Below are 55,970 nucleotides of genomic sequence, written 5' to 3'. Positions count from 1 at the left end.
GGGCGCGCCGAGCGCGTGACGAGCGAGCCGGGCATGCACCACTTCCTGCACGGCGTCAGCCCCGACGGCGAGCGGCTGGCGTTCGTGCGGATGCGCGACTTCAGCGAACCGGGACGCCTCGCGATCGTCAGTCGGAACGGCGGCGCCACGACGATCGTCGACACCGGCCCCGGTCACATCGACGGCCCGGAGTGGTCGCCCGACGGTGCGTGGATGTTCTTCAACACCGAGCGCTGGGCGAAGCGACCGGGGCATGCGCAGCTCGCGCGCATCCCCGACCCGCTCGCGTTCGGCGAACCCGGTGCAAGTCTTGACCTCACGGTTGGCCCGAATGAGGTCCAGCATCTCCTTAGGACGGAGACGGTCGACTGGTTCCCGCACCTCGCCCCCGACGGCCGGCACGCCGTCTACCTCGAGTTCCCGCCCGGCACGACCGGGCATCCCGCCGACCTCGAGGTCGCGCTGGTCGTCGTCGACACCGCCGACTGGGCGACGCCGCTCGAGCGCATCCCGCTGCCGGGAGGTCAGGGCACGATCAACGTGCCCAGCTGGGCGCCCGACGCGCGTCGCTTCGCCTACGTCAGCTACCCCTTCGCGGGCTGATCCTCGTCATCCTCGATCGCCAGCTTGTTGAATCCGGTCACGGGCTGGTTCTCGTCGAAGCCCTGCGGCTGGCGGCGGAAGCCGCGCGTGATGATGAGCAGCCAGATGAAGCCGATCGCCGCCCAGATCACGCCGGCGATGAGCGCGTCGGCGTGCAGCTGCGTCCAGAGGATGCCGGTGAGCACCATCGCGATCCCCGGCAGCACGATGTTGGTGAACACCTGGCGTGCCCCCTCGACCTGCTTCTTGCGGATCGCGAAGTGGAAGATCACCGACAGGTTGACCGCGGTGAAGGCGATCAGGGCGCCGAAGTTGATGAACGCCGAGACGAGCTCGAGGTCGAGGCTGATCGCGAGCAGGCAGACCACGCCGACGAGCACGACGTTGAAGATGGGGGTGTGCGTGCGCGCGCTGACCCGGCCGAAGACGGCCTTCGGCAGCACGTTGTTGCGGCCCATCACGAGCAGCATGCGGGCGACGCTCGCGTGCGAGGCGAGGCCGGATGCGACGGCCGCGACGAAGCCGGCGCCCACGAAGAACGCCTGGAAGACCGGGCCGCCGACGATGAGTCCGATCTGCGGCAGCGGGTCGTCGGTGAACTCGCCGAAGGGCTCGTTGTCGGGGAAGCGCAGCTGCGTGAAGTACGACGCCACCAGGAAGATGAGGCCGCCGAGCAGCACCGTCAGCAAGATCGCCTTCGGCATGATCTTGGTGCTCTTCGCCTCTTCGGTGTACATCGTCACCGCGTCGAATCCGATGAACGAGAAGCACACGACGGTGGCTCCGGTGAGCAGCGGTCCGAGCGAGACGCCGTCGTGCGAGAACGGCGTCGAGCTCACGATGGTGCCGGCGCCCTCGCCGTTCGTGAGCTGTCCGACCACGATCACGACGAACACGATCATCACGACGAGCGCGGCGACGAGCAGCACCATGTTGACGTTCGACGTGCTGCGCATCGAGTAGGCGATGATCCCGGTCGCGACGACGGCGTAGATCACGACCGTCAGCCAGGCGGGGAAGTCGGGCCAGAGCTGCTCGACGTAGAGGCGGATGATGAGCGCGTTCACCATGGGCAGCAGCAGGTAGTCGAGCAGCGACGACCAGCCGACCATGAAGCCGATGTTCGGGTGGATCGACTCCCGCACGTAGGTGAAGGCCGAGCCGGCGCTGGGGAAGACCCGCACCATCTTCCCGTAGCTGATCGCCGTCAGCAGCATGATCACGAGCGCGATCACGTACGACGAGGGCACGGCGCCGTTCGTCTGCTTCGACACGATGCCGAAAGTGTCGAAGACGACGGTCGGGGTCATGTAGCCGAGGCCGAGCCCGACGATCGCGAAGAGCCCGAGGCTCCGTTTCAGGGTGGGGCCGGACTGCGTGGCTGCGGGTGCGCTCACTATCAGAGCTCCTCTCGGGTGGCGGGCCGACGTCCGAGGGGTCCGGGCGGCGGTGCGAGAACTCGCCGCACGCTACCGAGGCGCGCGATCACGAGGCGACGGACATTCTGTCCTGGTTTCGACATCCATTCGACGTTGTGTCCGGATGACGCGTCGGGCACCGCCCTGAGCTACAGGCGTAGTGTTGCCTGACGTGGATATCAGCGACTACAAGATCATCGTCACGGGCGGCGCGAGCGGCATGGGCGCGGCGACCGTGCGCACCTACGTCGCGGCGGGCGCCGACGTCGTCAGCATGGATGTGAGCGAGGAGGCAGGCCGTCGGGTCGCCGCCGACGCGACCGAGAACGGCCCCGGAACCGCCACGTTCATGACGGTCGACATCTCCGACAAGGAGTCCGTCGACAGCGCCTTCGACCAGGCCGTCATCAAGCTCGGCGGCCTCGACGCCGTCGCGCACCCCGCCGCCATCCAGCGCTCCGGCGACGCCGCGAACGTCACCGTCGCCGACTGGGATGCGATGTTCGCGGTGGATGTGCGCGGCACCATGCTCGTCAACCAGGCCGCCTACCGCCATATGGCTCCGCAGCGACGCGGCTCGATCATCAACTTCGGCTCCATCTCGGGCCTGCGCCCCGAGCCGGTCGCCCCCGCCTACTCGGCCGCCAAGGGAGCCGTGCACTCGTGGACGCGCACCGCCGCGGCCGCCTGGGGCAATGACGGCGTGCGCGTCAACGCGATCCTGCCCGCGATCGCGACCCCGATGTACGACGCCGCGATCGCCCGCCTCGACGAGGCCGGCCGCACCGCGAACTTCTGGCAGAACGAGCAGTCGATCGCCCTCGGCCAGAAGTACGGCGACCCGGACCGCGACCTCGGCCCGGTCATGGTCTTCCTCGCCAGCGAATCGTCGCGCTTCATCACCGGCCAGCTGCTGCCCGTCGACGGCGGCCAGGCCTCGGTGCGCTAAGCGCCCGCCCGCTGATCGCGCGGCGCCGACCGCCGACCCCGGTCGGCGCGCGCTGAGACTCGCCAGGGGCGACCGGCACCTATCCGTGCGCAACGCCGCCGCCCCTGGCGCGCATCCCGTCGTGTCGGCGGTGGGAGTATGGCTCACGTGACGACCCCCGCCTCCCGCGCCTCCCGCTCCGGCAGCGACGCCGCCGACCGCGCCGAGCCGCGCGCCCTGCGCACGCGCATCGCCGTGCTCGACGTCGTGCGCGAGGCCTTCGGCGAGATGGCGCTCGGCGAGCTGACGGTCGCCGAGATCTGCCGCCGCGCCGGCATCCACCGCGTCACTTTCTACGGCCACTGGAAAGACGTGGATGCGGCGGCCGCCGACGCGCTCACCGAGGTGATCGACGGCATCAGCGCGATCGACGAGCAGGCCATCGCCGACGCGGCCGACACCCGCTCGCTCGCGGCCCTCTACGAGGATGCCCAGCACGAGCTGCTCGTCGAGTTCGCCGACCACCGCGACGCCTACCGGCAGATGGCCGAGTCGCCGCTGTTCGGGCGCAAGCTGCGCGAGAAGCTCGGGCACCGCGCCGAGCTCGCGATCGCCGCGCTCGTGCGCACCGGCGTCGAGGTGCCCGGCGTCGCGTCGGGCATCGCCGCCGCGCAGCTCTCCGGCGGCATCACCGCGGCGACGCTGCTCTGGCTGCGCTCGGATGCGCCGGACGCTCCCGCCGACCTCGCCGCGACCGCCGCCGAGCTCAACGCCCAGCTGCCCGTGTGGTGGCCGCGCGGCTGAGCCAGCGCCCTCGCCCGCACCCTCGCGGTCAGCGCGCGAACGGCCCCGACAGCACCGCCCACTGCAGCAGCATGATCGTCTTCGCGTCGAGGATGCCGGTGCCGATCTGCGCGAGTGCGTCGTCGATGTCGAGCTCGACCAGATCGATGCGCTCGCCCTCCTCGGCGACCCCGCCACCTGCTGAGACGCGGGTCGCGGCCGAGTAGGGCGCGGCGAAGAAGTGCACCCGCTCGGTCACCGATCCGGGGCTCATGTAGATCGACCAGAGCGCCTGCGGGGCGCCGACGGCGTGGCCGGTCTCCTCCTCGGCTTCGCGGCGGATCGCATCCTCGGGTCCGTCGTCGTCGAGCAGTCCGGCCGGCGCCTCGAGCAGCAGGCCGTCGGGATGCGCGTTGACATAGGCGGGGTAGCGGAACTGCCGCGTCAGCAGCACGGTGCGCCGTTCGGCGTCGTAGAGCAGGATCGTGGCGCCGTCGCCGCGGTCGTAGGTCTCGCGGGTCTGCGTGCTCCAGCTGCCGTCGGCGTCGCGCACCTCGAGGGTGGTGCGCCGCAGCACGTGCCAGGCGCTCGCGATCAGCTCGACGTCGCGCACGACGACGTCCGGATTGCCGGCGAGGTCGCGGCCGACCTGGTCGAGGCCGGTGCGGCCGCGGGCGTCGGGTTCGTCGATGCCGAGGGTCATGCGGCGAGCGTAGGCGGTGGATGCGACCGTCAGGCGCTCGGCAGTTGGAAGATGCGCTCGGTCGCGAGCTCGGCGCCGATCGCGTCGCGAGCGTGTGCGGCCTCGGCGAGCTCCGCGTAGTCGGCCGAGACCTGGTCGACGTCGACGAGATCCATGACCCGCTCGACCCGCACCCGGAAGGCGAGCCCATCGACGCTCTCGCCGATGAACTTGATCAGCAGCGGGCTGTTCGAGCGACGCACGAAGAGGTCGAAGGTCGGGAACACCAGCGACCGCAGCGTCTCCACATCCCGTTTCACGATGCCGGTGCGGATGCGCTTGATGTCCTTCTCGATCTGCTTGACGTCGGCGTCGTCGAGATTGAGCGTGCCGAGGCGCACACCGCCGCCGTAGATCGCGCCGAGCGCGTGCATCGCGTCGATCGCGTCGGCCGCGGTCGGGCTGGCGACGCGGGTGAAGCGGTTGGGCTCCATCTCGATCAGTCCCCGGCGGGCGAGCTCGTTGATGGCGTCGCGGATGGGCGTGCGCGAGACGCCGAGCCACGACTGCAGCTCCTTGTCGTTGAGCGATTCGCCGGGCTGCAGGGTGCCGTCCATGATCGCGTCGCGCAGGCGCTCGAGCACGACGTCGCGCAGCAGATGGCGCTGGGCGGACGTGGCGGTGGCGTCGCTGGGGATCGGCATCGATGCTCCTGACCGGTCAGTCTGAAATTCTGACCTTCCGGCATTCTGTCCGGCATCCGGGATGGGCGCAACGGTCGGCGTCGGCGCGGCCGGCGGCGGATGCCGGTGTGCCGGGCCGCGACCCCCGTCGCGGTCCGGCATCCCCGAGAGGCCGGACCCGCCCCGCGGGAGAACCGGAACGGGCCCGACCGGATCCGCTGACACGCGGGAGAAGCGGTCATCCGGACCCGACCCGGATCGCGGACGCGGGGAGACGCGTCGGATCCGGGGATCGGCGGATCGACGTCGTCGTCGTTCGAGATTCGGCGCGCAGCGTGCTGCGCGGTTCGGCGCCGGCGGCGTGCTGCCGGCGTGGTGGTTCGACGTCCGCGGGGCCTAGGGGGTCGCGCCCGCGGACGCCGGGTCAATCGGCCAGCTCGAGAGCGGCGGTCGGCGGCGCGGGGCGGATGCCCGTGCGGGGCCGGCGCCCGATGCCGAAGGCCGCGTAGGCGAGCGCCGCCATCGCGAGCCCGCCGAGCATGGCGACGCCGGTGAGGTGAGCCGGGTCGGAGAAGGCGGCGGTCTGACTGGCGGCCGCGGTGACGGCGGTCGCGCCGGCTGCGACGACCGCGGATGCGGCGTGCGCCTCGCTGAGATCGATGAGTGCGAAGACCACGCCGAGCGCGATCGTCAGCACGACGGCGATCGTCACGATCACGGCGGTGCGTCGGGTGCTGCGCTGGGCCATCGGGCTCCTCGTCTCCGCCCGGACGATCCGGGCTCACGGATAAAATATCAGAACACCGCCAAAACACAATACTGAAATTTCGAATCGCAGAGACGCGCGATGACTGACAGAAGTCTGCGAGTCTGACCGATCGGTCAGGCGCTGACCGATCGGTCAGTTAGCGTCGCCGGGTGACCACCGCCCTCGAACTGCAGACCATCGCGCTGCGCGAGTTCACCTCCGCCGGATACGCGGGCACCAGCATCCAGCGCATCGCCGATCTGGCGGGCGTCTCGAAGGCCGCCGTGCTCTACCACTTCGCGTCGAAGGAGGAGCTGCTGACCGCCGCGATCGAGCCGGCGCTCGACGAGATCGAGATCGTGCTGCAACGGCTGCACGGCGCCGGCGACCAGGGCGACGACGAGGGCGTGCGCGCGTTCGTCACCGAGTTCGTCGACTTCCTGCTGCGGCGTCCGCTCGAGGTGCACCTCTTCATCAACCAGTCGCGCTCGCTGCGCGACATCCCCGCGATCGCCCGTGCCGAGGGATTCATGACCGGCATCGCCCAGTACTGCCAGCAGCGGCTCGACGATCCCGAAGACCGCGTGCGCGTCGCGATCGCGCTCGCCGGCTCGGCCTACGCGATCGCCGCCTCGCGCGACTACGGGCCGTTCGACGGGGATGCGGCCGCGGCCTCTGCGACCGGCTCCGCATCCGACGGCGCGACCGATGCATCCGCCGTGCTCATCAACCCCACCGGCTTCGAGGGTGAAGCCGTGCGCACCTCGCTCATCCAGGTGATGACCGAGATCCTCGCCCCCACCCCGATCGCCCGACGGAGCTGAACCCATGGCCACCCTGCTCTACCGCCTCGGCCGCGCCTCGTACCGGCGCCCGCTGCTGGTGCTCGTCATCTGGCTGCTCGTCATGGGCGGCGCGCTCGGCGCCGGCCTCGGCCTCGGCGGCAAGACCGACGAGTCGTTCTCGATCCCCGGAACCGAGGCGCAGAACGCGATCGACCGACTGGATGCGGTGTTCCCCCAGGCGGGCGGCGCGAGCGGCCAGGCGGTCGTCTCCGACGCCGACGGGCTCGAGTCGGGCGCCGCGAAGACCGCCGTCGAGGATCTCGCGAAGCAGCTCGGCGAGGTGAAGGGCATCGCGCAGGCCGTGAGCCCCTTCAGCGAGTACGCCTCGGGTGCGATCAGCGACGACGGCACGACGGCGCTCATCCAGCTGCAGTTCGACGGGCCGCAGGCCGAGATCGAGAAGTCGACCCTGACGAAGCTGATCGACCTCGGGGATGCGGCGAAGAGCGACGGGCTCACGGTCGACTTCGGCGGCCAGGCCTTCCAGGACCAGACCGTGTCGATCAGCCCGACCGAGGGCCTCGGCGTGCTGTTCGCGGCGGTCGTGCTGTTCGTGACCTTCGGCTCGTTCCTCGCCGCGGGGCTGCCGCTGCTCACCGCCTTCGCCGGGCTCGGCGTCTCGATGGGCGGCATCCTCACGGTCGCGGCGTTCGCGCCCGTGTCGAGCGCGGGCCCGATGCTCGGGCTCATGATCGGCCTCGCGGTCGGCATCGACTACGCGCTGTTCATCGTGTCGCGGCATCGGCAGCAGCTGGCGCGCGGCATGGATCCGGAGGAGTCGGCGGCGACCGCCGTCGCCACGGCGGGCAGCGCTGTCGTCTTCGCGGGCCTCACCGTCGTGATCGCGCTCGCCGGCCTGCTCGTGGTCGGCATCCCCTTCCTCGCGGTCATGGGCATCGGCGCCGCGGCGGCGGTCGTCACGGCGATGCTCGCGGCGCTCACGCTGCTGCCGGCCATCCTCGGCTTCGCGAAGGGGCGGCTCGCCCCGAAGCCGGGCTCGCGCACGGCGCTGCGGCTCATCGGCGACCCGGCCGACCACGCGCACCACGGGGCCCACGAGAGTGCGGCTCCGGCGGATGCGGTGAGCGCGTCCGGTACGGAGGGGGCGCACGCCGCGTCAGACCCGGCGGCCGACGACGCATCCGCCGACACGAAGCCCGCCCGCGCCCCGCGCCGCCCGCTCGGCGAGCGCTGGGTGCGCTTGGTGACGAAGGTGCCCGCGCTCGCGATCGTGCTGGTCGTCGGCATCCTCGGCACCGCCGCGATCCCCGCCGCCGACCTGCAGCTCGCACTGCCGAACGCCGGGCACGATCCGAAGGACACGACGTCGCGTCAGGCCTACGACACCGTCACCGAGAAGTTCGGCGCCGGCAAGAACGGCCCGCTCGTGGTCGTGCTCGACATCACCCAGACGAACGACCCGATCAACGACCTGAAGAAGATCGGCGACCGCCTGGCGAAGGTGAAGGGCGTCGACAGCGTCGGCACCGGGGTGCCGAACCAGACCGTCGACACCGGCATCATCCAGCTCACCCCGACCACCGGGCCCGACGACAAGCGCACCTCCGAGCTCGTGCAGCGCCTGCGCGATCTCGCCCCCGAGATCGAGAAGAAGTACGGCATGCCGATGCAGGTCAGCGGGGCGACCGCGGTTCAGATCGACGTCTCGAACCGGCTCGACAGCGCGCTGCTGCCCTTCGGCATCCTCGTGGTCGGACTCTCGGTCGTGCTGCTGGCGATCGTGTTCCGCTCGATCGTCGTGCCGCTGAAGGCCGCTGCCGGGTTCCTGCTCTCGGTGCTCGCCGCGTTCGGCGTGGTCGTGGCCGTCTTCCAGTGGGGATGGGGCGCCGAGCTGCTGCACGCCGAGCCGGGGCCGATCCTCAGCTTCATGCCGGTGCTGCTCATGGCGATCCTGTTCGGGCTCGCGATGGACTACGAGGTGTTCCTCGTCTCGGGCATGCGCGAGGACTACGTGCACGGCTCGGTCGGCAAGCCGGATGCTGAGCGCAAGCAGATCGCGAAGCGCGCCGTCGTCACCGGGTTCCGCGGCGCCGCCCGCGTGGTGACGGCCGCGGCGCTCATCATGTTCTTCGTCTTCGCGGCCTTCGTGCCCGAGGGGATGGGCGTGATCAAGGTCATCGCGCTGGGGCTCGCGGTCGGCATCGCCGTCGACGCCTTCCTCATCCGCATGACGCTCGTGCCGGCGATCATGGCGATCGCGCACCGGCACGCCTGGTACCTGCCGAAGTGGCTCGACCGCATCCTGCCCGACGTCGACATCGAGGGTGCGAGCCTGGCCGTGCACCGCGCCGACGCCCGCTGGGCCGAGGGCCGGGAGTGGGCGATCGAGCTGGATGCGCTGGTCGCCGCCCCGGCGTCGCAGCCGGAGGCCGGGCGCGACGTCGTCACCGCGAGCACCGATCTGAGCGATCACGGCGAGCACGCCGGCGACCGCCCGGTGACGCCGCCGGTGTCGCTGACGGTGCCGCGCGGCGGGATCGCCGTCGTCGCGGGCGAGGATGCGCGGCGTCGCCTGCTCGCCGCGACCGTCGCCGGACGCGTGCCGGCCGTCGCGGGCCGCGCGCTCGTGGCCGGCAGGACCCTGCCGACCGAGGCCGCCGACGTCGCCCGCCGCGTCGCGCTCGGCGATCTCGCGGCCGCCCGGCTCGAGGCCAACGCGACCGTCGGCGAGCTGATCGGCGACCGCATCGCGCTCGCCCCGCGTCGCCGTGGCGCCGGCTCGGTGCGCCGCCGCACGGCCGACGCCATCGCCCGCCTCGGCGCCGCCGGCACGACCGTGCACGACGCCGACCGGCTCAGCGGGCTCGACCCCGAGCAGCGGGCCGACGTGCTCGCCGCCGCCGCGCTCGCCGAGGGCACGCCGGTCGTGCTGCTCGACGTGGGCGACCTCGACGACGCCGCGGCCACCCGGGTCGCGCTCGTCGCGGCGACCCTCGCCGACCCCGACACGACGCTCGTGCTCGGCGTGCGGCCCGGCATCCGCCTCGCCCTGCTCGGGCGCACCGCACGACCCGTCGTCGAACTCGATCTCAGCTCGGAAGGAGCCCTGCGATGAGCCGGCCCGATCTCACCTCCTCGCCCTTCGAGAGCGACCCCGCCCGCGGACGCCGGCGCGGCCGCGTCGCGCTGCTCGTCGTCGCGGCCCTCGTGCCCGTCGCGCTGACCGCGCTCTTCGTCTCGGCGCTCGGCATCGGCGGGGTCGGGGGCGACGGGTCCGACGACTCCGCCGGCGCGAAGACCAGCAGCGCGAAGAACGACTCTGCGCGCATCCCCGCCGCGATCGTGAACGACGACGAGATGGTCACCACGACCGCCGCCGACGGCACCGACACCCCGGTGCTCGCCGGGCGCCTGCTCGTCACGCAGCTGACCGACCCCGACTCGGATGCGACGGCCGGCATCCGCTGGACCGTCACCAACGACAGCGACGCGAAGAAGATGCTCGCCGACGGCGACGTGCAGGCCGTGCTGACCATCCCGAAGGGCTTCTCGAAGGCCGTCGTGTCGCTCTCGAGCGGCACCCCGACGGTCGCACCGCTGAAGCTGCGCACCGACGACGCGCACTCGTACCTCGCCGGCGGCATCGCCGGGCAGGTCGGCGACGGGCTCGCCTCGGCGCTCGGCACCCAGCTGACCGAGCAGTACATCCAGGGCCTCTACGCGAGCGTCGGCTCGCTCGGCACCGGGCTTCAGCAGTCGGCCGACGGCGCGAAGAAGATCGCCGACGGCGCCGGAACCGCGAAGAGCGGCGCCGACCAGTTCGCCGCCGGACTCGCGCAGTACACGACCGGCGTGAGCCAGCTCTCGACCGGGCTCGGCAAGCTCAAGACCGGCGCCTCGGGCCTGTCGTCGGGTGTCAGCCAGTACACCGGCGGCGTCACGCAGCTGTCGCAGGCGCTCACCGCGGCGAACGCGCAGCTGCAGGCGAACCCGCTCGACCCGACCGCGCGGGCGACCGTGGATGCGCTCACCGGCCAGCTCGCTCAGCTCGCCGCCGGCGGCGGCCAGCTCGCGAGCGGCGCATCCCAGCTCTCGTCCGGCGTCGGCCAGAGCGCCACCGGGGCGGCGCAGCTCGCCCGCGGCGGCGGCTCGCTGAACGACGGCGCCACCGGCATCGCGGGCGGCATCGCCCAGCTGCAGACCGGGGCGCAGCAGCTCAGCGACGGGCTCGCCGACGGCGCCGCGAAGATCCCCGCGAGCGACTCGACGCAGGCGAAGAACAGCTCGAAGGTCGCTGCCAGCCCGGTGAAGGTCACCGTCTCGCGCGACCACGAGGTCAGCGCGGCCTCACAGATCGTCGCGACCACGGCCATCCCGCTCGCGCTCTGGATGGGCGCGCTGGTTCTGCTGCTCGTCGGCCCGCTCCTCGGCCGCCGACTGCTCGCCAGCTCGGCCCCGGTCACCCGCGTCGCCGGCGCGCTGCTGTCGAAGCCGCTCGTCGTCGCGCTCGTGCAGGGCGCGACCGTCGCGGTGCTGCTGCACGCGGCACTCGGCGTGGCGTGGGATCGCCTCGGCGCGACCCTGCCGCTGCTGCTCGTGACCGCGGTCGCCTTCGCGGCGCTGCACGGCCTGCTGTCGGCGCGCTTCGGCCGCGCGGGCGGCGTGATCTCGCTCGTGCTGCTCGCCATCCAGCTCGCCTCGACCGCCGGACTCTGGCCGGTGCAGGCGCTCGGCCAGCCGTTCCAGACGCTCAGCCCGTACCTGCCGTTCAGTGCGGCCGTGTCGGCGCTGCAGTCGGCGATCGCCGGCGGCCCGACCGCCCCGATCGCCGGTGCCCTCGCCGTGCTCGTCGCCCTCGCGGTGCTGTCGCTCGCCCTCACGCCCCTGGCCGTGCGCGCCCGACGCCGCCGCGCGATCCTCGCCCTGGTGTAGTCCCGCGCGCGATCTCCGCCGCCCGCCTTTCCGAGTTGCCCGCTTCCGCGGCGTGTCGCGTCGTCGATGCCGCGGAAGCGGGCGACTCGGGGCGTCCGGCGGGCCCGCATCCGCACGTCCTCTCACATGTTGAGAGGCAGACAGCGTGCGGATGCCGACGGTCACTAGCGTCGCGATCGGTGAGGCCGCGCATCCCCTCGCGCGGCCCGGAACGCCCGATCGCAAGGAGAGAACCATGGCCGACGCGCTGCCCGTGCGCACCATCATCAGCCCCGCCCGCTACGTGCAGGGTCGGGGCGCCATCGCCCGACTCGGCGACTTCCTCGCGCCGATCGGATCGCAGCCGCTTCTCGTGACCGACGACGTCGTCTGGGGCTTCCTCGGCCACGACGTCGAGGCGTCGCTGCAGGCCGCGGGGCTGCCGATCGATCGCGAGAAGTTCGGCGGCGTGCCGACGGCCAAGGAGATCGACCGCCTCGTGCAGGTCATCAACGACCGGAGCGCGGATGTGGTGGTCGCCGTCGGCGGCGGCAGCACGATCGACGCGGTCAAGGCCGCCGGCTTCCTCGCCGGCATCCGCTGGGTCACCGTGCCCTCGGTCGCCTCGACGGATGCGCCCACCTCGGCCCTCTCGGTCGTCTACACCGAGGCCGGCGAGTTCGAGGAGTACCGCTTCTTCCCGCGCAACCCCGACCTCGTGCTCGTCGACACGCAGGTCGTCGCGAACGCCCCCGCGGCCTTCCTCGCGGCGGGCGTCGGCGACGCGCTCGCGACCTGGCTCGAGGCGCGCGCGACCGCCGCCTCCGGCTCGAACACGATGGCCGGCGGCATCCCGACCCAGGCCGGCACGGCGCTCGCCCGCCTCAGCTGGGACGTGCTGTGGGAGTACGCGCTGCCCGCGCTCGACGCGGTGCGCATCCACCAGGTCACGCCCGCCGTCGAGAAGGTCGTCGAGGCGAACACCCTGCTCTCGGGCCTCGGTTTCGAGTCGGGCGGACTCGCGGCCGCTCACGCGATCCACAACGGACTCACCGCCGTGCCGCAGACGCACGGCCTCGCGCACGGCCAGAAGGTGAACATCGGCTCGCTCACCCAGCTCGTGCTCGAGGGCGCGCCGACGAGCGAGATCCGTGACTTCGTCGAGTTCACGACGCGCGTCGGCCTGCCGACCACGCTGACCGAAGTGGGGCTGAAGCCCGAGGATGCGGATGAGCTCGCCGCGATCGCCGCCGCCGCGACCGTCGAGGGCGAGACCATCCACGCCATGCCGTTCGCGGTGAGCCCCGGCGAGCTGGTCAGCGCGCTCGCGTCGATCGAGGGCTTCAGTCGCCGCGTGCGCGCCGAGGCCGGGCTGCCCGAGCCGGTGGAGTTCCACGCGAAGCACTGACCCGCTGACGCGAGCCGCGAGGGTGGCCACGAATGCACGCGACACGCCGCATCCGGCGAGCATTCGTGGCCACCCTCGAGGGGATCGATCCGCTCGGGCCGGGTGCCGGCGGGGGTGGATGCGCGGGCCTCGGATGCGGGCCGCGAGGGCATCCGCGCGTAACCTTCCCGAGTGCGGTGCGACTACTTCGATGCAGGGCTGTGCCGCGCGTGCACCCTCATGGGCGTGCCCTACGCGCAGCAGCTCGCCGACAAGCAGCGCGCCGCCGAGCAGACGCTCGCCGCGCATCCCGGTCTGACCTGGCTCGACCCGGTAGCGAGCCCCGAGAGCGGCTACCGCAACAAGGCCAAGATGGTCGTCGGCGGCACGTCGGCGCGGCCGACCCTCGGCATCCTGGATGCGGCCCAGCGCGGCGTCGACCTGCGCGGCTGCGGCATCCACGACCCGCGGCTGACCGAGGTCATGCCGGCGCTCGCCGACTTCGTCGGAACCGCCGGGCTCGCGCCCTACGACGTGCCCACCCGTCGCGGCGAGCTGAAGCTGCTGCTCGTGACCGTCTCGCCCGACGGAGAGCTGCTGCTGCGCTTCGTGCTGCGCTCGCAGGAGTCGCTCGCGCGCATCCGCAAGCATCTGCCGACCCTGCGCGCCGAGCTGCCGCAGCTGCGCGTCGTGTCGGCGAACCTGCTGCCCGAGCACCGGGCCGCGATCGAGGGCGAGACCGAGATCCTGCTCGGTGACGAGCAGATCCTTCCGATGCGGCTCGGCGCGCTCGAGCTGCACCTGCGGCCGCAGGGCTTCTTCCAGACCAACTCGCACGTCGCCGAGCGCCTCTACGCGCACGCGGGGGAGTGGATCGCCGACCTCGACCCGGCGAGCGTGTGGGACCTCTACTGCGGTGTCGGCGGCTTCGCGCTGAGCGCGGCGCTCGCCGGGCGGGATGCGGTGTCGGCGGATGCGGCCGGCTCGTCGCGCGACGTCGTCGGCATCGAGGTCAGCGCCGAGGCGATCGCGGCCGCGCGCTCGGCGGCGACCGCGAGCGGAATCGACGGGGTGCGCTTCGAGGCGGCAGACGCGACGACCTGGGCTCCGGGTTCGGCGGACGCCGACACGGGTGCGCCCGCCGACACGGGTGCGCTCGCCGAGACGGCTCCGGGGGCGCCCGCATCCACCTCGCTCGAGCCCTCACTGACCCCGCCCGAGACCGTGATCGTCAACCCGCCGCGGCGCGGCATCGGCCCGCTCGCCGACTGGCTCGAGCGCACGCCCGAGGTGCGCTCGGTCGTCTACTCCAGCTGCAACGTCGACTCGCTCGCCCGCGACCTGGCGGCGATGCCGTCGTTCACGGCGCGCGAGGGCCGGGTGCTCGACATGTTCCCGCAGACCCCGCACTCCGAGGTGCTGGTGCGTCTCGAGCGCTGACCGGCTCCGCCGGGCGAGCTGTTACGCCACGTTGCGGTCGTGCCCGGCGCCGCCTGCGCGCGCCGTTAGCGTCGGAGCGATGCCCGCACCCGACGACGCCACCACGCCCGCGCCGCCCGCCGCAGCGGCACCCGCCGCCGCACCCGCCCACGACGACACGATCGTGGGCCTCGCGACCGAGACCCGCCGCTTCGCTCCGACGCCCGAGTTCGCCGCCGCCGCGAACGTGACCGCGGCCGACGCGGCCGCGTTGCGGGCGTTCCACGCCGCCGACCCGGTCGGCTTCTGGGAGCAGCACGCGCGCCGCCTCGACTGGCACACCCCGTGGACGACCGCGCACCGTCACGAGCCGACTGACGGCGACAGCATCCCGAGCACCGGCTGGTTCGAGGGCGGGCGCCTCAACGTCGCCGTCAACGCGGTCGACCGGCACGTTGATGCCGGCCACGGCGACCGCATCGCCTTCCACTTCGAGGGCGAGCCGGGCGACCGCCGCAGCCTCACCTACGCCGAGCTGCAGCGCGAGGTCGCGAAGGCAGCCAACGCCCTCACGGCTCTCGGCGTCGACAAGGGCGACCGCGTCGTCGTCTACCTGCCGGTGCTGCTCGAGACGGTCATCATCACGCTCGCGATCGCCCGCATCGGCGCGATCCACTCGCTCGTCTTCGGCGGCTTCTCGGCGGATGCGCTGCGCTTCCGCGTGGAGGACACGGCGGCGAAGCTGGTGGTCACGACCGACGGGCAGTTCCGCCGCGGCACGGCTGTTCCGGTGAAGGCGGCGGTGGATGCGGCCGTCGCCGGGATCGACTCGGTCGAGCACGTCCTCGTCGTCCGCCGCACGGGCGAAGCCACCGCCACTCCCGCCGCCACTCCCGGCGCCGAGGCCGGCGGCATCCCCTGGACCGAGGGCCGCGACGTCTGGTGGCACGACACCGTCGACGTCGCCGACGACATCCACGAGCCGGAGTTCTTCGACGCCGAGACGCCGCTGTTCATCATCTACACGAGCGGCACGACGGGGAAGCCGAAGGGGCTCGTTCACACGAGCGGCGGCTACCTCACCCACGCGAGCTGGACGTTCTGGTCGGTCTTCGACGCGAAGCCCGAGACCGATGTCTACTGGTGCACCGCCGACCTCGCCTGGGTCACCGCCCACAGCTACGTGCTCTACGGGCCGCTCACTAACGGCGTCACGAGCGTCATCTTCGAGGGCACCCCCGACACCCCGCACCGCGAGCGGCACCTCGAGATCATCGAGCGCTATGGCGTCACGACCTACTACACGGCGCCGACGCTCATCCGCACCTTCATGACCTGGTTCCCGGAGGGGCTGCCCGCCGACCGCGACCTCGGCAGCATCCGCCTGCTCGGCTCGGTCGGCGAGGCGATCAACCCCGAGGCGTGGGTGTGGTTCCGCGAGCGGTTCGGCGGCGGCCACGCGCCCATCGTCGACACCTGGTGGCAGTCGGAGACGGGCGCCGCGATCCAGGCGCCGCTGCCCGGCGTCGACGTGCTGAAGCCCGGCTCGTCGCTGCGCGCGCTGCCCGGCTTCAGCACGAAGATCGTGGATGCGAGCGGCGCCGAGGTGCCGCGCGGATCCGGCGGCCTGCTCGTGGTCGAGGGCACCTGGCCCGGCATGTCGCGCACGGTGTGGGGCGATCCCGAGCGCTACCGCGACTCCTACTGGGCGCGCTTCGCCGAGCACGGCTTCTTCCTCTCCGGCGACGGCGCGAAATACGACGCCGACGGGGACGTGTGGGTGCTCGGCCGCGTCGACGACGTCATCAACGTCTCGGGCCACCGCCTCTCGACGATCGAGATCGAGTCGGCGCTCGTCGCGCATCCGCGGGTCGGCGAGGCCGCGGTCGTCGGGGTCGCCGACGAGCTCACGGGCGAGGCGATCGCCGCCTTCGTGATCGCCAACGGGGATGCCGACCCCGCCGACTTGCGCGCGCACGTGCGCCGGGCGATCGGCCCGGTCGCGACGCCGAAGCACCTCTTCCTCGTGCCCGACCTGCCGAAGACGCGCAGCGGCAAGATCATGCGCCGCCTGCTCGTCGACATCGCCGACGGACGCCCGCTCGGCGACACGACCTCGCTGCAGGACGAGACCGCGCCGGCGCGCATCCAGGAGGTCGTCGCCGCGAGCCGGTGACCTCGGGCGAGGCCGCGAGAGGCGGCGACGATCGGGCTCCCGGCGTCCATCCGACGGCGGTCGACACGCGACGTCGCACTGTGTCGCCGTGTTGCGCGACGATTCGACGGCGGGCAGGCGGCGCACGACCATAGGCGCATGACCTCTCCCGACACCACCGGCAGTCAGCGTCAGATCCGCTTCAACGCCTTCGACATGAACTGCGTCGCGCATCAGTCGTCCGGACTCTGGCGTCATCCCGACGACCGCTCCGACACCTACAACACCCTCGAGTACTGGACCGAGCTGGCGAAACTGCTCGAGAAGGGCACCTTCGACGGCATCTTCATCGCGGATGTGCTCGGCACCTACGACGTCTACGGATCGAGCAACGAGGCCGCGATCCGCAACGGCGCCCAGGTTCCCGTCAACGACCCGCTGCTGCTCGTCAGCGCGATGGCGCTCGTCACCGAGCACCTCGGCTTCGGGGTCACCGCCGGCACCGCCTACGAGCACCCCTACCCCTTCGCCCGCCGCCTGACGACGCTCGACCACCTCACCAAGGGTCGGGTCGGCTGGAACGTCGTCACCGGCTACCTGCCGAGCGCGGCCCGCAACATGGGGCACGACGACCAGCTCGAGCACGACGACCGCTACGACCACGCCGACGAGTACCTCGAGGTGCTCTACAAGCTGTGGGAGGGCTCGTGGGAAGACGATGCCGTCGTCAAGGATCGCGAGCGCGGCATCTTCACCGACCCGGCGAAGGTGCACGAGATCGGCCACCAGGGCAAGCACTTCACGGTGCCCGGCATCCACATCTCCGAGCCGTCGCCGCAGCGCACCCCGGTGATCTACCAGGCTGGAGCCTCCTCGCGCGGCATCGGCTTCGCCGCCGGCAACGCCGAGGCGATCTTCGTCGCCGCGCCCTCCAAGGAGGTGCTGCGCGGAACCGTGTCGAAGATCCGCGACGCCCTCGAGGCCGCCGGCCGCGACCGCTACTCGGCGAAGATCTACACGCTGCTGACCGTCATCACCGACGCGACCGCCGATAAGGCCCAGGCGAAGCTCGAGGACTACCTGCAGTACACGAGCGCCGAGGGCGCCCTGACCTTCATGTCGGGGTGGATGGGTGTCGACCTCTCGCAGTACGAGCTGGATGAGCCGGTCGGCAACGTCAAGTCGAATGCGATCCAGTCGGTGCTGACCAACCTGCAGGCCGAGAAGGACCTCGGCCGCGAGTGGACCGTCGGCGACCTCGCCCGCCAGGGCGCGATCGGCGGACTCGGGCCGTTCATCGTCGGCTCGGGCGAGCAGATCGCCGACGAGCTGCAGTCGTGGGTCGACGAGACCGACGTCGACGGCTTCAACCTCGCCTACGCCATCACGCCCGGGACCTTCGAGGACATCGTCGAGCACGTCATCCCGATCCTGCGCGAGCGCGGCGTCTACCCGACCGAGTACCAGCCGGGCACCCTGCGCCAGAAGCTGCACGGCCGCGGCGACCGGCTGCCCGACGAGCACAAGGGAGCTTCGTTCCGCCACCGCGCGAGCGATGCCCCGACCTCCGACGGCGACCTGGATGCGGCGGCCGAGCCGGTCGCCGCGCAGGCCTGACCCTCATCCGCGCGGCCCGGCCGCACCCGACCCACCAGGAGCGCACCATGTCCGGTCTGAAGATCGTCGCCGTGAGCGGAAGCCCGACGGCGCCGTCGCGCACGACGGCGCTCGTCGACGACGTGGCGCGCAACGTCGCCGAGCAGGTCGACGGCGAGGCGCGGCTCATCGAGCTCGCTCCGCTGCTCGGCGGCCTCGGTGCGGCGGTGTGGCGTGACCAGCTCGACCCGGTCGTGCAGGAGGCGCTGGATGCGGTGGAGCAGGCCGATGTGCTCGTCGTCGGCTCGCCCGCCTACCGGGCCAGCTACACCGGCCTGTTCAAGCTGTTCTTCGACCACATCGGGCAGTACGCCCTCGTCGACAAGCCCGTGCTGCTGACCGCGACCGGCGGCAGCGACCGGCACGCCCTGCTCGTCGAGCACCAGATGCGCCCGCTGTTCGGCTTCTTCCAGGCCCACACGCTGCCGCTCGGCATCTTCGCCAGCGAGGCCGACTTCGAGAACTACCAGGTGACGAGCGCCGACCTGCGCGCCCGCATCGACCTGTCGATTCGCCGCGCGCTGCCGTTCATCCGCGCGGGAGCCGCCGACCGCGACGCCCTCGCCGGAGCCTCCCGAGCCGACGCCTTCTGACCGCCCCCGCCTCACGGAGGGTGTCAGAGCCAGCGCGTCAGAGGTAGCGCGAGAGGAACGCGCGCAGCAGGTCGTGCGAGGCGCTGACGTCCTCACGTCCCGCGCGCTCGAGCACCGCATCCAGCTCTTCCGGTGCGAAGTAGCCGTTCTCGCGGTAGATGCCTACCCGGTAGGCGAGGTCGTCGAACGCCAGCTCGGGGTGGAACTGCGTCGCGTACTGGTGCTCGCCCACCCGGAACGCCTGCACCGGCGCGTTCTCGCCCGTGGCGAGCAGCACGGCGTGCGCGGGCAGCGCGCTGATCGCCTCCTTGTGGCCGACGTAGGAGTGGAACACCTCGGGCATCGTGCCGAACACCGGGTCGGCGCGGCCGGCGTCGGTGAGGCGGATGGGGATCGCGGCCACATCCTCGCCGTACTGCCGGTCGATCACGGCGCCCTCGTGCAGGCCGAGCGTGCCGACGCCGTAGCAGGCGCCGAAGAAGGGGATGTCGCGGTCGAGCACCCGGTCGAGCATCCGCTGCAGCTCGGCTTCGACGCGCTTCTGCGTCGCGCTCTTCTCGTCGTCGGGGTCGGTGACCGTGAAGGGACTGCCGGTGACGACGACCGCGGCGAAGTCGGCGGCGTCGAGCGTGTCGAGGCTGGCGAGGTCGGCGCGGTGGTGGTGGATGCGCTCGGTGGGCACGCCGCCGAAGCGGGAGATCGCGCGCACCTCCGCCGCGAGCGCGGTCTCGTCGTCGCGCGAGGTGATGACGAGCACGGAGGACATGCGCCGAGCCTAGGACGCACGGCGTCGCGGGGCGCCTCGGGGCGACGCGCGGCGCAACACACGCGGTGCCGCCGCCGGTGCCGGTGTCAGTGGTGCCGTCAGTGCCGCCGCCGCACTGTCACCCGAGTGAGGGGCACCGCGGAAACAGTGCGATAACAGTGCCGCGATCAGGGTCTGCACCCCTCGACCGAGCGTTCTGCCGTCGGGTAATATCACGAGGCTTGCGTCATCCGCGCAGAACCCGCCGCCTCCCACGAAGAAGAGCATGGCCGACGATTCGATCTCCCTGAGCCGCGATGCGGCTGCCCGCCCCGACGGCCCGTCGTGGTGGTACCCCGGTGCCCCGACCGGCCGCGCTGCCGCCGCCGACGAAGGCCGTGAAGTCGAGGGATCCGCGCGGTACGCTCGCGGCATGGATGCTCGGGCGGTCGCCTCCGAGCTCACCGCACGTCTGGCGCAGCTCGGCATCGGGCACACCGTCGAGGTCGTGCAGGGGGCTCAGGCCGACGGCGTGCTCGTGCGCAGCCCCTACGCCGAGCCGGTGACGGTGGTCGAGAACGACAGCCGCTTCACCCTCGTCGCCCGCGGCTCCGACGGCGGCGCGAAGCTGGTCGACACCGAGCTCGCCGCCGAGGCGCCGGTCGAGCTGCTCGCGCTGTACCTCGCGTTCCACTCGCTCTGGGCGATGAAGCGCACCGTCGACCGCCACGGCCCCGAGGCCGTCGCCCGTCGCATGCCGAACCTGCTCACTCACCAGCAGCTGGTGATCACCTTCATCGCGGCGTCGCTCACCTCGCCCGAGGACGGCATCCGCACCTACGCCACCGGTCTGATGACCACGGCGACCAACATGCTCCGCGCCTGACCGACGCCCGAGTGATGTGTTGTCCGACCCTCTGAGCCGCTGGCGAGCTGGATTCCTCGAATCCGCACGCCGCGACTGGACTCGCCGCCGACCGCCGCTGATCGGCCTGATCAGCGGTGTCGTCATCGTGGCGTTGTCGACCCTCGTCACCGGCGGTCGATCCTGGATCAGCTCGCTCGTATTCATCGCCGTGATGGTCGCGTTCTGGATCGGCGGACGCGCTCTCGCGCGAAAGCTCGATCGGGGCGAGACGGACGACCGCGGCGAGCGCGACTATCCCGAGGGCTCGGGTTCGGCAATGGGCGCGGCCCCGGCGATCGTTCCCGCCGCGCCGCCGACCGCTGTTCGCGCTGCGGCACCGCCGCTCTCCGCCTACCAACGGCCTGCCGCGCCACCGGCCGCCGCGGTCGCACCCATCCCGGAGATGACCAGTTCACCGTGGGCGAAGCACCCACGACCGACGCAGGACTGACGGCCTCGACGACGCGGGCAGTCGCAGAACGCGAGAAGAGCCCCGCGACCGTGAGGTCCGGGGCTCTTCTCGTGTGCGGATGCGACGCGCGCGTCAGGCCGCGGCCGGCTCCGGCGTCGGCTCGAGGTCCTCGGCGGTGATGCCGCGCGCCTCGAGCGAGTTCTCGACGATCATGAGGCCGTCGAGACCGGGCAGGCGGGCGATGTGCGTGTCGATGCCGCGCACGAGCTTGCGGCCCTCGGAGCCCTGGAACAGGTGACCCATGACGTGCTTGACCTCGTCGGGCTCGGCGATCGTCGAGCCGACCGGGCCCCAGAACTTGCGCAGCGCGAAGCGGGCGATCACGCGGGCCTTCTTGCTCTTCGCGAGGCGCTCGCGGGCCTGGGTGGCGTAGAAGGCGACGTGCTTGGTCTCCTGCTGTGCGATGCGCTTCAGCAGCTCGGCGAGCACCGGGTGCTCCGAGCCCTCGAGCGCGGCGAGGCGGTGGTAAGCGGCGTTGGCCGACCACTCGTTCGCGGCGCCCCACGCCATGTGCACGGCGGCGAAGTCGAGGCCGATGAGGTTCGAGCCGAACGACTGCTTGATCGGGTCGAGGCGGTCCTTGAAGCCGAGCTTGAGGCGCTTGGCCTTGAGGGCGCTGTAGTCGACGTGGATGTCGTGGCGCTCGAGCACCGCGGCGAGGGCCTCGCCGTGCCAGAACTCCTCGCGGTTCCACATCGTCATGAAGGCCGCGATCTCGGGCTCCTTGTGCGACGGCGTGGTGAGCATGTCGCGCAGGTAGCAGACCGTGTGGTACTCGACGTCGCACATGTAGCGCAGGCTGCGCAGCGTGTGCTGGGGGAGGGGGTTGCGCTCGAACTCGTCGAAGTCGAGGTCGCCCCAGCCGACGGCGTCGCTGGCGCGGGTGTACTTGACGATGTCGAAAGCCATGCGCGGTGCGCGGACCCTACTCGGGGGTCCGCTCTCCTTCCTCGGCGGGCGAAGTCTCGGATGCAGCCTCCGCCGGTGCGGCGGGAGCTGCGGATGCGGCCGGAGCCGCGGCGGGCGTCGCAGCGGATGCGGTCGATGCCGAAGCCATCACATCACGACTGGCCTCGGAACCGCCCGACTTCCACTTGACGATCCTCCATGCTCTTCGGAGCGCCTCGCGGGAGAGTTCGGCGTCGGGGTTCACGGCGGTGACGTTGCCGACGAGCCCGAGCCATCCGAGGTCGGAGTGGTTGTCGCCGTAGCCGTACGACTGGCTGAGGTTGATGCCGTGCTCGTCGGCGTAGCGACGCAGCCAGGCGCCGCGCGCCTCATCCACCAGCGGGGGCTTCGCCAGGTAGCCGGTGAGCACGCCGTTGCGGGAGTGCATGGTCGAGCCGACGACCTCGTCGAAGAGGTGCTCGAGGGGGGCGGCGAGCAGGCCGATCGAGCCGGTGACGAGCACGGTGCGGTGCCCGGCGGCGCGGTGCTCCTTGATGCGGGCGATCGCGTCGGCGCTGGTGTGGCGGCGCATGGTGTCGGCGTAGCCGCGGCGCACGATCTTCTCGAGGCGCTCGACGGGCATGCCCGAGTAGCGGCGCAGGAAGGCGCGGATGAACTCGCCGCGGTCGCGGCGCTCGGCGCGCAGGTAGCCGGGAACCGAGCCGAGCAGGCGGGCGACCTCGCCGGGCCAGGCGGCCTTGCGGAAGCCGGAGGAGCGCACCCAGAGGTACTGCTCGACGATGTTCGAGTCGACGACGGTGCCCTCGAGATCGAACACGGCGACGACGTCGCTGCGCTCGGGGAGCGCCTTCGGGGTCTGCGGGCGGTTCGCGATGCGCGTGGCCGCCTGCTTGCGCCGGCGGTAGGCGTTCGTCATCTCGGTGATCGCCGGGAAGTGCACGTTCTGCAGGTAGTCGTCCCAGTCGATCCGCTCGACGTCGAAGCCGCGGTCGTCGCGCAGCTTCGCCGGCAGGGCGGCGTTGAGGGCGCGGGTGTTGCGGTCGTCGAAGATGATCTCCGACTGCACGTAGGCGCGGTACAGGTCGGTGAAGTTCTGCAGCGTCTCGATGCCGGCCTTGGTCTTGGCCAGCTCGGCCTGCCATTCGCGGGTGCGGTCGGTCGAGGGGATGCGCGAGATCGCGAGCTCCTGCAGGCCGGTCCAGCGCTTGGCGAGGGCGAGGTCGCGGGCGACCTTGCGCTCGCCGGGGAACTTCCAGTTCGGCACGACGACGTGGCCGTCGCCCTTCGGCATGGGGTGCTCGGTGTAGTACCGGCGCACGTTGTCGAACATGCGGTGGAACGGGATCGGGTTCGAGGCGCCCGAGGCGACGTGGAAGTACTCCGGCTCGCTCTTGGAGGCGGGGTTCGCGGCGGCGGCGATGATCGCGTTGACCACGAAGTCGACCGGGATGAGGTCGAGGATGCTGTCGGGCAGACCCGGGAACTCGGGCAGCTGGCCGCGGCCGTAGGCGAGGATCAGCGGGTCGGCGACCTTGAAGCCGTCGATCCAGCCCGGGAAGGGGTGCTGGAAGGCGCTCTCGATGATCGTGGGGCGCACGATCGAGAGGGTGTGGCCGGCCTTGCCCCACATGGTCTCGGCGGCGCGCTCGGCGAAGGCCTTGGTGAGCGTGTAGACGTCGGTCCAGCCGAGGCTCTGGGCGCGCATCCGGCCTGCGGAGACGAGCTCGTCGTTGACCCACCCGACACGGGAGGCCTCGGCGGCGGCGGCGACGGCCTGGGGACCCTGCTTGCCGTGCTTGGCGCGCGCGGCGGCGATGAACTTCTGCAGAACCTCGGGGCGGCGCGAGGCGAGCTCGACCTCCTGCGCGGTCTGGCGGGCGGCCTCGAACTCGGCGCGCCAGTCGACGTCGTGCACGAGGCTGGCCTCGGGGGCGATGCCCTTGCGCAGGCCGCCGACGTAGCAGGTGGAGACGTGCACGACGTGCGGGTCGCTGCCGCTGGCGAGCACGGCCTCGTAGAGGCCGATGGCGCCGCCGACGTTGTCTTCGAAGGCGCGCTGGATGGGCGGGTCGAACGACACCGACGCGGCCGAATGGATGACGACATCCAGATCGGAGGGCAGCTGCGGGATCGAGGTGAGCCCGCCATCCACCACCGTGATGCGCGAGGCGAAGGCCTCGGCCGCGGCCTCCTCGCCGACGGCCTCGCGCCACTTCGAGAAGACGGGCTTCTTGAGCAGCTGGCGCACGCGGTGCTCGGCGCTCTGCGAGCCCTTGCCGCGGATCAGGACCGAGACCCGGGTATCGGGATGCTGCGACAGCAGCCGCTCGAGCACCGCCTGTCCTACGAAACCGGTCGCGCCGGTGAGGAAGACGTGCGCGGAGCCGAGATCGGTCTTGGCGCGTTTCGGGGTCACGGAACCAACTTTGCTTCGATGGAGCTGCCGACGGCGGTCATGCCGGGCAGCGCGGAGATGAGGGCGCCGATGCCGCGAGCCTCCTCGCGGCCCTCCGCGCCGCCGAACACGATGCGCTCGAAGAAGCTGCGCTCTTCGGCGGGCCGCTCGACGGCGCCGATGGGCCACGCCGTTCCGAGCAGCTCCTTGCGCGACAGGCGCCGAGCCTTCGGCGATGCCGCGAGGCGACGCTCCGCCTCCTCCTGGAAGAAGCGGAGGTGGCGGTCCTTCACCTGCAGCGCGGTGTCGACGACCGAGGAGAGGGTGCCGGCGATGGTCGAGAGGCGACGGTAGGCGGCCTGCGTGATCCACTCGTCGGCGAGGCCGGCGGTGACGTGGGCGGCGACGATCTGCGGGCCGGCGAAGTTCGCCGAGATCGCCCGGCGGATGGTGCCGCGGCGGTCGCGACGCTCGCTGGCGGTGAGGCGGTGGTGGCCCTCGTCGGCCGGCAGATCCTCTTCGGCGCGGCTGGCTTCGAGCACGGCGTCGAGGGCGTCGGCGAGCCAGAACTTCTCGTAGGCCCAGGTGCTGAGGAAGGCGGTCACCCGCGCGTCCTTGTGGGTCGCGGTGACGAGCAGGTTGCGCATGCGGGCCATCGTCGAGCGCTCCAGGTCGCGCAGCACGCGCACCAGGCGGGCGACGTCGGGCTCGAGCCCGTGCTCCTCGAACTCGCTGAGGTCGATCTCGTCGCGGTGATAGCCCTTGGCTGTGCGAGCGAACTCGCTGACGTCGAACACCGTCGTCGCGGGGGCGACGGTCGTCGCCTCGTCGTTGGTGGTCATGAATCCGTCCGCTTTCCCGCGCGCAGGCGCGTACTCACGCAATTGGCCCGACCCGTATCGTAACGGTCATGGTCACTGCTCTGGTCACCGGCGGCACCTCCGGAATCGGAGCCGCCTTCGCTCGCGCCCTCGCCCGCCGGGGTTCCGACCTCGTTCTCGTCGCGCGCGATGCCACGCGCCTGGAGGAGATGGCGGACGAGCTGCGCGCTCTCGGGCGGCAGGTGGAGGTGCTGCCCGCCGACCTCTCGAACCGCGCCGACGTCGACCGCGTCGCCGCGCGTCTGGAGGATGCGGAGCGCCCGATCGAGGTGCTGGTCAACAACGCCGGCTTCAGCGTGCACACCGCGCTCACGTCGCGCTCGGTCGAGGATCACGACCGCGCGTTCGAGGTGATGGTGCGCGCCGTCCTGGTGCTCGGCGGCGCTGCCGGGCGGGCGATGCGCGCACGCGGTCACGGCCGCATCCTCAACGTCTCGAGCACGGCCGGCTTCGTCACGATGGGCGGCTACAGCGCGATCAAGGCGTGGGTCACCAGCTACACCGAGGGGCTCGCGAACGAGCTGCACGGCACCGGCGTGACCGTCACGGCCCTCTGCCCCGGATGGGTTCATACCGAATTCCATTCTCGTGCGGGCATCGCCAAGTCCAGCATTCCGAACTTCCTCTGGCTCGACGCCGAACCCCTGGTGGAGACGGCTCTGCGCGACGCCGCACGCGGTCGGGTGATCTCTCTGCCGAGTGTTCGGTACCGCCTGCTCATCTGGTTCGCCCGGCACCTGCCGAAGAGCACGATCCGCGCGGTCTCGCGGAAGATTTCGTCCGGACGCCGCGATAGTCTGAAGGAATGACCGCAGGCGGATGCGTCCGCCCCGCAGTCGAGAGAGGACGCCGATGGCAGCGATGAAGCGCGATCGCTTCACCTCGCGACCCCAGGCCGCGGCCCGGTTCGTGGCGCAGCGCCTCATCCTCAAGCCGGTCGTCTGGACTGTGACCGATGTGACGGTCATCGGCCGCGAGAAGGTCAAGAAGCTCGACGGTTCGTTCGTCGTCGTCGCGAACCACTCCAGCCACCTGGATGCCCCGCTCATCATGGGCGGTCTGCCCTGGAAGCAGGCGCGCACCCTCTCGACCGGCGTCGCCGCCGACTACTTCTTCGACGTGTGGTGGCGTCGCGGCCTCACGAAGCTCTTCTTCAACGCCTTCGCCGTGGAGCGCGCCGGCGGCCAGCGCCGCGGCGAGAGCGCCAAGGTGCTCGTGCAGCGCGGCGTCTCGCTGCTGGTCTTCCCCGAGGCGACCCGCTCGCGTGATGGCGGCCGCACGCTCGGCGCCTTCAACCCGGGCGCCGCGGCGATCGCCCGCTCGGTGGGCGCGCCCTGCGTGCCGATCGCGCTCATCGGCGCCGGCCTCGCGCATCCTCGCGGCTCGAAGTGGCCGGGTCCCGGCCGCATGCCGGTCGGCGTCGTGATCGGCGATCCGATGACCCCGATCGGCGACGAGAGCGCCGCCGACTTCATGGAGCGCGTGCGCGACGAGATCGCCCGCATGATCGTCGCCGAGCGCGACGGCGTGCTCGGTGAAGAGGTCGCGACCGAGCTGCACGGCATCGCCCCCGGCGTCGCGCCGATCGCGCCGCCGCCGAGGCCGGCCAAGAAGCCCCAGGCCGCCAAGAAGCCCAAGACCGCCGGGATCCTGCGCCGGAAGGCGGGCGCCGCGAGCGCCGCTCCCGCGCCGCAGGCTCCCGAGACCCCGACCTCCGAGACACCCGAAGGGACCGCTCGATGACCGACGTCAAGCACATGAAGTGGTGGGGATGGGGCGTCGACGGCGTCGCGTTCCACCACGAGGACAAGCCCGGCTTCGCGCCCTTCGTGAAGAAGGCCGTCGGCCTCGACCTGTGGACGGCCGAGCGCACCGAGAAGCCCGACTTCGCCGATGTGCAGGTCGCCGAGCCGATCGCCCCGGCCGCGCTGCTCGCCGAGCTGAAGACGGCGGTCGGCGACGAGAACGTCACCACCGACAAGCTCGAGCGCGTCGTGCACACCTTCGGCAAGAGCCTGCGCGACCTGGTGCGCATCCGCGCCCTCAAGATCGACCGCGCGCCCGACATCGTGGTCTACCCGGCCGACGAGGATGCGGTGGCCGGCGTCGTGAAGGCCGCGGTCGCGGCCGGCGCGGTGCTGATCCCCTTCGGCGGCGGCAGCAACATCGCCGGCAGTCTCGAGCCGCACGCGGATGAGACGCGTCCGGTCATCTCGGTCGACCTGGGCCGTCTGCGCCTGCTGCTCGACATCGACGAGGACTCGGGGCTCGCTCGCATCCAGGCCGGCGCCCTCGGGCCCGACCTCGAGGCGCAGCTCGCCGAGCGCGGCTGGACCCTCGGGCACTTCCCCGACAGCTTCACCCACTCGACCCTCGGCGGCTGGATCGCCACCCGCTCGAGCGGCATGCAGTCGGACAAGTACGGCGACATCGCCGACATCGTGCGCGGCTTCCGCGTCGTGCGCCCGAACGGCACCCTCGTCATCCGCCCGATCCCGAGCGCGTCGACCGGGCCGAGCGTGCGCGAGATGGTCGTCGGCAGCGAGGGTCGGCTCGGCATCATCACCGAGGCGACCGTGCAGGTGCACCGCATCCCCGAGAAGCGCGTCATCCACGCCTACTTCTTCAAGAACTGGGATCACGCCATCAAGGCCATGCAGGAGATCTCGGAGAGCGACGCCTCGCCGAGCATCACCCGCGTCTCCGACGGCAACGAGTCGGGCTTCTCCCTCGCGACGAGCAAGGAGTCGAAGGGCGTCTCGAAGTTCGTGCAGGACTCGCTGTTCTCGTTCCTCGAGGGCCGCGGCTGGAAGCCGGGCGAGATCTGCCTGTCGTTCATCGGCTTCGAGGGCTCGCCCGACCACGTCAAGCGCACCAAGGCGATCGTCGACAAGATCGTCAAGCGCAACTCGGGCCTCGGCGTCGGCACCGGACCGGGCGTGCTCTACGACCAGAAGAAGTTCGACACCCCGTACCTGCGCGACTTCCTGCTCGACATGGGCGCCGCGGGCGACGTGTCGGAGACGGCGGCGCCGTGGTCGAAGCTCATCGGCGTGCACGACGCGGTCTACGCGGCGGCGAACGCGGCCTACGAGCAGATCGGCCGCCAGGGCTGGATCATGTCGCACCTCTCGCACTCGTACCACTCGGGCGCGTGCCTCTACTTCACCTTCGCCTTCGTGATGGGCGACGAGGACCCGCTGGGCGAGTACGACATCGTCAAGGGCGCGATCCAGCAGGCGTTCATCGACGCCGGCGGCACGATCTCGCACCACCATGGCGTCGGCCTCGAGCACGCGCCGTGGCTCGAGCAGGACATCTCGACCGAGGGCGTGGCCGTCATGAGCGGCCTGTTCTCGTCGGCCGACCCCGACGGACTGTTCAACCCGCGCAAGATCATCGTCTGATCCACGTGGTGACCTCGCGAGCCCGCTGCCGGATGCGCTCCGGCGGCGGGCTCGCGGCGTCTTCGGGCCCGGTCCCCTGCATGGGGGACAAATCGGGGTGCAGATTCCGGCGCGCACACTGTGCCCCGAGGGTCTCCGCCCGCTACCGTGAGTCCTGATGCTTCCCTTCTCACCCCTGACTCACCCTCAGCAATGACGCGCCGGGTGATCGCGGTCGGCGATGTCAATCACGACATCCTCGTCTCACCGCACCACGCAGTCCGGCCGGCGTCGGACACCCCGTCGACCGTGCGCTTCCGCCCCGGCGGCAGCGCCGCGAACACGGCGGCCTGGCTCGCCTCCTCCGGCGTCGCCGTCGACCTCGTCGGCGCGATCGGGTCGAGCGACTACGACCGCTACGTCGCCGAGCTGGAGGACTGCGGCGTCACCGCGCACCTGCAGCGCGAGATCGGCGTGACCACCGGCACGATCATCATCATCGTCTCGCCCCGCGGCGACGACCCGACGATGTTCACCGAACGCGGCGCGAACGCCCTGCTCTCGCCCGCCGCCGTCACGCCCGAGCTGCTGTCGACCGCCGCCGCCGTGCACCTGAGCGCCTACAGCTTCGTCGACGGCTTCGGCGTGGCCGGCGCCCGCGACGTGATCGACCGCGCGAACGCCGCCGGCGTGCCCGTCGTCGTCAACCCGAGCTCTGCCGACTACATCCGCGACTTCGGGGTCGAGGCCTTCCGCACGGCCGCGCGCGGCGCCTCAGTGATCTTCCCCAACCTCGAAGAGGGCGAGCTGCTCACCGGCGAGACCAGCCCCGAGCGGATGATCGCCGCCTTCCACGAGCTGGCCGAGACGGTCGTGCTGACCCTCGGTCCCGACGGCGCGATGGGGCAGCACCGCTCGGGCGCGCCCGTCGTGCGGGTTCCGGCGCCCAAGGTGCGCGTGGTCGACCCGACCGGCGCCGGCGACGCCTTCGCGGCCGGCTTCCTGACCTCCTGGATCGAGCGGCCCGACCTCGAGTCGGCGATGGTCTCGGCGGTGCAGCTCGCGTCGCGCGCGATCATGCTGATCGGCGGCCGGCCGGGCATCTGAGGCGCTTCCCGCGCCGCGCTTCGTCCGGCCTCGCGCGCGGTCGGTCGCAGAAACCTGTCCGAATAACCCCTGAATGACCCCCGTTCGGGGGTCAGGATTCCCCTAGGGTGTCCCTCGGCGGCAACGGAGCCGCCGGCAGAGACCGTGCTGCCACGGGAGGGGAGACCTCGTGAGAGACACCACCATCCACAGATCAGCGAGCCGAACCGGGCGCGCGGGTCGCGCATCCCAGGCCCGCGGACTCGCCGTGATCGCGGCCGCCGCGGTCGGACTCGGCGGGGCTCTGACCCCCGCGCTGTCGGCCCAGGCGCTCGACACCAGCGATACGCCCGACTTCGGCAGCAGCGTCAAGATCTACGACCCGTCGACGCCGACGTCGACGATCCAGGCGGATGTCGACGCCGCCTTCAACGCGCAGCTGCTCAACTCGGGCGCCCAGTTCGGCGAGCAGCGCTACACCTTCCTGTTCAAGCCCGGCGACTACGACCGAGTGTGGGCCAACCTCGGCTTCTACACGGCTGTCGCCGGGCTCGGCAAGAACCCCGACGACGTCACCATCCACGGCGCCGTCAACGTCGACTCCGGCTGGAACGCCGGCGACGAGAAGAACGCCACCCAGAACTTCTGGCGCTCGGTCGAGAACCTCGCGATCGTGCCCGAGGGCGGAACCGACCGCTGGGCCGTGTCGCAGGCTGCGCCGATGCGCCGTGTGCACATTCAGGGCAACCTGACGATGGGCCCCTCGAACCAGGACGGCGGCCAGGGCTACTCCTCGGGCGGCTACATCGCCGACAGCAAGGTCGACGGCACCGTCAGCTCGGGTTCGCAGCAGCAGTGGTACACCCGCAACTCCTCGCTCGGCGCGTGGGAGGGCGGCAACTGGAACATGACGTTCTCGGGCGTCGACGGTGCCCCCGGCAACGACTTCGACCGCAGCTACACGACGCTCGACACGACGCCCACCACGCGCGAGAAGCCGTACCTCTACATCGACGGCGACGGCAAGTACCACGTCTTCGTGCCGTCGCTCTCGCGCGATTCGCGCGGCACGACCTGGCCGAACACGCCCGGCACCGACTTGCCGATGCGCGACTTCTACGTCGCCCACCCGGGCGACAGCGCCGGCACGCTGAACCAGGCGCTCGAGCAGGGGCTCAACCTGTTCTTCACGCCCGGCACCTACCCGCTCGACGCGCCGCTGAACGTCACGCGCGCCGGCACCGTCGTCACCGGCATCGGCTTCCCGACGCTGACCCCGACGAACGGCAACGCGGTGCTGACCTCGGCCGACGTCTCCGGCGTCAACGTGTCGAACCTGGTCGTGGATGCGGGAACGCAGAACAGCGACGTGCTGATCCGCCTCGGCGAGACCGGCTCGCACAACGACCACTCGGGTGACCCGCAGAGCATCCAGGACGTCTTCGTGCGCATCGGCTCGAGCATCCAGGGCAACGCCACCACGACGCTGCAGGTCAACGCCGACGACACGATCGTCGACCACATCTGGGCCTGGCGCGCGGATCACGGCGGCGCCCCGACCGGCTGGGATGTCAACAAGGGCGCGACCGGCGTCGAGGTCAACGGCGACGACGTGCTCGCGACCGGACTGTTCGTCGAGCACTACCAGAAGCACGAGGTGATCTGGAACGGCAACGGCGGCAAGACCGTGTTCTTCCAGAACGAGCTGCCCTACGACGTGCCCGACAACGCCTCCTGGCAGAGCCCGACCGGCGCCGGCTACGCGGCCTACAAGGTCGCCGACGGCGTGAGCTCGCACGAGATCTGGGGAGCGGGCGTCTACTCGTTCTTCAACGTGAACCCCTCGGTCGTCGCCGACCGCGGATTCGAGTTCCCCGACAACGGCGGCGTGCGCGGCCACGGTCTGTTCACCGTCTCGCTCGGTGACGTGGGCACGATCAACCACGTCGTCAACAACACGGGCGGACCGGTTCCGAACCCGGCGGGCAACACCTCGCCGAGCCGGGTCGCGAACTACCCGGGCTGATCCCGACCGGATGCGGCGCGCCCGCATCCGTCGCACCTGATCGCGCCCTCGTCGGCTCACGCCGGCGGGGGCGCGATGGTGTTCGGGCCGCGCGGCTGTGCGTGCGACCCCGCGCGGTCAGCTGTTGCGGAGGTGCTGGTACGCGTCGAGGGCGGCCTGACGGCTCTGCTTGAGGTCGACGATCGGCTCGGGGTACTCGTCCGTGCCGAGCTCGGGCACCCAGCGCTTCACGTAGCGATCGTGCTTGTCGAACTTCTCGCGCTGCAGCTCGGGATTGAAGACGCGGAAGTACGGCGCCGCATCCGCCCCGCTGCCCGCGACCCACTGCCAGTTGCCCGGATTGCTGGCCTCGTCGGCATCCACCAGGGTGTCCCAGAACCACGCCTCGCCCACGCGCCAGTCGACGAGCAGGTTCTTCACGAGGAAGCTGGCCGTGACCATGCGCACGCGGTTGTGCATCACGCCCGTGTGCCAGAGCTCGCGCATGCCGGCGTCGACGAGGGGGATGCCGGTGCGCCCCTGCTTCCAGGCGTCGAGCTCGGCGTTGTGCGGCTTCTCCCAGGGGAAGGCATCCCACTCGGGCCGGTAGCTCTCGGTGTGCAGCTTCGGCTGCTGGAACAGGATGCCGTGGTTGAACTCGCGCCAGCCGACCTCGCTGAGGAACTTGGCGCGGTTGCGCAGCGCGCCGCCGTCGAGGGGGCCGTGCAGGCGATCCCAGATCTGGATGGGGCTGATCTCGCCGAAGCGCAGGTGCGGGCTCAGGCCGCTCGTCGCCTCGACCGCCGGCTCGTCGCGGCGGTGGTAGTCGGCGAGGCGGTCTTCGACGAACTCCTCGAGCCGGTGGCGTGCGCCGAGCTCGCCCGGCTCCCACGTCTCGCGCAGGCCGCCGGCCCAGTCGGGATGCGTCGGCAGCAGGCCCCAGTCGTCGAGGCGGTCGCCGTCGGCGCGGCGTCCCTCGATCTCGCGCGGCTCGGGGACGGCATCGCGGAACGGCCGCTCCTGCGCGGCCTTCCAGAACGGGGTGAACACCTTGAACGGCTCGCCCTGGCCGGTCGTGACCTCCCAGGGCTCGACCAGCAGGTTCGCCGAGAAGCTGGCGACCTCGATGCCGTCGTCGCGCAGGCGGGTCTTCAGCCGGGCGTCGATCTCGCGGGCGGCGCCGTAGCGGCGGTTCCAGAAGACGGCCTCGGCGTGCGTCTCGGCGACGACCGCGGGGATGACCTCTTCGGCCTTGCCTCGGCGCAGCACGAGCGACCCGCCGCGCTCCTCGAGCCGCTGCTGCAGGGCCGTCAGGCTCTCGTGGAGCCACCACTTCGTCGCGCCGCCGAGCGGCCGGATCTCGCGGCTCTCCTCGTCGAGCAGATACAGCACGACGACGGGGCGGTCGCCGTCGACCGCGGCGCGCAGCGCCGGGTTGTCGGCCAGGCGCAGATCGTCGCGCAGCCAGACGAGGGCGGGATGCCGCGGGCTCACGCGGCTCCGGTGGTGCTGCCCGAGTCGGTGCTGCTCGCATCCGACCCGCCGGTCAGGTCGTCGAGGTCGCACGCCTTGTCTCCGTTGGCGACATCCACATCCGGCGGCGGCGGGAGGCGATCGAGATCGGCCGGGTTGCCGGGGTAGCTCGCACCGCGCAGCTTGTCGCTGAGGCGGCGCAGCTGGGCGAGCTCGTCGTCGTCGAGCGACGACAGCATCCGGTCGGCGATGTCGCGCCCGTGCTCGGTGCCGACCTTGCGGAACAGCGCGTAGCCGTCGTCGGTGAGGGTCGCGATCGTGCCGCGCGCGTCATCCGGATCGGAGCACTTGCTGACGAGCCCGCGGGCGACGAGGCGGTCGATCAGCCGGCTGACGCTCGGCTGGGTCAGCAGCATGTGGCGGTTGAGGTCGCGGATGCGCAGGGCGCGGCCGGGGGCGCGGGAGAGCGTGAACAGCACGTCGTACTCGGTGAAGCTCACACCCTCGGGGAAGCGGGCGCGGATGTGGCGCAGCACGCTCACCTGGGCCCGGTACAGCGATTCCCAGGCGGCGACCGCGTCGGTGCGGCGGGTGGCGGCCTGCGGTAGCGATCGCCCCTTCTCGGAGGCGGCGACCGCGTCGGTGCGGCGCGTGGCGGCCTGCGGTAGCGATCGCCCCTTCTCGGAGGCGGCGACCGCGTCGGTGCGGCGGGTGGCGGCCTGCGGTAGCGATCGCCCCTTCTCGGAGGCGGCGACCGCGTCGGTGCGGCGCGTCGCTGCGCCCGCCGAGGTGGGTTCGGGTCGCTCGGTCATGCGACAACACTAGGGCGGCCCGCCGACGCGTGTTGCGCAGAGCCTGCGGGGTCAGGGCTGACGCGGAGGATGCGGCGGGGCGAACGGGCCCGGACATGATTCGAGGGCCGGTTCCAGAGGCGTGGAACCGGCCCTCTTCCCTTGCACCAAGAGTGCCCTGCAATCACATTCGTCCCGGTCGCCACAGCAAACAACCGGAACTCCTGCAATGTATAACGGCGAGGTAACGGCGCGCTAGTTATCGGAACGTTATTTTTGCTGGACGTTCGCCGAGCGTTGTTCCGGCGCCGTCGATGAGCCTCGCGCGGGGCCCGGATCGCCGCCGCCGCGCACCGGATCGCGGGCGATCCGACGCCGCGCTTGCCTTCTCACTGGTGTGAAGGTTGCACGCTGATCCGGCGCCGCGATCGCGGCGTGCTGATCCGAGGCGGAAGCGCACTCACGAGGTGCCCGCCCGACGAAAGAAGACATCGCCATGACATCCACCCACGACGTCGTCTCGGGTACCCCGACGACCGAGCGCCTGCCCATCGCGGCGCTCGCCGCGCTGTTCACCGCCGGCTTCATCACCACCCTCACCGAGGCTCTGCCCGCGGGCGTCCTGCCCCAGATGAGCCACGCGCTCGCTGTGAGCGAGTCGGTCGGCGGCCAGACCGTCACCATCTACGCGGTCGCGACCATGCTGACCGCCATCCCGCTGTCGATCGTGACCAGCTCCTGGCCCCGGCGGCGCCTCCTCGTGATCGCGCTGATCGGATTCCTCGTGGCGAACCTCGTCACCGCGATCTCGCTCGACTACACGGTCACGATGATCGCCCGCTTCATCGCCGGCGCCGCCTCGGGTGTGACCTGGAGCATCCTCGGCGGATACGCGCAGAAGCTCGTCGGCCCGGCGCTGAAAGGGCGGGCGATGGCCGTCGCCTTCGCCGGCACGCCCGTCGCGCTCTCGCTCGGCGTGCCGGTCGGCGCCTTCCTGGGCCAGGTCGTCGGCTGGCAGCTGACCTTCGGCATCATCACCGCGCTGTCGGCGCTGCTCATCGGCTGGTCGCTGTGGAAGCTGCCGGACTTCCCCGGCCAGAAGCTCGCCGAGCGGCTTCCGGTGCTGCACCTGCTGCGCCTGAAGGGTCTGCGCACGATCCTCGTCGTCACGGGCCTCTACGTGCTGGCGCACACCGTGCTCTACACCTACATCGCTCCCGTGCTCGCGGGCGTGGGGCTCGAGGCCCAGGTGCAGTGGATCCTGCTCGACTTCGGCATCGCGTCGATCCTGAGCATCTGGCTCACCGGCGTCTTCGTCGACCGGCACCACCGTCGGCTCGTGATCCTCAGCACCGTGCTCTTCGCCGTCGCGGCCACGGCGCTCTCGCTGGACGCATCCAGCCCGATCGTCGACTACATCGCGGTCGGGTTCTGGGGTCTCGCCTTCGGCGGTGCGGCGACGCTGTTCCAGTCGGCGCTCATGGCGGCCTCGGGGGATCACGCCGACGCGGCCCAGCCGCTGCAGGTGACCATGTGGAACGCCGGCATCGGACTCGGCGGGCTGATCGGCGGCGTGCTGCTCGCCGGGTTCGGCACCGAGTCCATCCTGGTCGCCGTCGCGCTGATGGTCGCTGCGACGGTGCTGATCGTCGTCGTCGCGCGACGACACGCATTCCCGCACCGGCGCTGACGACGACGCTGACGACGACGTCGGGGAGCGCGTCAGGCCTTCGCGACCGTGTCCAGGTAGCCGTCCAGGGCCTCGAGGTTCTGCGACAGCAGCTGCACGCGCTCGCGCAGGCGGTCGCGCTCCTCGGCGATCCGGCTGACGAAGGCGGGGTCGTCGTAGCGGCAGCTCGCCGCCTCCGACAGGCAGGGCAGCACGTCGCGGATGATCTCGGTGGTCAGTCCGGCACCCAGCAGCCCGCGGATCTGCTGCACGCGCAGCACCATCGTGTCGTCGTAATCGCGGTACCCGTTCGCCGCCCGCTGGGGCAGCAGCAGGCCCTGCTCCTCGTAATACCGCAGCAGTCGCGGCGCCACGCCCACCAGGTCGGAGAGCTCCTTGATCTTCATCGTCGCCGCTCCCATCCTGACCTTCACATGAGTGTCAAGGTCGGAGTCTACGTCGACCGTGCCGTCCGCGCCGGGGTCGGTGGCGACGTCCACCGGGGTCGGGCGTCGCGCGGCGCTCAGCTCCCGTCCTCGCGCGAGAGCAGCGTGTCGATCGCGAGGCGCTTCTGGTCGGCGGAGAGCTCGACCTCGCGCAGGTCGAGCACGGTCGCGCCGGATCGCCGCCCCGCGTCGCCGAGCACGGTCGCCCAGTACTCGGCCTCGCCGCTCGACCCGAACCGCAGGAAGTCGCCGACCTCGGTGCGGTAGGCCTCGACGCAGGGCAGATCCCGGGTGCACAGCTCGGCGGTGGCCTCGACCGGATCGATGGATGCCGACGACGCGAGCAGGCTCGCGACGTCGCGGCTGTCGCGTAGGCCCGGCAGGGCCAGGGCTGCGGCGAGGATCGCGAGGGCGATGACTCCGGCGGCGATCAGCAGGGCTCGGCGCGGTGCACGGGTGCGCGCGGACTGGGATCCGGCCGTCGCGTCGCTCACGGGCCCTCCTTGTCGGTGACGAATGCTCCGATCAGTTCCGCACGCGGGCCGGTCGATCGCAAGGCGGCACGGGAGCTTCTCAGCGGGTCTCACTCCCGCCAGAGCTCGCCCTCCTCGCTCGCGACGACGGCGTCGATCGCGGCGAAGAAGCGCTCGATCGCGGGGGAGTCGGCGCCGCGGCGGCGTGACTCGGCGAAGTCGGCGGAGCTCTGCCACACGATCAGGTCGAGCCATTCGGTCTCGCTCACGCGCGCGAGCTCGGCGCTGACGAAGCCGGGGCGCTCGCGGAAGGCGGCCAGCATCCCGGCGCGGGCATCCTGCAGCTCGGCGGACTTCTCGGCGGCGACAGTGAGGCGGGTGATCTCGATGACGGGCATGGATGCGGCTCCTCGGGGATCGGCGGAATGGTGGTTCACGAGCCGACGGTAGCGGTGACCGGTGACGCGGAGAGGAGCGCGCCCGCCGATGTCGGTGGCCGCTCTTAGCTTGTGAATGTCTCAGGTACTGAGGTGAAGAACATACGGAACGAGGGAGAAGACGATGGCGAATGAGACGACCCTGACGATCGTGGGCAACCTGACCGAGGCGCCCGAGCTGCGGTTCACGCAGGCCGGCGCGGCGGTCGCGAGCTTCACGGTGGCGAGCACCGAGCGACTGCTCGACCGCGACAGCGGGCAGTGGCGTGACGGCGACGCGCTGTTCCTGCGCTGCACCGCCTGGCGCGACCTGGCGCAGAATGCGAGCGCCTCGCTCGAGAAGGGCTCGCGCGTGTTCGTGAGCGGCCGACTCAAGCAGCGCAGCTACCAGGACCGCGAGGGAGTGACCCGCACCGTGATCGAGCTCGAGGTGGATGAGGTGGGCCCGTCGCTGCGCTACGCCACCGCGCGCGTGGAGAAGGCGGGGCGGCGGGAGGCTGCCTCCGCAGGAGCGAGCGCGGGTGCGGGCGCTGTCGGGGCATCGGGGGAGCTCACGCGCGCGGCGCGAGACGGCGGCGTCGCCGACGAGACGCCGTTCTGAGCCGATCCGACCGGTGTCGCGGGTCCATCCCCGTGGCACCGGCGGTCCGACGTGACTCAGTCGGCGAAGCGCTTCACCGCGGTCGGGTGGATGGCGATGCGCACCAGCTCGGAGCGCAGCCACTCGTCGACCACGGCGGCGTGCGCCGCATCCAGCTCCTCGCCCCAGTAGCGGTGGGCGAGCTTCGCGGCGAGCTCGCTCGCTCCCTCGTCGTGCAGCGTCACGTCACCCTCGACGGCGACCCAGTGCTCGGGCTCGCCGATCGGCGTGGCCACCACGGCGGTCGCGCGCGGAACCGCGCGAAGCCGCGCGACGCGGGCCGTCGTCGGCGTCGAGAAGATCTGGATGTCGCCCTCGGGCGTCAGGTCGAACCAGACCGGCCGCGGCGCCGGCAGGCGGTCGGGCTTTGCCACCGTGGCGACGTAGGCGTGCAGCGGGCGGGAGAGCAGGGCGCGATCTGCGTCGGTCAGCATGGCTCCACGGTAGGCGGAGCCGGTGACGGTCACCAGAAGTTGGCGTTGCTGTCGGGCGTGGTGCGGGAGCGGTAGGTGATGCGGCCTTCGCGGCGCAGCCGGCGGACGCGACGGCCGAGCAGCGCGCCCAGCGTCAGCAGCAAGGCGATGGCCGCCAGCGGGATGACGATCGCCAAGGCGAGGGAGATCTCTTCCGCGCTCCAGTCCATGCCGTGATCACAGCACAGTCAGCCCGGCGACGCGAGTGTCGGATCGGCGAGGTCGACGACCAGCGGATGCGCGGCATCCGCCGCCGGATCGAGCCAGACGTCCGCACGGGCGCCTTCGCCGGGCACCTGCGGCTGCAGCAGCGGGCTCGCGCCGCGCGGCGACGTCCAGCGCGCCAGCACCGGGTCACGGCCGAGCACCGCCACGCGCACCGTGAATCCGAGCACGGCGCCGTCGTCGCCGAGGGCCACGTGCCGTTCCTCGACGAAGCCGGGCTGCGCGACGATACGCGGTCGGGCGGTGCGCCACTGGTCCGCTGCCCGTCGCTCGGCGCGGGCGACGTGGCCGGTCGCGACGAACGCCGCCCAGCCGGCGACGACCAGGACGAGCAGGAAGAGGGTGAACAGCAGTGAGAACCAGAGCCCCGGGCCGGGGAAGATCCAGAGCGTCGCGACGCCCGACAGGCCCGCCGCAGTGAAGATCGCGCCGATCACCGCCACGACCGCGCGCGCGCCGCCGCGCAGTCGGGGCGGAGCGGGCAGCTCGGCCGGCGGGATGCTCGCGTCGTCGCGCCGCGTGAGCAGGCGCACGACGTGACCCGGCAGTGGTTCGGCGACGCGGTCGGGCACGGCGTGAGCCTACTCAGCGCGCGCGTCGTTCGAGCGTGACCGGCCTGCGCGGCGGCTCGGCTCAGCCGATCGCGTCCTCCGAGGTCCCGACGCCGGTGCGCGCGTAGCGGCGGGCTCCGGCCTCGACGCCGACGAAGCGGAACGGGCCCGTCGTGACCTCCGGGTTCTGGCGCGCCTCGCTCGTGGTCGTGGTCGCGGCGTGCAGCTCACGGTAGTCGTCGACCGAGATCGGCACGCGCGCATCCAGCAGGCCGGCGACCTGACCGGCGCGACGCAGCGCGCGGTACCCCGGCTTCACGATGCCGGTCAGCAGCTCGCCGACGCTGCCCGAGCCGTAGCTGAACAGGGCGAGACGGCGCCCCTCGAGGTCGTCGTCGAGGTCGAGCAGGGCCGCGAGGGCGAGGAAGACCGAGGCCGTGTACGAGTTGCCGGTGCGCCGGTTGTAGGTGAAGCCGGTAGCCAACTCGGTCTCATCGAACTCGGCGCCGACGTGCTTCGACCAGGCGCGGTGCGCCTTGAGTGCCATCTTCGTGAAGGGCTGGTGGTGCAGCCAGCGGTCGATGTCGGCCGGGGCGATGCCGCCGCGCTCGGCGAGGTCGTCCCACGAGCCGAGCAGCGCATCCACGTAGGCGGTGACCGACAGGCGACCGTCGACGAGGGCGGTCGAGCGGTCGTTCGGGCGCCAGAAGTCGTCGACGTCGGCCGAGAACAGACCGGATGCCGGCTCGATCTCGATCAGGTCGGGATCGGCGGCGACGAGGAACGCGACTGCGCCGGCGCCCTGCGTGGGCTCGGCGGCCGAGTCGAGGTCGTAGCGGGCGACGTCGCTCGCGATCACGAGCACGCGCTCACGAGGGTCGCGGGCGACGATGCCGAGCGCGGCGACGAGCGCGGCGGTGCCGCCATAGCAGGCCTGCTTCAGCTCGACCGCGCGGGCGGTCGAGGGCAGACCCAGCAGCCCGTGCGCGACGACCGCGGCCGACTTCGACTGGTCGACGCCCGACTCCGTCGCGAAGAGCACGGTGCGGATGCCGTCGGTTCCGTGCCGCTCGATCAGCGGCAGCGCGGCGGCGGCGCCCATCGTGACGATGTCCTCGTCGGCGGCGGGCATGCTGAAGGCGTCCTGCCCGAGGCCGACGTGGTACTTCGCCGGGTCGACGCCGTTGCGGGCCGCCAGGTCGTCGAGGTCGAGCACGTGGTGACCCGTCGCGACCGCGAGGTCATGGATGCCGACGCGCACGCCCGCCCCGCCGCTCACGCCTTGCTCCCGCCGCGACGCGCAGCGCCGCGCTCCATGGCGACGTGTGCCGCCATGAGCTCGCCGGGGTTGGTCTGGGCCGCGAGCAGCGAGATCTCGCCGCAGAGCACGCTCGCGGCGATGAGGGCAGCGAGGCGGCGGGCGTTCGCACCCGGTTCGCGCTCCTCGCGGCATCCCAGCCGGTCGAGGGCGGCGTTCACGCCGGGCAGGTGCTTGCCGTTGCCGACCGTGCCGACGATGAGATGCGGCAGCGTGGTCGAGAAGTAGAGGTCGCCGTCGCGGTTCTCGGCGTAGGTGATGCCCTGCGAGCCCTCGACGATGTTCGCCGCATCCTGACCCGTCGCCAGGTAGAAGGCGAGCAGCATGTTCGCGTAGTGCGCGTTGGCCGAGCGCAGCGCGCCCGCGATGGTCGAGCCGACGAGGTTCTTGCCGGTGTTGAGGTCGACGATGCGCTGGGTCGAGCTGCGCAGCGTGCTCTCGACGAGCGCGGCCGGGATGAGCATCTCGGCGACGACGCTGCGTCCGCGCCCGAGGATGCCGTTGACCGCGGTCGCCTTCTTGTCGCTGCAGTAGTTGCCCGAGATCGAGCCGTACTCCAGCTCGGGGTGCCAGGCGAGGACCGTGCTCAGCAGCGCCTCGGAGGCGGCGGTGACCATGTTGTGCCCGGACGCGTCGCCGGTGGTGAAGGCGAAGCGCAGGAACAGCAGGTCGCCCACGATCTCCGGGTGGATCTCGACGAGCTGGGCGAAGCGGCTCTGCGCGGCGACGACCGCGGCGAGTTCGTCGAAGCGCTGCTGCACGTCGATGCTCGCGAGGTGCGCGGCGCCGGCGCCCCGGGCGCGCAGCAGGACCGAGCGCGTCATCCGCTCGCCGACGACCGTGGCGACGATGCCGCCCTCGATCTGGCGCGACAGGCGCGCGCCGCGGCCGACCGACGGCCACAGCGGCGACTCGTAGGTCGCCAGCGGCACCTCGATCTCGCCCTCGACGGCGTTGCCGCTCACACGGATCGGGCCGACCCAGCGGGTCGGGATGGGGGTGACGCGCTCGTCGTACTCGGCGGGGGTGCCGGATTCGGGGGTGGCGCTCGCAGCGTCAGTGGTCATCGACGGATCCTTCCGGGGGATGCACGGAGAGAGTGAGATGGCGGATGTCGTGCGACTCCCACGAGCGCAGCATCCGGGTCAGGTCGGCGTCGGCGGGCGCGAGCACGATGCCGCAGTCGCCGCCGCCGGCGCCGGAGGGCTTGCCGGCCGCGCCCGCGGCCTCGGCCGTGTCGCAGAGCCGGGCGAGCCGGTCGGTCTCGATCAGGGTGCCCGACTGCGCGCCGAGGCGCTGCAGCAGGCGGCGGGCGCGGCGCAGCGCGTCGAGCGTCAGGTCGTCGTCGCCGTCGTCGAGGCCGGTGACGAGGTCGTCGACGCAGCCCCGGCTCTCGAGCAGGAACGCCGGGTAGTCGACCCCCGAGTCGCGTCGGCTGCGTCGCACGCCGCCGACGAGACGCTCGGTCGACGCGGGCGAGCCGGTCCAGCCGACGAGCAGGCGCAGGCCGTGCGGCGGCGCGAGCCGGGCGACGTCGAAGCCCTCCCAGCCGTCGCCGCTCAGCACCTCGCGCAGCGGGCGGTCGTCGAGCTGGGCGCGCAGGGTCGCGCGGTTCGGCGCGCTGTAGCGGATCCAGCCGCCGAAGGTGCTGGCCGCGACATCTCCGCCCGAGGCGTTCGGGCTGACCTGGATCGTGGCGAGCAGCGCGAGCTTGAAGCGCTCGCGGGCGGTGAGGCCGAGCTCGTAAAAGCGGTCGAGGGCGTGCACGGTCGCGACGGTGACGGCGGCGGAGGAGCCGAGGCCGAACTTGCGGCCGCTCGCGTCATCCAGCTCGCTCGCGATGCGCAGGTCGTAGAAGCGGGCCGGGATGCCGAGCTCGCCGCGCAGCTGCTCGACCGTGCCGATCACGGCCATGACGTAGTCGTAGGGGTGGTGCTCGCGGTCGATCGTGAGTCCGGAGTCGCCACGCGTCCAGGTGAGCGGGATGAGGCCGTACTCGGGCGAGTGCACGCTGCCGGCCGCGTGGCCGACGCTCTCGCTGAGGGTGACGGTGAGGTAGCGGTCGACGGCGATGAGCACCGAGGGCTGCCCGGGCTCGACGACGGCGTACTCCCCGGCGATGAAGAGCTTGCCGGGGGCGCGGGTCTCGATCGTGCCGGGCGTCACGCGGTGGCGCTTTCGTCGCTGCCGGCGCCGACGAGGTACGCGCCCGGTCCCGGCAGCGCGATGACCGGCTCGGCGATGCCGGCCTCGGCGGAGAGCGTCGCGGCGACCGCGGCGGCGTCCTCGGGGCGGGTCAGCACGACGACGTTCGGGCCGGCGTCGGCGGTCGAGTACGCCTCGAGGCCGTGCGCGCGCATCCCGGCGACGACGTCGAAGACGCGCGTGGAGGCGGCGGTGAGGTAGCGGATGGGTGGCTCTGAGCCCTGGATCACGGCGTGCATGCGCAGCGCGTTGCTCTCGGTCAGCTCGCCGATGCGCGTGAAGTCGCCCGCCGCGCAGGCCGCGACCATGAGCTCGAGGCTCGCGGCCGTCGAAGGGATCCACGCCGGGAAGAACGGCGAGGTCGCGATCGTGCGGCGCATCGCCTCGCGGCTCGAGATCGGCTTCTCGCCCGCATCCACCGTCGCGATGACCATGGCGAGCGGGGGAGCGGCGACGGTCTCGCTGAATGAGGCGGCGTCGTCGCCGGCGTGCCAGATGGCGACGCCGCCGGGGATGCTGCGCGACGCCGAACCGGACCCGCGGCGGGCGAGACGGCTGAGATCGCGGGTGTCGAGGTCGAGGCCGTAGGCGGCGGCCGCGGCGGTCGCCAGAGCAGCGAAGCCGGAGGCCGAGCTCGCGAGCCCGGCTCCGGTCGGCACGGTGTTCTCGCTCACGACCGCGGCCGGGCGGGTGTCGCCGGCGAACTCGCGCACGAGGTCGAGGAACTTCGTCACGCGGGCCAGCTCGCCCTCGGTCGCCGGGCGGCCGTTGAGCTGCAGGGTGTCGCGGTCGGCGCTCTCGGCGGCGCCGGTGCCGGCTGCCGCATCCTCGCCGACCGCAGCGCCCTCGCCGACCGCAGCGCCCTCGCCGACCGCAGCGCCCTCGCCGACCGTCACCGTCGTGCGCGTCGGGAACACGTCGAGCGTCATCGACAGACTGCCCGTGGCCGGCAGCGACAGGGTCTCGTCGGCCTTGCCCCAGTACTTGATGAGCGCGATGTTGGGATGCGCGATGGCCGTGGCGCTGGTCATCTCTCGTCCTCCGGATCGGGCGTGGTCGTGGGTGCGGCGGGTGACGTGGCGCGTTCGGCTGCGTCGACCGAGGTGTTCGGCGCGGCGCCCTCGGCCGGGGTGGCCGGCAGCCGCACGGTCCAGGTGGATGCCGCTCCCGCGGCCTGCAGGGCCGCCGCCAGCTCCGTCGCGTGCGCGGCGTCCGCGGCGAGGGCCAGCAGGCAGCCGCCGCGTCCGCCGCCCGTCAGTTTCGCACCGAGTGCCCCGGCCGCGCGCGCCGTGTCGGCGAGACGATCGAGCTCGGACGAGCTGACGTCGAGCTGACGCAGCTCAGCGTGCACGGCGTCGAGCGTCGCGCCGAGGCCGATCGCGTCGCCCGAGGCGAGCAGTCCACGGCCGGCGCCGGTAAGCGCGGCGATGCGTCCCACGGGACCCTCGACCGCGTCGGGGTCGGCCGCGTGCCGCGCGCGCACGGCGCCGACGGCCTCGCGCGTGCCGCTGGCGATGCCGGTGTCGGCGATCACGAAGGTCAGCTCGGCGCCGACGGCGGTGGGGCGGCCGACGCCGTGGTCGAACCAGATCGGCGCGGTGCTGATGGTCGTGCGCGCATCCAGCCCGCTCGCGGTGCCGTGGGCGATGCGCTCGCTGGCCTGAACGAGCTCGAAGCGGGTCTCGGGATCGAGCGTCGCGCCGAGCGCGGCGGCGACCGCGTCGACGACGGCGCCCGCGACGGCGGCGCTCGAACCGAGACCGCGGGCGACGGGGATGGCGCTGTCGATGCGGAGGTGCAGCGGCGGGAGCTCCGGGATGGTGGGCTCGGCGGTCTTCGCTGCGGCGCGGGCGGTGCGGGCCGCGCGGGCGGTGCGGACTGCGCGGGCCGACGGCGCCGTGCCGCCGGCAGCGGAGGAGTCGTCGGAGCTCGTCGACAGCGCGACCAGCGTGCTTCGCAGCGCCGCGATCACGGGCTCGAGCCGCTCGGGAGCCTCGGCAAGCGGCCCGGTGAACACGCTCGACTCGACGAGCGGCTGCGCGCCCGGCCCGAGCGGGGTCACTGTTGCGACGACGCCGAGCTCGGCGACCGGCAGGGCGATCGCGGGAGCGCCGTAGAGCACGGTGTGCTCGCCGAGCAGGATCGTCTTGCCGTGCGTGCGGGCCGACGCGGGGGTCAGGACGGGGGCGGGTGTCGTCGGTGCTGCGCCGCTCGCCGCCGTTCCCGAATCGGGAGTCGAACCCGTGGCCGCCGACGCTGCCGCATCCGGAGTCGACCCCGTCGGCGCCGACGCCTCGGATCCCGTCGAGGCGGGCGAGGATGCGGTGTCGGCCGCGCCGGAGTCGGCGCCGCGCAGGTCGGAGATGTCGTGCATGGCGGGTTAGGCCAGCCTAAACCTCCGCGGTTCGCTCACGCCGCGCGGTCATCCCGCGCTCAGGAAGCGTGCGGTCTGACGGGCGCACAGCCGCGCCTGGTTCCGCCGGCGAGGCGCCCGCCTCACTTCGTGTCGCGCGCATCCCAGGCGTACCAGTGATCGTCGGCGCTGAAGACCTTCCAGTTGCCGCACTCGAAGCCGCGCGCCGGAACGTCATCCGGCCACCAGGAGGCATCGCCGTCGGGGTCGCCGCTGAGGTCGGCCGCGTGGCAGTAGTTCGCCGTGATGCCGCCGGGGCTGTCGAAGCGGAACCACGCGCCGGTCGTCTGCAGGTCGTAGCGCAGGCGGATGTCGCTCGCGTCTTCGGGCAGCAGCGCCGGCATCCGGAACGACTCGTCGCTCTTCAACGCCGTCGGCATGTCATGGAAGGCGACGCTCTCGCGGCCGTGCGGCCCGGTGATGTCGATGCCCGAGCAGGCGGCCAGGCCGAGGGAGGCGGCGACGCCGACCGCGAGCAGTCCGCCGGCGGTGAGGATCAGGCGACGCGGGGAGGGGGAGGTGGTCATGCCTCCACTTCAGCCGCCCGCGCGCTCCGCGGCGTCGGCCCCGAGGCGGCTCGGCGTCGCCCAGACGGACGATCCTGCCTCATCCTCGAGGAGGGCACGGCGCATCGCGCGAGGGACCGCCCCGCCCGCATCCCGACCACCGATTCGCCCGTGACGGGTGACTATCTCAAGGAGTTGCTGTAACTCGTGTGGCCGGTGTTGCTCACGCGTCACTCCGGTGACAGCAACTCCTTGAGACGGTTCGGGAACGGGGAGTGGCGGCCGGCAGATCGGGCGGGCCCGACGACCCGGCCGCAGCGACCCGGCCGAACCGGCCCGGCTCAGGGCAGCAGCACGAGCTTCCCGCGCACGTGGCCCGCCTCGCTCTCGCGGTGCGCCTCGGCGGCCTCCGCGAGCGGGTAGGTGCGGGCGATCTCGACGTCGAAGCCGCCCTCGGCGGCCAGCTGGGCCGCGAGCACGACGCCGGCGAGACGCAGCGCGTTCTCCTCCTCGGTGAGCGGGATGGCGCTGCCGCCGCTCCAGGCGCGGATGCCCCAGCCGGGCGCGTCGGCGCCGCGCACGATCGTGGCGATGTGCTCGCGGTCGGCGACGAGGTCGAGCGACACCTCGATCGCCTCGTCGGTGCCCACCGCATCCAGCGCGTGCGTCACGCCCTGTGGAGCGGCCGCGCGCACGCGGTCGGCGAGGCCGTCGCCGTAGGCCACGGGGATCGCGCCGAGCGCCGTCAGCCGCTCGTGGTTGCGCTCGCTCGCGGTCGCGATGACGGTCGCCCCGGCGCGCACGGCGAATTGGATGGCGGCCTGTCCGACCGCACCCGCGCCGCCGTGCAGCAGCAGGGTGTCGCCCTCGGCGACGCCGAGCGAGGCGACGGCCTGGTAGGCGGTGCCGGTCGGGATGCCGAGCGCCGCCGCGTGCGTCCAGTCGAGTTCGGCGGGCTTCGCGAAGGTCTTGGGGCCGGCCTTGGCGACGATCTCGGTCGCGTAGGCGCCGGCCGCGCTGAGCACGATGACCTCGTCGCCGACCGCGTGACCGTCGACACCCGCGCCGACGGCGGTGACGACGCCGGCCGCGTCGCTGCCGATGCGGCGGGCGCTGCCGTCGGTCGGGGCCGGGCGCATGCCCGAGCGCAGCTTCCAGTCGATCGGGTTCACCCCGGCGGCGCGCACCGCGACCACGATCTGACCCTCGCCGGGCGTCGCATCCTCGATCTCGACGTACTCGAGAACCTCGGGTCCGCCGTTCGTGCGGTAGACGATCGCGTGGGCCATGTTCGCTCCTTCATCGAGGCGGTGCGGGTCGGCTCCACTCTCTCGCACCCGCTCGCGGCGGCGCAGGGCGGATCGGCGCGCAGGACGCGCTACGCGACATCCGTGCGTCGGCGCCCGTCGGTCGGGATGAGGCCGACCGCGGCGACGCGCGGTCTCGGCTCAGCGCGCCGCGATCGGCAGCGGCTCGCCATCGGTCGACGCGATCACGACGATCGTGGCGCCGTCGACGCTGCGCAGCTCGGCGTGCTCGCCGGCATCCCACAGGATCGCTCCGCCGGCGGCGACCTCAGTGCCCTCCGGCCCGGCGATGACATCGCCGGCCACGACGATCGACAGGCGCTCGCCCGGCTCGACCGCGCCCGACCAGCTGCCGCCGGCCTCCAGGCGCACGAGGCGGGTGCGGGTGCCGGTCTCGGCGAGACGGCCCTCCTGCACCCCCTGGGCTCCCGGATGGATGCTGTCGCGCTCGAGCAGGTCGTGAAGGCGGATGAGTCGCACCCGACGATGCTAGCCGCGGTCGCGAGCGCTCAGAAGATACTTCGAAGACACCGCTCTGGGGTGAGAGCTCAAAAAATGTCGGGCGACGGCGTCGACGCCCAGCGGATCGCGACGTCGGCGTGACGGTCGAAGCGGTAGCCCGATCCGCGCACGGTGCGCACGATGTCCTCGAAGGCGCCGAGCTTCGAGCGCAGGCGACGCACGTGCACGTCGATCGTGCGCTCGTTCGGCACATCCTCGTCCGAGCCCTCCGACCAGAGGCTGGTCAGGATCTCGGCGCGCTCGACCGTGCGGCCCTCGCGCAGCACGAGGAACTGCAGCAGCTCGAACTCCTTGTAGGTGAGCGGGGCGGTCTCGCCGTCGAGCACGACGCGCTTGCGCGAGATGTCGATCACGACGCCGCTGCGCGGCTCGGGCGCGGCCTCCGGCTCGGGGCGCACCTTCTGCTGGGCCGACGGGTCCTGCAAGGCGCGACGCACCACATCCACGTCGCGTCCGCCGGCGCCGGCCGGGGCGAGGGCGACGGCCGCATAGGCCTCGGCCTCGGGGGCGATCTCGCCCAGCAGACCCTTGATGGCGCGAACGACGGCGCCGAGGTCGGTGCCGGCGGCGAGGGCCTTGGCCTCGTCGAGGCCGATGTAGAGCGCGAAGCCGCGGGCCTCGGTGCCCTCGGGAACGGCGCGGACGCGCGACGGGGCGCTGACGGTCGGCTCGGCGACCGGGCGGGGCACGGCGCGGAGGCGGGGAGCGGCGGAGGTGGTGCGGAAGTCGTCGAGAGCGGCGATGGACATGGTGTCGAATCCTTCGGATGCCTGGGGCCCCGTCGGGGTGTCGATGTCAGACATGGGCCTCAGTGAGTGTGCGGTGCGAGTGTGGGGAACGGGTTCGCTCGGAGAGCGGAGAACCCGGGGGTCCCGGTGCCGGCTGTCTCGCTGCTGAGGCGGACGCTCGGGGGCGCTGCGCTCGGAAGCAGGGAGACGGTCATCGGCGGGACCCGGCGAGGAGGTCGCTGGTCAGGCACACATTCGACAGCACATGACCGCACGCACCGGCATCATCATGCCGGCATCCCCCGAGGCCTCGCGGGAGGTCAGGGTGTGCACGTTCGCGGTCATGAACGCAAGTTTCATGCACTCACGCAACATTCGTCAACACCCGACGTTATGAGAGAGCGTCGGAGGCGTCACAGAGCGTCACACACGGTCGCCGGAGGTGTCGCCGACGGCTCAGCGGTAGCGCATCTCCCGCACGAAGATCCAGATCAGCCAGAGGCCGCCGGTGAGGAGCGTGGCGGCGCAGTCGAGCAGGAACTTCAGGAGGTTGTAGCGCGGGGCGCTGGTGCGGCGGGCCATCGGCTCAGACGACGCCGTACAGGCGGTCGCCCGCGTCGCCGAGGCCGGGGATGATGAACCCGTTCTCGTCGAGGTGCGAGTCGACGGCGCCGAGCACGACCGTCACATCGCGGCCCGCGGTGGCCTCTTCGACGGCCTTGAGGCCCTCGGGGGCGGCGAGCAGGCAGACGGCGGTGACATCCTTCGCGCCGCGCGCCAGCAGGTAGTCGATCGCGGCGATGAGCGATCCGCCGGTGGCGAGCATCGGGTCGAGCACGAAGCACTGACGGTCGCTGAGGTCGTCCGGCAGGCGCTCGGCGTAGATGTCGGGCTGCAGGGTCTCTTCGTTGCGCACCATGCCGAGGAAGCCGACCTCGGCGGTGGGCAGCAGCTTGACCATGCCCTCGAGCATGCCGAGACCGGCGCGCAGGATCGGCACGACGAGCGGACGCGGCGTCGCGATCGCGAGGCCGGTGGTCTCGGCGACCGGGGTGGTCACGGGCACCTCGACGACGTGGACGTCGCGGGTCGCCTCGTAGGCGAGCAGCGTCACGAGCTCTTCGGCCAGCGCGCGGAAGGTCGGCGAGGGCGTCTCCCGGTCCCGCAGCACGGTGAGCTTGTGGGTGATCAGAGGGTGGTCGGCGACGTGCACTCGCATAGGCTCAGGCTACCCGCCGCCGGAGACCTCCGGCACCGGCGACGACACGCTGCCGCGGTTGCCCGCCGCCCGCCGACCGCCGGTCGGTGCGAGACGCGGGCGAGGAGCGCGCGTGGATCCATCCCTCACCGTCTGGGAGCCGTGGATGCGCCGCGCCCTCGACGAGGCGGCTGCGGCCGAGCGGCACGGCGACGTGCCGGTGGGCGCGGTGCTGCTCGACGGCGCCGGGGAGCTGCTCGCGACGGGACGCAACGAGCGCGAGCTCACGAACGATCCGACCGCGCACGCCGAGGTGGTCGCGATCCGGACGGCCGCCGCGCTGCGCGAGGACTGGCACCTCGAGGACGCGACGCTCGTCGTCACCCTCGAGCCGTGCGTGCTGTGCGCGGGCGCGATCGTCGCGGCGCGCATCCCCCGGGTCGTTTTCGGAGCCTGGGATGCGAAGGCCGGCGCGGCCGGCAGCGTGCACGAGCTGCTGCGCGATCGGCGTCAGAACCACCGGGTCGAGGTGCTGCCCGGTGTGCTCGAGCGGGAGTGCGGCGACGTGCTCGAGCGGTTCTTCAGCGCGAAACGCTGAGCGACGAGGCTCAGCCGGTCTGACCGCGCGAGCAGGTCTGCTGCGCTGCCGACTGACCGGTGACGCTCGTCGGCAGGGCGACGGGGGCGTTCGGGTCGCTCGAGACCTCATCGGCCGGCGAGCCCGAGGCCGCGCCCGACGGGGCGCCGGAGGCGGGGGCGCTCGCGGCGTCGGAGGGAGCACCGCTCGCGGCACCGGTGTCGACGGCCGCGCCGCCGAGCTTGCCTGCGGTGACCGCCTGGTCGGCGCCGATCGCATCCGTCAGGATCTTCGCGTCGCGCTTGTTGCCGATCGTCACGCTGATGCCGTTGATGTAGGTCGGCGTCGACGGGTACTGCACGAAGGTGATGCGGTCGGCCGGGATGTCCTTGAGGGCGACCGCGATCGAGATCATGGTCTCGCTGTTGGCGAGCTCGGTGCTGAGCTGCATGTTGTCGGCGGCGGCCGTGGCGAGGTTGTAGAGCGTCGCCGGGTTGGTGAGGGTGTCGGCGCTCTTGATCTTGCGGATCAGCGCCGACATGAACACCTGCTGGTTGCCGATGCGCATCAGGTCGCTGCCGTCGGGCAGGCCGTGACGGGTGCGCAGGAACGCGAGCGCCTGCGAGCCCTGGATGGTGCTCTCGCCGGCCGGCAGGTCGAGGCCCGACTTCGGGTCGTCGATCTTGGTGGCGAGGCAGACCTGCACGCCGCCGACCGCATCCGACATGGCGACGACGCCGTCGAACTCGATCTTCGCGGCGTAGTCGACCGGCAGCCCCGTGAGCCCGGTGACGGCGGCGGCGACGCAGCCGAGGCCGCCGCGGGAGAGCGCCTCGTTGAACTTGACCTGACTGACCGCCGGGGCCTTGGAGCCGTTCTCGCGGGTGCAGGCGGCCTGCGGTCCGTAGAGGTCGCGCGGGATGCTCAGCGCGGTGACCGAGTGCGACACCGGCGAGATGTGCACGAGGATCGTGACGTCGTTGAGGTTCTCGCCGCGATCGCCGTAGGTGCTGTTGCCGCCGCCGGAGTCGCTGCCGACGAGCAGCAGGTTCACGGCGCCCTTGATCGCGCCGACCTTCGGCGGCTTCTGCCCCTCCTGGGTGATGCTGACGGCATTCTTCTGGATCGTGTTGCTGACCCGGTAGAACGCGAAGGCGGCGACGCTGCCGGCGCTGATCACGCCGACCGCGAGGGTCAGCGCGAGCAGGCTCGCGATCGTGCGGGCCGCTCCGCGACGCCGCTGCCGGCCATGCCGGGCGAGAGGGGTCGGGGGCGCGATCTCGTCGTCTCGTCTGCCGGCCACGGGGGAGACCGTAACAACGCGCATCCGGATGAGCCCTGGGAACGCGCCGGTTTCCGGGGTCGCGCCCCGCGCACTGGGGGCGCGGGCTCGCGCTCGGCCCCGCATCGCCGCGGGTGCGCGGCGGGCGCCGTCAGTCGGCCGACTTGATGATGATGCGGTCGGTCGAGGGCGCATCCGCCGCCGACGGGATGTAGATGTCGGGCTCGATGTAGATCACGCGCGCGTGCGGCACGGCCTCGCGGATGTCGGACTCGATCGTGTTGATCGCCGAGGCGATCTCGGGCAGTCGCGTCGCCCGCGGCAGCGCGACCTTCGCCGCGACGAGCAGCTCGTCGGGCCCGAGGTAGAGCGTCTTCATGTGGATGAGCGCCTCGACCTGGCGGTGCGCGTTGAACGCGTCGCGGATGCGCGTCACATCCTCGGGGCTCGCCCCCTCGCCGATGAGCAGGCTCTTCGTCTCGATGCCGAGGATGATCGCCACGACCACCAGCAGCAGGCCGATCAGCAGGGTGCCGATCGCATCGAAGACGCCGTTGCCGGTGAGCGCGGTGAGTCCGACACCGAGGCCGGCGAAGACGAGGCCGGTGAGAGCCGCCGTGTCTTCGAGCAGCACGACCGGGAGCTCGGGAGCCTTCGCCCGGCGCACGAACTGCACCCAGCTGCCGTCGCCCTTGAACGGGCGCGACTCGACGATCGCGGTGCGCAGCGAGAAGCCCTCGAGCACGATCGCGATGCCGAGCACGAGCAGGGGCAGCCACGCGTTCTCGAGCGGGTGCGGGTGCTGCAGCTTCTCGATGCCCTCGTAGATCGAGAACACCCCGCCGATGGTGAACAGGATGATCGAGACGACGAAGGCGTACAGGTAGCGGGCGCGCCCGTAGCCGAAGGGGTGCTCGGCATCCGCCTTCTTCTTCGCGCGGCGGCCGCCGACCAGCAGCAGCACCTGGTTGGCGGTGTCGGCGAGGGAGTGCACGCTCTCGGCGAGCATCGAGCTCGAGCCCGAGAAGAGGAAGGCGACGAACTTGGTGATCGCGATCCCGAGGTTCGCCCCCATCGCCGCCAGGATCGCCTTGTTGCCACCGCTCGCACTCACGCCGCGCACCTCGTCTCGTCGGGGACAGTGCCCCAAACCTACACTTGCGAGGGTGACTGACCTGCCTGCCATCGCCATCCTCGGAGCCGGATCGATGGGAGGGGCGATCCTCAGCGGATTGCGCTCTCCTGACGTGCATGTCGACGGCGGCATCCGCGTCACGAACCGCACCGTCGCCAAGGCGGATGCGCTCGCCGGCGAGGGCGTCATGTCGTATGCGCTCGAGCGCGACGCCGACGGCAGCGCCCGCGCGCTGGACGGCGCGAAGATCGTGCTGATCGGCGTGAAGCCCTACATGGTGGCCGACCTGCTCGACGACATCCGCCCGCACCTCGAGCCCGACGCGATCGTCGTCAGCCTCGCCGCGGGCGTCACCGCGGCGTCGATGGAGGAGCGCATCCCCAACGTGGTCGTGCGCTCGATGCCGAACACCCCGTCGACCGTCGGCCTCGGCGTGACCGGCGTCGCCGGCGGCTCGCGCGCCTCCGACGACGACGTCGCGCTGGTCGCCCGCCTGTTCGAGACGGTCGGCTCGGTGGTCGTCGTCGACGAGGACCAGATCGCGGCCCTCTCGACGATCTCGGGATCGGGCCCCGCCTTCGTGTTCCTCTTCATCGAGAAGTACATCGAGGTCGCCCAGCGCCTCGGCTTCAGCGCCGAGCAGGCGACCACCATGGTCGAGGGCACCTTCCGCGGCGCGAGCGAGCTGCTCGCCGTCGCGCCGGACGACGTGGATGCGGCCGAGCTGCGCCGCCGGGTCACGAGCCCGAAGGGCACGACCGAGAAGGCCGTCGAGGTGCTCGAGACGGGCGACCTGGCCGACCTGTTCTTCCGCGCCTCCCAGGCCGCGATCCAGCGCACGCAGGAGATCGCCGAGGGCCGCTGACCCGCGCGGGCCTGGCCCGATCCGGTCAGGATGCGACGCTGGTCAGGTCGCCTGGGCGAAGCGCTCGATGTCCTTCGAGTTGCCGCTGGCGATGATCAGGTCGTGGTTCGAGATGACCGTGTCGGCGGTCGCGTAGGTGAAGTCCTTGCCCGGGCTCTTCACGCCGACGACCGTCACGCCGAACTTGCGGCGCACCTGCGAGTCGGCGAGCGTCATGCCGCGGATCGGCTTCGGCGGGTACATCTTCACGACCGCGAAGTCGTCGTCGAACTCGATGAAGTCGATCATGCGCCCGTTGACCAGGTGCGCGACGCGCTCGCCGGCCTCGGCCTCCGGGTAGATCACGTGGTTCGCGCCGATGCGCGACAGGATCTTGCCGTGCGACTGGCTGATCGCCTTCGCCCAGATCTGCGGGATCTTGAGGTCGACCAGGTTCGCCGTGATGAGCACGCTCGCCTCGATCGACGAGCCGACCGCGACGACCGCGATCGAGAACTCCTGCGCGCCGATCTGCCGCAGCGCGTCGATCGAGCGGGCGTCGGCCTGCACCGCGTGGGTGACGCGCTCCGACCACTTCTGCACGAGCGTCGCATCCTCGTCGACGACGAGCACGTCGCGGTCGAGGCGCGAGAGCTGACCGGCGGTCGCGGCGCCGAAGCGGCCGAGCCCGATCACCAGCACGGGGGCATCCGCTGCGATCTTGTCAACCAACGATGGGCCTCTCTTCCGGTCGCTTGTAGAGGCGTCGCCGGGTCGACGACGCGAGCGCGGCGGCCAGCGTGACCGTGCCGATGCGCCCGAAGAACATGGTGCCCGCCAGGATCCACTGTGCCGGTTCCGAGGCGGATTGCGTGAAGCCCGACGACAGCCCGCAGGTGGCGAAGGCGCTGATGGCGTCGAACAGGATGTAGTCGAGCCGTTCATCCGGCGTGATCCAGAGCAGCAGCACGGTCGACACCGCGACTGTCGTCGCGCCCCACAGCACGACGCTGACGGCGAGTCGCAGCACGTCCGGCGGGATGCGGCGCTCGAAGGCCTCCATGTCGTCCACGCCCTTGGCCTCGGCGAAGGCGGCGAGGAAGAGGATCGCGAGCGTCGTCACCTTGATGCCGCCGGCGGTCGAGGCCGAGCCGCCGCCGACGAACATCAGCATGTCGACGACCATGAGGCTCGAGCCGTCGAACTGGTGCATGTCGAGGGTCGCGAAGCCGCCCGATCTCGCCATCGAGGAGATGAAGAAGCTCTGCAGGATGCGCTGGCCCGGGTCCATCCCCTTCATCGACGACGGGTTGTCGTATTCGAGGAAGAAGAACAGGATCGCGCCGCCGATGAGCAGCACGAGCGAGGTGACGATCGTCAGCTTCACGTGCAGCGACCAGCGCTTCGGGCGCCGGATGTTGCGGGCGAGCACGTAGATCACCGGGAAGCCGATCGCCCCCAGGAAGACGCCGATCATCAGCACCGTGAGGAACCACGGATCGGTCTCGTAGGGCGTGAGCCCCTCGGCGGTCGGCACGAAGCCGGTGTTCGTGAACGCCATCGCGGAGTAGTAGATCGACTGCCAGGCGGCGCTGAGCGGATCGACCCCCTGGATGAGCATGCGCGGGAACAGCAGCGCGGCCACGCCCAGCTCGATCACCAGCACGCTCGTCGCGACCGTGCGCAGCAGCTGGCCGGTCTCGCCGAGGCGCACCGCCTGACCCTCGGAGATCGGTCCCTTGCGCATGCGCAGCGGGTTCGCGTCCCCGGCCGCGAGCAGCCGCGTGCGCAGGCCGAGCTTGCGGCTGATCACCAGGCCGAGGATCGACGCGAGCGTCAGCACGCCGATGCCGCCGATCTCGACGCCGACGAAGATCACCGCGTGGCCGAAGCCCGACCAGTAGGTGGCCATGTCGACGGTCGCGAGCCCCGTCACGCAGATCACCGAGACCGCGGTGAACACCGCGTCGATGAGCGGCGGGGTCTCGCCCGAGGTCGTCGAGATCGGCAGCAGGAAGAGCCCGGTGAAGATCAGCACGAGGATGCCGAACACGGTGATCGCGAACCGCGCCGGCGTCGACGCCGCGAAGTCCTCGACGCCTTCCCGCAGACGGACCAGCAGGGGGTCGCGCTGCACGGGCTTCGCGCGCATCCGGACTCCCTGTTCTCGCACCGACCGGGCGTCTCCCGGCGACGCGGGCCATGGTATCCCCGAGGGATGCCCGACTAGGTTTGAGGAATGGCGGACATCTTCGACGTGGTGGCGGATCCCACGCGGCGGCAGCTGCTCAGCCGGCTGCTGCAGCTGGCCCCGCGACCGGGCGTCGCCGGCGAGATCAGTGTCGGACAGCTGGTGACCGAGCTCGGCATCAGCCAGCCCACCGTGTCGAAGCACCTCAAGACGCTGCGCGAGCACGGGCTCGTCACCGTGCGCGAGGAGGGGCAGCACCGCTACTACCGCCTCGACCCGGCCCCGCTCATCGAGGTCGAGGAGTTCATCGGCCGCTTCGCAGAGCTGGCCGGCTACTCCGCCGCCGACCGCGAGCCGGATCCGCTGGCCGCCGTGCACGCGGCCTGGGCCGGCACCGAGGTCGGCAGCCGACTCGGCCGTGTCGCCGCGACCACCGCCTTCGGGGCGCGCTCGGCGATCCAAGGGGCGCAGGAGCGCCTCGGCGAGGCGCTGCCCTGGGCGAAGCGCGGCTGAGCCGCCCCGCCAGGTCGCCGCCGGAGTCGCTGAACGCGGCACTCGCACTGGGGTCGGATGCACACAGCCGGCACTGAGGGAAGGCCTAGACGCGCATCCTCATCAGCCCCTATGCTCACGGTCGAGCACTCCAGTCACACTGGTCACAGCGTGCTCGTGCTCCGGGTGCGCCGCACTCACGGGGGCTCGATCGACCGGAACCACAGGGGCTCGAATGGCAGGGGATCTCTCCGACGTGCGCTTCCTCACCGTCGCCGAAGTGGCGGAGATGATGCGCGTGTCGAACATGACCGTCTACCGCATGGTGCACGCGGGCGAACTGCCCGCCGTGCGCTTCGGACGGTCGTACCGCATCCCCGAGTCGGCGGTCTCGTCGGCGATCGGCCTCGGCGACAGCCAGGTCGGCTGACCTGATCGGCTGCCCGGTCACAGCTCCCCGCCACCTCGGCTAGAATGTCGCGGTTGGCTTTTTTCCGAGGTTCGGTACGGACCTGG

General features: G+C 71.8%; 55 protein-coding genes (1 of these 55 only partly in view). 24 read left to right on the top strand and 31 right to left on the bottom strand.

Annotated elements, in window-relative coordinates; genetic code table 11:
* On the top strand, positions 1-603 hold the 3' portion of the coding sequence (locus BJ979_RS01320; RefSeq protein WP_179564450.1) for a TolB family protein. The gene continues 324 nt to the left of window position 1, outside the view; only the last 603 of its 927 coding nucleotides appear in the window; its start codon lies off the left edge, out of view; it ends in the stop codon at positions 601-603.
* On the opposite strand, the gene BJ979_RS01315 is transcribed toward BJ979_RS01320, so the two are convergent.
* Complete coding sequence (locus BJ979_RS01315; RefSeq protein WP_425502502.1) at positions 585-2,006, bottom strand: APC family permease; 1,422 nt, start codon at positions 2,004-2,006, stop codon at positions 585-587. The two genes, BJ979_RS01320 and BJ979_RS01315, sit on opposite strands and share 19 nt — an antisense overlap.
* A 187-nt stretch (positions 2,007-2,193) precedes the next feature.
* Here BJ979_RS01315 and BJ979_RS01310 point away from each other — a divergent pair, with 187 nt between their 5' ends.
* Positions 2,194-2,970, top strand: a complete 777-nt coding sequence (locus BJ979_RS01310; RefSeq protein ID WP_179564448.1) for an SDR family NAD(P)-dependent oxidoreductase — start codon at positions 2,194-2,196, stop codon at positions 2,968-2,970.
* Positions 2,971-3,117: 147 nt separating this feature from the next.
* A complete protein-coding gene (locus BJ979_RS01305; RefSeq protein ID WP_179564445.1) occupies positions 3,118-3,753 on the top strand; it encodes a TetR/AcrR family transcriptional regulator in 636 nt (211 codons plus the stop codon).
* Between the two features lie 28 nt (positions 3,754-3,781).
* On the opposite strand, the gene BJ979_RS01300 is transcribed toward BJ979_RS01305, so the two are convergent.
* The 3 genes from BJ979_RS01300 to BJ979_RS01290 all read right to left on the bottom strand — a co-directional run bounded on the left by BJ979_RS01300 (position 3,782) and on the right by BJ979_RS01290 (position 5,845).
* Positions 3,782-4,435 carry an NUDIX domain-containing protein gene (locus tag BJ979_RS01300; RefSeq protein ID WP_179564443.1) on the bottom strand — a complete coding sequence of 218 codons (654 nt, stop codon included), beginning with the start codon at positions 4,433-4,435 and terminating at the stop codon, positions 3,782-3,784.
* Between the two features lie 29 nt (positions 4,436-4,464).
* Positions 4,465-5,118: a GntR family transcriptional regulator gene (locus BJ979_RS01295; RefSeq protein ID WP_179564441.1), complete on the bottom strand. Its 654-nt coding sequence runs from the start codon at positions 5,116-5,118 to the stop codon at positions 4,465-4,467.
* A gap of 403 nt (positions 5,119-5,521) precedes the next feature.
* Complete coding sequence (locus BJ979_RS01290) at positions 5,522-5,845, bottom strand: hypothetical protein (RefSeq protein WP_179564439.1); 324 nt, start codon at positions 5,843-5,845, stop codon at positions 5,522-5,524.
* A 170-nt stretch (positions 5,846-6,015) separates the two neighbouring features.
* Here BJ979_RS01290 and BJ979_RS01285 point away from each other — a divergent pair, with 170 nt between their 5' ends.
* The 8 genes from BJ979_RS01285 (at position 6,016) to msuE (ending at position 18,772) form a co-directional block, all read left to right on the top strand.
* On the top strand, positions 6,016-6,669 hold the full coding sequence (locus tag BJ979_RS01285) for a TetR/AcrR family transcriptional regulator (RefSeq protein ID WP_179564437.1): 654 nt from the start codon (positions 6,016-6,018) through the stop codon (positions 6,667-6,669).
* Between the two features lie 4 nt (positions 6,670-6,673).
* Entirely contained in the window at positions 6,674-9,766 is a 3,093-nt protein-coding gene (locus tag BJ979_RS01280) for an MMPL family transporter (protein WP_179564435.1), read from the top strand.
* Positions 9,763-11,583, top strand: coding sequence for a YhgE/Pip family protein (locus tag BJ979_RS01275; protein ID WP_179564433.1), 1,821 nt, complete (start codon positions 9,763-9,765; stop codon positions 11,581-11,583). Before BJ979_RS01280 ends, BJ979_RS01275 begins: the two co-directional genes overlap by 4 nt.
* 235 nt (positions 11,584-11,818) lie before the next feature.
* Positions 11,819-12,970: a glycerol dehydrogenase gene (locus BJ979_RS01270; protein ID WP_179564431.1), complete on the top strand. Its 1,152-nt coding sequence runs from the start codon at positions 11,819-11,821 to the stop codon at positions 12,968-12,970.
* Positions 12,971-13,141: 171 nt separating this feature from the next.
* Positions 13,142-14,389, top strand: a complete 1,248-nt coding sequence (locus tag BJ979_RS01265; protein ID WP_179564429.1) for a methyltransferase domain-containing protein — start codon at positions 13,142-13,144, stop codon at positions 14,387-14,389.
* 79 nt (positions 14,390-14,468) lie between these two features.
* Positions 14,469-16,544 carry an acetate--CoA ligase gene (gene acs / locus BJ979_RS01260; protein ID WP_179564427.1) on the top strand — a complete coding sequence of 692 codons (2,076 nt, stop codon included), beginning with the start codon at positions 14,469-14,471 and terminating at the stop codon, positions 16,542-16,544.
* Positions 16,545-16,682: 138 nt separating this feature from the next.
* On the top strand, positions 16,683-18,140 hold the full coding sequence (locus BJ979_RS01255) for an LLM class flavin-dependent oxidoreductase (RefSeq protein ID WP_218853406.1): 1,458 nt from the start codon (positions 16,683-16,685) through the stop codon (positions 18,138-18,140).
* Between the two features lie 47 nt (positions 18,141-18,187).
* Positions 18,188-18,772 (top strand): FMN reductase, encoded by a 585-nt coding sequence (msuE, locus tag BJ979_RS01250; protein WP_179564425.1) that lies wholly within the window; start codon positions 18,188-18,190, stop codon positions 18,770-18,772.
* A 37-nt stretch (positions 18,773-18,809) separates the two neighbouring features.
* On the opposite strand, the gene BJ979_RS01245 is transcribed toward msuE, so the two are convergent.
* Positions 18,810-19,538, bottom strand: a complete 729-nt coding sequence (locus tag BJ979_RS01245; RefSeq protein WP_179564422.1) for a glutamine amidotransferase — start codon at positions 19,536-19,538, stop codon at positions 18,810-18,812.
* A 412-nt stretch (positions 19,539-19,950) separates the two neighbouring features.
* Between BJ979_RS01245 and BJ979_RS01240 the strand changes: the two genes are divergently transcribed.
* On the top strand, positions 19,951-20,403 hold the full coding sequence (locus BJ979_RS01240; protein WP_141164658.1) for a hypothetical protein: 453 nt from the start codon (positions 19,951-19,953) through the stop codon (positions 20,401-20,403).
* Positions 20,404-20,536: 133 nt separating this feature from the next.
* Positions 20,537-20,875: a hypothetical protein gene (locus BJ979_RS01235; protein ID WP_179564420.1), complete on the top strand. Its 339-nt coding sequence runs from the start codon at positions 20,537-20,539 to the stop codon at positions 20,873-20,875.
* Positions 20,876-20,968: 93 nt separating this feature from the next.
* On the opposite strand, the gene BJ979_RS01230 is transcribed toward BJ979_RS01235, so the two are convergent.
* Genes BJ979_RS01230 through BJ979_RS17430 form a run of 3 tightly spaced genes read right to left on the bottom strand, consistent with a single transcriptional unit; the run spans position 20,969 to position 25,042 of the window.
* Complete coding sequence (locus BJ979_RS01230; protein WP_179564418.1) at positions 20,969-21,805, bottom strand: ferritin family protein; 837 nt, start codon at positions 21,803-21,805, stop codon at positions 20,969-20,971.
* 16 nt (positions 21,806-21,821) lie between these two features.
* Positions 21,822-24,221 carry an SDR family oxidoreductase gene (locus tag BJ979_RS01225; RefSeq protein WP_179564416.1) on the bottom strand — a complete coding sequence of 800 codons (2,400 nt, stop codon included), beginning with the start codon at positions 24,219-24,221 and terminating at the stop codon, positions 21,822-21,824.
* The gene (locus BJ979_RS17430; RefSeq protein ID WP_179564414.1) at positions 24,218-25,042 is read right to left on the bottom strand and encodes a hypothetical protein; all 825 of its coding nucleotides are present in this window, start codon (positions 25,040-25,042) and stop codon (positions 24,218-24,220) included. Before BJ979_RS17430 ends, BJ979_RS01225 begins: the two co-directional genes overlap by 4 nt.
* A gap of 68 nt (positions 25,043-25,110) precedes the next feature.
* On the opposite strand from BJ979_RS17430, the gene BJ979_RS01215 reads away from it, so the two are divergent.
* The 5 genes from BJ979_RS01215 to BJ979_RS01195 all read left to right on the top strand — a co-directional run bounded on the left by BJ979_RS01215 (position 25,111) and on the right by BJ979_RS01195 (position 31,579).
* Positions 25,111-25,890 (top strand): SDR family NAD(P)-dependent oxidoreductase, encoded by a 780-nt coding sequence (locus BJ979_RS01215; protein ID WP_179564412.1) that lies wholly within the window; start codon positions 25,111-25,113, stop codon positions 25,888-25,890.
* A gap of 43 nt (positions 25,891-25,933) precedes the next feature.
* Positions 25,934-26,824, top strand: a complete 891-nt coding sequence (locus BJ979_RS01210) for a lysophospholipid acyltransferase family protein (RefSeq protein WP_179564410.1) — start codon at positions 25,934-25,936, stop codon at positions 26,822-26,824.
* The gene (locus BJ979_RS01205; protein ID WP_179564408.1) at positions 26,821-28,488 is read left to right on the top strand and encodes an FAD-binding oxidoreductase; all 1,668 of its coding nucleotides are present in this window, start codon (positions 26,821-26,823) and stop codon (positions 28,486-28,488) included. The genes BJ979_RS01210 and BJ979_RS01205 overlap by 4 nt, the downstream gene beginning before the upstream one ends.
* A gap of 192 nt (positions 28,489-28,680) precedes the next feature.
* On the top strand, positions 28,681-29,574 hold the full coding sequence (locus BJ979_RS01200) for a carbohydrate kinase family protein (RefSeq protein ID WP_179564406.1): 894 nt from the start codon (positions 28,681-28,683) through the stop codon (positions 29,572-29,574).
* Between the two features lie 169 nt (positions 29,575-29,743).
* Positions 29,744-31,579, top strand: coding sequence for a hypothetical protein (locus BJ979_RS01195; protein WP_343046544.1), 1,836 nt, complete (start codon positions 29,744-29,746; stop codon positions 31,577-31,579).
* Positions 31,580-31,696: 117 nt separating this feature from the next.
* Here the strand turns inward: BJ979_RS01195 and BJ979_RS01190 are convergent, their stop codons facing one another.
* The gene (locus BJ979_RS01190; protein WP_179564404.1) at positions 31,697-33,052 is read right to left on the bottom strand and encodes a cryptochrome/photolyase family protein; all 1,356 of its coding nucleotides are present in this window, start codon (positions 33,050-33,052) and stop codon (positions 31,697-31,699) included.
* Complete coding sequence (locus BJ979_RS18020; protein WP_179564402.1) at positions 33,049-33,843, bottom strand: MarR family transcriptional regulator; 795 nt, start codon at positions 33,841-33,843, stop codon at positions 33,049-33,051. The genes BJ979_RS01190 and BJ979_RS18020 overlap by 4 nt, the downstream gene beginning before the upstream one ends.
* Before the next feature lie 475 nt (positions 33,844-34,318).
* On the opposite strand from BJ979_RS18020, the gene BJ979_RS01180 reads away from it, so the two are divergent.
* Positions 34,319-35,512, top strand: a complete 1,194-nt coding sequence (locus BJ979_RS01180; protein ID WP_179564400.1) for an MFS transporter — start codon at positions 34,319-34,321, stop codon at positions 35,510-35,512.
* A 32-nt stretch (positions 35,513-35,544) separates the two neighbouring features.
* Here the strand turns inward: BJ979_RS01180 and BJ979_RS01175 are convergent, their stop codons facing one another.
* From BJ979_RS01175 to BJ979_RS01165, 3 genes are all read right to left on the bottom strand, one after another.
* Positions 35,545-35,898, bottom strand: coding sequence for a MerR family transcriptional regulator (locus BJ979_RS01175; protein WP_179564398.1), 354 nt, complete (start codon positions 35,896-35,898; stop codon positions 35,545-35,547).
* 116 nt (positions 35,899-36,014) lie between these two features.
* A complete protein-coding gene (locus BJ979_RS01170) occupies positions 36,015-36,431 on the bottom strand; it encodes a hypothetical protein (protein ID WP_179564396.1) in 417 nt (138 codons plus the stop codon).
* An 89-nt stretch (positions 36,432-36,520) separates the two neighbouring features.
* Entirely contained in the window at positions 36,521-36,808 is a 288-nt protein-coding gene (locus BJ979_RS01165) for an antibiotic biosynthesis monooxygenase family protein (RefSeq protein ID WP_179564394.1), read from the bottom strand.
* 163 nt (positions 36,809-36,971) lie between these two features.
* On the opposite strand from BJ979_RS01165, the gene BJ979_RS01160 reads away from it, so the two are divergent.
* Entirely contained in the window at positions 36,972-37,448 is a 477-nt protein-coding gene (locus tag BJ979_RS01160; protein WP_179564392.1) for a single-stranded DNA-binding protein, read from the top strand.
* A 56-nt stretch (positions 37,449-37,504) separates the two neighbouring features.
* Here BJ979_RS01160 and BJ979_RS01155 read toward each other — a convergent pair whose 3' ends face one another.
* The 14 genes from BJ979_RS01155 to upp form a co-directional block, all read right to left on the bottom strand.
* The gene (locus tag BJ979_RS01155) at positions 37,505-37,921 is read right to left on the bottom strand and encodes a pyridoxamine 5'-phosphate oxidase family protein (protein WP_179564390.1); all 417 of its coding nucleotides are present in this window, start codon (positions 37,919-37,921) and stop codon (positions 37,505-37,507) included.
* Positions 37,922-37,950: 29 nt separating this feature from the next.
* The gene (locus BJ979_RS01150) at positions 37,951-38,130 is read right to left on the bottom strand and encodes a hypothetical protein (protein ID WP_179564388.1); all 180 of its coding nucleotides are present in this window, start codon (positions 38,128-38,130) and stop codon (positions 37,951-37,953) included.
* 18 nt (positions 38,131-38,148) lie between these two features.
* Complete coding sequence (locus BJ979_RS01145) at positions 38,149-38,757, bottom strand: hypothetical protein (protein ID WP_179564386.1); 609 nt, start codon at positions 38,755-38,757, stop codon at positions 38,149-38,151.
* Positions 38,758-38,818: 61 nt separating this feature from the next.
* Positions 38,819-40,015 (bottom strand): hydroxymethylglutaryl-CoA synthase, encoded by a 1,197-nt coding sequence (locus BJ979_RS01140; protein WP_343046543.1) that lies wholly within the window; start codon positions 40,013-40,015, stop codon positions 38,819-38,821.
* Positions 40,012-41,121, bottom strand: coding sequence for a hydroxymethylglutaryl-CoA reductase (locus BJ979_RS01135; RefSeq protein ID WP_179564384.1), 1,110 nt, complete (start codon positions 41,119-41,121; stop codon positions 40,012-40,014). Before BJ979_RS01135 ends, BJ979_RS01140 begins: the two co-directional genes overlap by 4 nt.
* Positions 41,111-42,220 carry a phosphomevalonate kinase gene (locus BJ979_RS01130; protein ID WP_343046542.1) on the bottom strand — a complete coding sequence of 370 codons (1,110 nt, stop codon included), beginning with the start codon at positions 42,218-42,220 and terminating at the stop codon, positions 41,111-41,113. The genes BJ979_RS01135 and BJ979_RS01130 overlap by 11 nt, the downstream gene beginning before the upstream one ends.
* Positions 42,217-43,290 (bottom strand): diphosphomevalonate decarboxylase, encoded by a 1,074-nt coding sequence (gene mvaD / locus BJ979_RS01125; RefSeq protein WP_179564382.1) that lies wholly within the window; start codon positions 43,288-43,290, stop codon positions 42,217-42,219. Before mvaD ends, BJ979_RS01130 begins: the two co-directional genes overlap by 4 nt.
* Positions 43,287-44,633: a mevalonate kinase gene (gene mvk, locus BJ979_RS01120; protein ID WP_179564380.1), complete on the bottom strand. Its 1,347-nt coding sequence runs from the start codon at positions 44,631-44,633 to the stop codon at positions 43,287-43,289. Before mvk ends, mvaD begins: the two co-directional genes overlap by 4 nt.
* 122 nt (positions 44,634-44,755) lie before the next feature.
* Positions 44,756-45,199, bottom strand: a complete 444-nt coding sequence (locus BJ979_RS01115) for a hypothetical protein (protein WP_179564378.1) — start codon at positions 45,197-45,199, stop codon at positions 44,756-44,758.
* Positions 45,200-45,519: 320 nt separating this feature from the next.
* Positions 45,520-46,467 carry a quinone oxidoreductase family protein gene (locus tag BJ979_RS01110; RefSeq protein ID WP_179564376.1) on the bottom strand — a complete coding sequence of 316 codons (948 nt, stop codon included), beginning with the start codon at positions 46,465-46,467 and terminating at the stop codon, positions 45,520-45,522.
* Between the two features lie 159 nt (positions 46,468-46,626).
* Positions 46,627-46,965, bottom strand: coding sequence for a hypothetical protein (locus BJ979_RS01105; RefSeq protein WP_179564374.1), 339 nt, complete (start codon positions 46,963-46,965; stop codon positions 46,627-46,629).
* Between the two features lie 68 nt (positions 46,966-47,033).
* Positions 47,034-47,756 (bottom strand): winged helix-turn-helix domain-containing protein, encoded by a 723-nt coding sequence (locus BJ979_RS01100; protein ID WP_179564372.1) that lies wholly within the window; start codon positions 47,754-47,756, stop codon positions 47,034-47,036.
* 435 nt (positions 47,757-48,191) lie between these two features.
* Positions 48,192-48,317, bottom strand: coding sequence for a hypothetical protein (locus BJ979_RS17840; protein WP_281360904.1), 126 nt, complete (start codon positions 48,315-48,317; stop codon positions 48,192-48,194).
* A 4-nt stretch (positions 48,318-48,321) separates the two neighbouring features.
* Entirely contained in the window at positions 48,322-48,954 is a 633-nt protein-coding gene (upp, locus tag BJ979_RS01095; protein ID WP_179564370.1) for a uracil phosphoribosyltransferase, read from the bottom strand.
* 145 nt (positions 48,955-49,099) lie between these two features.
* Between upp and BJ979_RS01090 the strand changes: the two genes are divergently transcribed.
* Positions 49,100-49,531, top strand: a complete 432-nt coding sequence (locus BJ979_RS01090) for a nucleoside deaminase (protein ID WP_179569880.1) — start codon at positions 49,100-49,102, stop codon at positions 49,529-49,531.
* Between the two features lie 10 nt (positions 49,532-49,541).
* Here BJ979_RS01090 and BJ979_RS01085 read toward each other — a convergent pair whose 3' ends face one another.
* Together BJ979_RS01085 and BJ979_RS01080 are read right to left on the bottom strand one after the other, a co-directional pair.
* Positions 49,542-50,813 carry an LCP family glycopolymer transferase gene (locus tag BJ979_RS01085; protein ID WP_179564368.1) on the bottom strand — a complete coding sequence of 424 codons (1,272 nt, stop codon included), beginning with the start codon at positions 50,811-50,813 and terminating at the stop codon, positions 49,542-49,544.
* Between the two features lie 130 nt (positions 50,814-50,943).
* Positions 50,944-51,906, bottom strand: a complete 963-nt coding sequence (locus tag BJ979_RS01080) for a cation diffusion facilitator family transporter (RefSeq protein ID WP_179564366.1) — start codon at positions 51,904-51,906, stop codon at positions 50,944-50,946.
* A gap of 52 nt (positions 51,907-51,958) precedes the next feature.
* On the opposite strand from BJ979_RS01080, the gene proC reads away from it, so the two are divergent.
* Positions 51,959-52,792: a pyrroline-5-carboxylate reductase gene (gene proC / locus BJ979_RS01075; RefSeq protein ID WP_343046541.1), complete on the top strand. Its 834-nt coding sequence runs from the start codon at positions 51,959-51,961 to the stop codon at positions 52,790-52,792.
* A 42-nt stretch (positions 52,793-52,834) separates the two neighbouring features.
* Here proC and BJ979_RS01070 read toward each other — a convergent pair whose 3' ends face one another.
* Entirely contained in the window at positions 52,835-53,503 is a 669-nt protein-coding gene (locus BJ979_RS01070) for a potassium channel family protein (protein ID WP_179564364.1), read from the bottom strand.
* A complete protein-coding gene (locus BJ979_RS01065) occupies positions 53,496-54,923 on the bottom strand; it encodes a TrkH family potassium uptake protein (RefSeq protein WP_179564362.1) in 1,428 nt (475 codons plus the stop codon). The genes BJ979_RS01070 and BJ979_RS01065 overlap by 8 nt, the downstream gene beginning before the upstream one ends.
* 87 nt (positions 54,924-55,010) lie before the next feature.
* On the opposite strand from BJ979_RS01065, the gene BJ979_RS01060 reads away from it, so the two are divergent.
* Both BJ979_RS01060 and BJ979_RS01055 read left to right on the top strand, forming a co-directional pair.
* Positions 55,011-55,475: an ArsR/SmtB family transcription factor gene (locus BJ979_RS01060; RefSeq protein WP_179564360.1), complete on the top strand. Its 465-nt coding sequence runs from the start codon at positions 55,011-55,013 to the stop codon at positions 55,473-55,475.
* A gap of 214 nt (positions 55,476-55,689) precedes the next feature.
* A complete protein-coding gene (locus BJ979_RS01055) occupies positions 55,690-55,884 on the top strand; it encodes a helix-turn-helix domain-containing protein (RefSeq protein WP_141164684.1) in 195 nt (64 codons plus the stop codon).
* Positions 55,885-55,970 lie beyond the last annotated feature (86 nt).

It is taken from the genome of Schumannella luteola (assembly GCF_013408685.1).
Classification (GTDB): domain Bacteria; phylum Actinomycetota; class Actinomycetes; order Actinomycetales; family Microbacteriaceae; genus Schumannella; species Schumannella luteola.
This window is presented reverse-complemented; position numbering and strand designations above follow the sequence as displayed.

What these genes read in the sequence shown, in the direction of transcription:
- BJ979_RS01300 (WP_179564443.1), bottom strand. Translation starts at nt 4,435, where the DNA reads ATGACCCTCGGCATCGACGAACCCGACGCCCGCGGCCGCACCGGCCTC.
- BJ979_RS01295 (WP_179564441.1), bottom strand. Translation starts at nt 5,118, where the DNA reads ATGCCGATCCCCAGCGACGCCACCGCCACGTCCGCCCAGCGCCATCTG.
- BJ979_RS01290 (WP_179564439.1), bottom strand. Translation starts at nt 5,845, where the DNA reads ATGGCCCAGCGCAGCACCCGACGCACCGCCGTGATCGTGACGATCGCC.
- BJ979_RS01280 (WP_179564435.1), top strand. Translation starts at nt 6,674, where the DNA reads ATGGCCACCCTGCTCTACCGCCTCGGCCGCGCCTCGTACCGGCGCCCG.
- BJ979_RS01275 (WP_179564433.1), top strand. Translation starts at nt 9,763, where the DNA reads ATGAGCCGGCCCGATCTCACCTCCTCGCCCTTCGAGAGCGACCCCGCC.
- BJ979_RS01270 (WP_179564431.1), top strand. Translation starts at nt 11,819, where the DNA reads ATGGCCGACGCGCTGCCCGTGCGCACCATCATCAGCCCCGCCCGCTAC.
- acs (WP_179564427.1), top strand. Translation starts at nt 14,469, where the DNA reads ATGCCCGCACCCGACGACGCCACCACGCCCGCGCCGCCCGCCGCAGCG.
- BJ979_RS01255 (WP_218853406.1), top strand. Translation starts at nt 16,683, where the DNA reads ATGACCTCTCCCGACACCACCGGCAGTCAGCGTCAGATCCGCTTCAAC.
- msuE (WP_179564425.1), top strand. Translation starts at nt 18,188, where the DNA reads ATGTCCGGTCTGAAGATCGTCGCCGTGAGCGGAAGCCCGACGGCGCCG.
- BJ979_RS01245 (WP_179564422.1), bottom strand. Translation starts at nt 19,538, where the DNA reads ATGTCCTCCGTGCTCGTCATCACCTCGCGCGACGACGAGACCGCGCTC.
- BJ979_RS01240 (WP_141164658.1), top strand. Translation starts at nt 19,951, where the DNA reads ATGGATGCTCGGGCGGTCGCCTCCGAGCTCACCGCACGTCTGGCGCAG.
- BJ979_RS01230 (WP_179564418.1), bottom strand. Translation starts at nt 21,805, where the DNA reads ATGGCTTTCGACATCGTCAAGTACACCCGCGCCAGCGACGCCGTCGGC.
- BJ979_RS17430 (WP_179564414.1), bottom strand. Translation starts at nt 25,042, where the DNA reads ATGACCACCAACGACGAGGCGACGACCGTCGCCCCCGCGACGACGGTG.
- BJ979_RS01215 (WP_179564412.1), top strand. Translation starts at nt 25,111, where the DNA reads ATGGTCACTGCTCTGGTCACCGGCGGCACCTCCGGAATCGGAGCCGCC.
- BJ979_RS01210 (WP_179564410.1), top strand. Translation starts at nt 25,934, where the DNA reads ATGGCAGCGATGAAGCGCGATCGCTTCACCTCGCGACCCCAGGCCGCG.
- BJ979_RS01205 (WP_179564408.1), top strand. Translation starts at nt 26,821, where the DNA reads ATGACCGACGTCAAGCACATGAAGTGGTGGGGATGGGGCGTCGACGGC.
- BJ979_RS01200 (WP_179564406.1), top strand. Translation starts at nt 28,681, where the DNA reads ATGACGCGCCGGGTGATCGCGGTCGGCGATGTCAATCACGACATCCTC.
- BJ979_RS18020 (WP_179564402.1), bottom strand. Translation starts at nt 33,843, where the DNA reads ATGACCGAGCGACCCGAACCCACCTCGGCGGGCGCAGCGACGCGCCGC.
- BJ979_RS01180 (WP_179564400.1), top strand. Translation starts at nt 34,319, where the DNA reads ATGACATCCACCCACGACGTCGTCTCGGGTACCCCGACGACCGAGCGC.
- BJ979_RS01175 (WP_179564398.1), bottom strand. Translation starts at nt 35,898, where the DNA reads ATGAAGATCAAGGAGCTCTCCGACCTGGTGGGCGTGGCGCCGCGACTG.
- BJ979_RS01165 (WP_179564394.1), bottom strand. Translation starts at nt 36,808, where the DNA reads ATGCCCGTCATCGAGATCACCCGCCTCACTGTCGCCGCCGAGAAGTCC.
- BJ979_RS01160 (WP_179564392.1), top strand. Translation starts at nt 36,972, where the DNA reads ATGGCGAATGAGACGACCCTGACGATCGTGGGCAACCTGACCGAGGCG.
- BJ979_RS01155 (WP_179564390.1), bottom strand. Translation starts at nt 37,921, where the DNA reads ATGCTGACCGACGCAGATCGCGCCCTGCTCTCCCGCCCGCTGCACGCC.
- BJ979_RS01150 (WP_179564388.1), bottom strand. Translation starts at nt 38,130, where the DNA reads ATGGACTGGAGCGCGGAAGAGATCTCCCTCGCCTTGGCGATCGTCATC.
- BJ979_RS01135 (WP_179564384.1), bottom strand. Translation starts at nt 41,121, where the DNA reads ATGACCACTGACGCTGCGAGCGCCACCCCCGAATCCGGCACCCCCGCC.
- mvaD (WP_179564382.1), bottom strand. Translation starts at nt 43,290, where the DNA reads ATGACCAGCGCCACGGCCATCGCGCATCCCAACATCGCGCTCATCAAG.
- mvk (WP_179564380.1), bottom strand. Translation starts at nt 44,633, where the DNA reads ATGCACGACATCTCCGACCTGCGCGGCGCCGACTCCGGCGCGGCCGAC.
- BJ979_RS01115 (WP_179564378.1), bottom strand. Translation starts at nt 45,199, where the DNA reads ATGACCACCTCCCCCTCCCCGCGTCGCCTGATCCTCACCGCCGGCGGA.
- BJ979_RS01110 (WP_179564376.1), bottom strand. Translation starts at nt 46,467, where the DNA reads ATGGCCCACGCGATCGTCTACCGCACGAACGGCGGACCCGAGGTTCTC.
- BJ979_RS01100 (WP_179564372.1), bottom strand. Translation starts at nt 47,756, where the DNA reads ATGTCCATCGCCGCTCTCGACGACTTCCGCACCACCTCCGCCGCTCCC.
- BJ979_RS17840 (WP_281360904.1), bottom strand. Translation starts at nt 48,317, where the DNA reads ATGGCCCGCCGCACCAGCGCCCCGCGCTACAACCTCCTGAAGTTCCTG.
- upp (WP_179564370.1), bottom strand. Translation starts at nt 48,954, where the DNA reads ATGCGAGTGCACGTCGCCGACCACCCTCTGATCACCCACAAGCTCACC.
- BJ979_RS01090 (WP_179569880.1), top strand. Translation starts at nt 49,100, where the DNA reads ATGCGCCGCGCCCTCGACGAGGCGGCTGCGGCCGAGCGGCACGGCGAC.
- BJ979_RS01065 (WP_179564362.1), bottom strand. Translation starts at nt 54,923, where the DNA reads ATGCGCGCGAAGCCCGTGCAGCGCGACCCCCTGCTGGTCCGTCTGCGG.
- BJ979_RS01060 (WP_179564360.1), top strand. Translation starts at nt 55,011, where the DNA reads ATGGCGGACATCTTCGACGTGGTGGCGGATCCCACGCGGCGGCAGCTG.
- BJ979_RS01055 (WP_141164684.1), top strand. Translation starts at nt 55,690, where the DNA reads ATGGCAGGGGATCTCTCCGACGTGCGCTTCCTCACCGTCGCCGAAGTG.